This window comes from Sphingomonas sp. GV3 (genome assembly GCF_031082075.1).
Classification (GTDB): Bacteria; Pseudomonadota; Alphaproteobacteria; order Sphingomonadales; family Sphingomonadaceae; genus Sphingomonas; species Sphingomonas beigongshangi.
The window spans coordinates 3222973-3277856 of record NZ_JARWLE010000001.1; the positions used below are offsets into that span (position 1 = coordinate 3222973).

57 protein-coding genes, 1 tRNA gene and 1 pseudogene (2 of these 59 only partly in view) are annotated in these 54884 nt (G+C 67.3%); 29 read left to right on the top strand and 30 right to left on the bottom strand.

Going from position 1 to position 54884, the window contains the following annotated elements; all coding sequences use genetic code 11:
- Positions 1-5, bottom strand: partial view of a threonine ammonia-lyase gene (locus RF701_RS15180; protein ID WP_203308365.1) — the start only. It extends 1237 nt beyond the left edge of the window; 5 of the gene's 1242 nt are visible here — the first part of the coding sequence; the start codon lies at positions 3-5; the stop codon falls past the left edge of the window.
- A gap of 165 nt (positions 6-170) precedes the next feature.
- Between RF701_RS15180 and RF701_RS15185 the strand changes: the two genes are divergently transcribed.
- Together RF701_RS15185 and RF701_RS15190 are read left to right on the top strand one after the other, a co-directional pair.
- Complete coding sequence (locus RF701_RS15185; RefSeq protein WP_308815457.1) at positions 171-1853, top strand: amidohydrolase; 1683 nt, start codon at positions 171-173, stop codon at positions 1851-1853.
- 83 nt (positions 1854-1936) lie between these two features.
- Positions 1937-2803 carry a hypothetical protein gene (locus RF701_RS15190; protein WP_308815458.1) on the top strand — a complete coding sequence of 289 codons (867 nt, stop codon included), beginning with the start codon at positions 1937-1939 and terminating at the stop codon, positions 2801-2803.
- 29 nt (positions 2804-2832) lie between these two features.
- Here the strand turns inward: RF701_RS15190 and ctrA are convergent, their stop codons facing one another.
- Together ctrA and RF701_RS15200 are read right to left on the bottom strand one after the other, a co-directional pair.
- Positions 2833-3528 carry a response regulator transcription factor CtrA gene (gene ctrA / locus RF701_RS15195; protein ID WP_203308362.1) on the bottom strand — a complete coding sequence of 232 codons (696 nt, stop codon included), beginning with the start codon at positions 3526-3528 and terminating at the stop codon, positions 2833-2835.
- Between the two features lie 123 nt (positions 3529-3651).
- Positions 3652-4761, bottom strand: a complete 1110-nt coding sequence (locus RF701_RS15200) for an AI-2E family transporter (RefSeq protein ID WP_308815459.1) — start codon at positions 4759-4761, stop codon at positions 3652-3654.
- Between the two features lie 136 nt (positions 4762-4897).
- Between RF701_RS15200 and RF701_RS15205 the strand changes: the two genes are divergently transcribed.
- Positions 4898-5212 carry a hypothetical protein gene (locus tag RF701_RS15205; protein ID WP_308815460.1) on the top strand — a complete coding sequence of 105 codons (315 nt, stop codon included), beginning with the start codon at positions 4898-4900 and terminating at the stop codon, positions 5210-5212.
- On the opposite strand, the gene RF701_RS15210 is transcribed toward RF701_RS15205, so the two are convergent.
- Complete coding sequence (locus tag RF701_RS15210) at positions 5209-5919, bottom strand: DUF4253 domain-containing protein (protein ID WP_308815461.1); 711 nt, start codon at positions 5917-5919, stop codon at positions 5209-5211. The genes RF701_RS15205 and RF701_RS15210 overlap by 4 nt on opposite strands.
- A gap of 261 nt (positions 5920-6180) precedes the next feature.
- Positions 6181-7083: a LysR family transcriptional regulator gene (locus RF701_RS15215; protein WP_308815462.1), complete on the bottom strand. Its 903-nt coding sequence runs from the start codon at positions 7081-7083 to the stop codon at positions 6181-6183.
- Positions 7084-7196: 113 nt separating this feature from the next.
- Here RF701_RS15215 and RF701_RS15220 point away from each other — a divergent pair, with 113 nt between their 5' ends.
- Together RF701_RS15220 and wrbA are read left to right on the top strand one after the other, a co-directional pair.
- On the top strand, positions 7197-7931 hold the full coding sequence (locus tag RF701_RS15220) for a pirin family protein (protein ID WP_308815463.1): 735 nt from the start codon (positions 7197-7199) through the stop codon (positions 7929-7931).
- Positions 7932-7997: 66 nt separating this feature from the next.
- Positions 7998-8600 carry an NAD(P)H:quinone oxidoreductase gene (wrbA, locus tag RF701_RS15225; protein WP_308815464.1) on the top strand — a complete coding sequence of 201 codons (603 nt, stop codon included), beginning with the start codon at positions 7998-8000 and terminating at the stop codon, positions 8598-8600.
- Positions 8601-8777: 177 nt separating this feature from the next.
- On the opposite strand, the gene RF701_RS15230 is transcribed toward wrbA, so the two are convergent.
- Positions 8778-9551, bottom strand: a complete 774-nt coding sequence (locus RF701_RS15230) for a M15 family metallopeptidase (RefSeq protein WP_210356822.1) — start codon at positions 9549-9551, stop codon at positions 8778-8780.
- A 49-nt stretch (positions 9552-9600) separates the two neighbouring features.
- Here RF701_RS15230 and RF701_RS15235 point away from each other — a divergent pair, with 49 nt between their 5' ends.
- The 5 genes from RF701_RS15235 to RF701_RS15255 all read left to right on the top strand — a co-directional run bounded on the left by RF701_RS15235 (position 9601) and on the right by RF701_RS15255 (position 12871).
- Positions 9601-10248 carry an RluA family pseudouridine synthase gene (locus RF701_RS15235; protein WP_308815465.1) on the top strand — a complete coding sequence of 216 codons (648 nt, stop codon included), beginning with the start codon at positions 9601-9603 and terminating at the stop codon, positions 10246-10248.
- Positions 10248-10643 carry an alternative ribosome rescue aminoacyl-tRNA hydrolase ArfB gene (gene arfB, locus RF701_RS15240; protein ID WP_308815466.1) on the top strand — a complete coding sequence of 132 codons (396 nt, stop codon included), beginning with the start codon at positions 10248-10250 and terminating at the stop codon, positions 10641-10643. The genes RF701_RS15235 and arfB overlap by 1 nt, the downstream gene beginning before the upstream one ends.
- Before the next feature lie 46 nt (positions 10644-10689).
- Positions 10690-11172 (top strand): GAF domain-containing protein, encoded by a 483-nt coding sequence (locus RF701_RS15245; protein WP_308815467.1) that lies wholly within the window; start codon positions 10690-10692, stop codon positions 11170-11172.
- 159 nt (positions 11173-11331) lie between these two features.
- A complete protein-coding gene (locus tag RF701_RS15250; protein WP_308815468.1) occupies positions 11332-12417 on the top strand; it encodes an RcnB family protein in 1086 nt (361 codons plus the stop codon).
- 151 nt (positions 12418-12568) lie between these two features.
- Positions 12569-12871, top strand: coding sequence for a hypothetical protein (locus RF701_RS15255; RefSeq protein WP_308815469.1), 303 nt, complete (start codon positions 12569-12571; stop codon positions 12869-12871).
- Positions 12872-12912: 41 nt separating this feature from the next.
- On the opposite strand, the gene RF701_RS15260 is transcribed toward RF701_RS15255, so the two are convergent.
- The 3 genes from RF701_RS15260 to RF701_RS15270 all read right to left on the bottom strand — a co-directional run bounded on the left by RF701_RS15260 (position 12913) and on the right by RF701_RS15270 (position 14998).
- Positions 12913-14229 (bottom strand): M20/M25/M40 family metallo-hydrolase, encoded by a 1317-nt coding sequence (locus RF701_RS15260; protein WP_308815470.1) that lies wholly within the window; start codon positions 14227-14229, stop codon positions 12913-12915.
- 58 nt (positions 14230-14287) lie between these two features.
- Positions 14288-14461, bottom strand: a complete 174-nt coding sequence (locus RF701_RS15265; RefSeq protein WP_210357904.1) for a hypothetical protein — start codon at positions 14459-14461, stop codon at positions 14288-14290.
- Positions 14462-14542: 81 nt separating this feature from the next.
- Positions 14543-14998, bottom strand: a complete 456-nt coding sequence (locus RF701_RS15270) for a universal stress protein (RefSeq protein ID WP_203308349.1) — start codon at positions 14996-14998, stop codon at positions 14543-14545.
- Between the two features lie 108 nt (positions 14999-15106).
- Between RF701_RS15270 and RF701_RS15275 the strand changes: the two genes are divergently transcribed.
- From RF701_RS15275 to RF701_RS15320, 10 genes are all read left to right on the top strand, one after another.
- Complete coding sequence (locus RF701_RS15275; RefSeq protein ID WP_308815471.1) at positions 15107-16459, top strand: pyruvate dehydrogenase complex dihydrolipoamide acetyltransferase; 1353 nt, start codon at positions 15107-15109, stop codon at positions 16457-16459.
- A 19-nt stretch (positions 16460-16478) separates the two neighbouring features.
- Positions 16479-16673 carry a hypothetical protein gene (locus tag RF701_RS15280; RefSeq protein WP_308815472.1) on the top strand — a complete coding sequence of 65 codons (195 nt, stop codon included), beginning with the start codon at positions 16479-16481 and terminating at the stop codon, positions 16671-16673.
- Positions 16674-16720: 47 nt separating this feature from the next.
- On the top strand, positions 16721-17059 hold the full coding sequence (locus RF701_RS15285; RefSeq protein ID WP_203308833.1) for an acyl-CoA thioesterase: 339 nt from the start codon (positions 16721-16723) through the stop codon (positions 17057-17059).
- 30 nt (positions 17060-17089) lie between these two features.
- Positions 17090-18484, top strand: a complete 1395-nt coding sequence (lpdA, locus tag RF701_RS15290) for a dihydrolipoyl dehydrogenase (RefSeq protein WP_308815473.1) — start codon at positions 17090-17092, stop codon at positions 18482-18484.
- Between the two features lie 139 nt (positions 18485-18623).
- Entirely contained in the window at positions 18624-20039 is a 1416-nt protein-coding gene (locus RF701_RS15295; protein WP_308815474.1) for a hypothetical protein, read from the top strand.
- A gap of 62 nt (positions 20040-20101) precedes the next feature.
- Positions 20102-20455 carry a DUF3140 domain-containing protein gene (locus tag RF701_RS15300; protein ID WP_308815475.1) on the top strand — a complete coding sequence of 118 codons (354 nt, stop codon included), beginning with the start codon at positions 20102-20104 and terminating at the stop codon, positions 20453-20455.
- Between the two features lie 140 nt (positions 20456-20595).
- Positions 20596-21945, top strand: a complete 1350-nt coding sequence (locus tag RF701_RS15305) for a TldD/PmbA family protein (RefSeq protein ID WP_308815476.1) — start codon at positions 20596-20598, stop codon at positions 21943-21945.
- The gene (locus RF701_RS15310) at positions 21938-22729 is read left to right on the top strand and encodes a 3'(2'),5'-bisphosphate nucleotidase CysQ (protein WP_308815477.1); all 792 of its coding nucleotides are present in this window, start codon (positions 21938-21940) and stop codon (positions 22727-22729) included. The genes RF701_RS15305 and RF701_RS15310 overlap by 8 nt, the downstream gene beginning before the upstream one ends.
- Before the next feature lie 122 nt (positions 22730-22851).
- Complete coding sequence (locus RF701_RS15315; RefSeq protein ID WP_203308341.1) at positions 22852-22998, top strand: lmo0937 family membrane protein; 147 nt, start codon at positions 22852-22854, stop codon at positions 22996-22998.
- A gap of 146 nt (positions 22999-23144) precedes the next feature.
- On the top strand, positions 23145-23474 hold the full coding sequence (locus RF701_RS15320) for a response regulator (RefSeq protein ID WP_288936780.1): 330 nt from the start codon (positions 23145-23147) through the stop codon (positions 23472-23474).
- 119 nt (positions 23475-23593) lie between these two features.
- On the opposite strand, the gene RF701_RS15325 is transcribed toward RF701_RS15320, so the two are convergent.
- The 8 genes from RF701_RS15325 to RF701_RS15360 all read right to left on the bottom strand — a co-directional run bounded on the left by RF701_RS15325 (position 23594) and on the right by RF701_RS15360 (position 35238).
- Complete coding sequence (locus tag RF701_RS15325; RefSeq protein ID WP_203308339.1) at positions 23594-24394, bottom strand: LytTR family DNA-binding domain-containing protein; 801 nt, start codon at positions 24392-24394, stop codon at positions 23594-23596.
- A complete protein-coding gene (locus tag RF701_RS15330) occupies positions 24391-25503 on the bottom strand; it encodes a sensor histidine kinase (protein WP_203308338.1) in 1113 nt (370 codons plus the stop codon). The genes RF701_RS15325 and RF701_RS15330 overlap by 4 nt, the downstream gene beginning before the upstream one ends.
- A 109-nt stretch (positions 25504-25612) precedes the next feature.
- Positions 25613-28972: a carboxypeptidase regulatory-like domain-containing protein gene (locus RF701_RS15335; RefSeq protein ID WP_308815478.1), complete on the bottom strand. Its 3360-nt coding sequence runs from the start codon at positions 28970-28972 to the stop codon at positions 25613-25615.
- A 206-nt stretch (positions 28973-29178) separates the two neighbouring features.
- Positions 29179-31311 carry an NAD-dependent DNA ligase LigA gene (gene ligA, locus RF701_RS15340; protein WP_308815479.1) on the bottom strand — a complete coding sequence of 711 codons (2133 nt, stop codon included), beginning with the start codon at positions 31309-31311 and terminating at the stop codon, positions 29179-29181.
- 40 nt (positions 31312-31351) lie between these two features.
- Positions 31352-31651, bottom strand: coding sequence for a hypothetical protein (locus RF701_RS15345; protein ID WP_210356806.1), 300 nt, complete (start codon positions 31649-31651; stop codon positions 31352-31354).
- 351 nt (positions 31652-32002) lie between these two features.
- Positions 32003-33661, bottom strand: a complete 1659-nt coding sequence (gene recN / locus RF701_RS15350) for a DNA repair protein RecN (RefSeq protein ID WP_308815686.1) — start codon at positions 33659-33661, stop codon at positions 32003-32005.
- Between the two features lie 97 nt (positions 33662-33758).
- Entirely contained in the window at positions 33759-34022 is a 264-nt protein-coding gene (locus RF701_RS15355; RefSeq protein WP_308815480.1) for a hypothetical protein, read from the bottom strand.
- Positions 34023-34287: 265 nt separating this feature from the next.
- Positions 34288-35238 (bottom strand): outer membrane protein assembly factor BamD, encoded by a 951-nt coding sequence (locus tag RF701_RS15360; RefSeq protein WP_210356804.1) that lies wholly within the window; start codon positions 35236-35238, stop codon positions 34288-34290.
- A 95-nt stretch (positions 35239-35333) separates the two neighbouring features.
- On the opposite strand from RF701_RS15360, the gene RF701_RS15365 reads away from it, so the two are divergent.
- Positions 35334-36155: a class I mannose-6-phosphate isomerase gene (locus RF701_RS15365; RefSeq protein WP_210356803.1), complete on the top strand. Its 822-nt coding sequence runs from the start codon at positions 35334-35336 to the stop codon at positions 36153-36155.
- A 155-nt stretch (positions 36156-36310) separates the two neighbouring features.
- A pseudogene (locus tag RF701_RS15370) lies at positions 36311-37474 on the top strand (glycosyltransferase); the annotation flags it as partial.
- A gap of 3 nt (positions 37475-37477) precedes the next feature.
- Here RF701_RS15370 and RF701_RS15375 read toward each other — a convergent pair.
- The 4 genes from RF701_RS15375 to yajC form a co-directional block, all read right to left on the bottom strand.
- Positions 37478-37885: an Mth938-like domain-containing protein gene (locus RF701_RS15375; RefSeq protein WP_308815687.1), complete on the bottom strand. Its 408-nt coding sequence runs from the start codon at positions 37883-37885 to the stop codon at positions 37478-37480.
- Entirely contained in the window at positions 37854-38825 is a 972-nt protein-coding gene (gene secF / locus RF701_RS15380; protein WP_203308328.1) for a protein translocase subunit SecF, read from the bottom strand. Before secF ends, RF701_RS15375 begins: the two co-directional genes overlap by 32 nt.
- A gap of 127 nt (positions 38826-38952) precedes the next feature.
- Positions 38953-40545 (bottom strand): protein translocase subunit SecD, encoded by a 1593-nt coding sequence (gene secD / locus RF701_RS15385; RefSeq protein ID WP_210356800.1) that lies wholly within the window; start codon positions 40543-40545, stop codon positions 38953-38955.
- Positions 40545-40883, bottom strand: coding sequence for a preprotein translocase subunit YajC (yajC, locus tag RF701_RS15390; protein WP_210356799.1), 339 nt, complete (start codon positions 40881-40883; stop codon positions 40545-40547). The genes secD and yajC overlap by 1 nt, the downstream gene beginning before the upstream one ends.
- A 211-nt stretch (positions 40884-41094) precedes the next feature.
- Here yajC and RF701_RS15395 point away from each other — a divergent pair.
- Positions 41095-41171: transfer RNA gene (locus RF701_RS15395), tRNA-Pro, on the top strand.
- Positions 41172-41430: 259 nt separating this feature from the next.
- Here the strand turns inward: RF701_RS15395 and RF701_RS15400 are convergent.
- From RF701_RS15400 to RF701_RS15415, 4 genes are all read right to left on the bottom strand, one after another.
- Complete coding sequence (locus tag RF701_RS15400; RefSeq protein ID WP_203308325.1) at positions 41431-41817, bottom strand: response regulator; 387 nt, start codon at positions 41815-41817, stop codon at positions 41431-41433.
- Positions 41810-45244 carry a CheR family methyltransferase gene (locus RF701_RS15405; protein ID WP_308815481.1) on the bottom strand — a complete coding sequence of 1145 codons (3435 nt, stop codon included), beginning with the start codon at positions 45242-45244 and terminating at the stop codon, positions 41810-41812. The genes RF701_RS15400 and RF701_RS15405 overlap by 8 nt, the downstream gene beginning before the upstream one ends.
- Positions 45225-45782, bottom strand: coding sequence for a PAS domain-containing protein (locus RF701_RS15410; RefSeq protein ID WP_203308323.1), 558 nt, complete (start codon positions 45780-45782; stop codon positions 45225-45227). The genes RF701_RS15405 and RF701_RS15410 overlap by 20 nt, the downstream gene beginning before the upstream one ends.
- Positions 45783-45891: 109 nt before the next feature.
- Entirely contained in the window at positions 45892-46542 is a 651-nt protein-coding gene (locus RF701_RS15415; protein WP_210356797.1) for a GntR family transcriptional regulator, read from the bottom strand.
- A 172-nt stretch (positions 46543-46714) separates the two neighbouring features.
- Between RF701_RS15415 and RF701_RS15420 the strand changes: the two genes are divergently transcribed.
- The 5 genes from RF701_RS15420 to hslU all read left to right on the top strand — a co-directional run bounded on the left by RF701_RS15420 (position 46715) and on the right by hslU (position 51621).
- Positions 46715-47959, top strand: a complete 1245-nt coding sequence (locus tag RF701_RS15420) for an FAD-dependent oxidoreductase (RefSeq protein ID WP_308815482.1) — start codon at positions 46715-46717, stop codon at positions 47957-47959.
- Positions 47956-49137, top strand: coding sequence for a Xaa-Pro peptidase family protein (locus RF701_RS15425; RefSeq protein WP_308815483.1), 1182 nt, complete (start codon positions 47956-47958; stop codon positions 49135-49137). Before RF701_RS15420 ends, RF701_RS15425 begins: the two co-directional genes overlap by 4 nt.
- 132 nt (positions 49138-49269) lie before the next feature.
- Positions 49270-49554, top strand: a complete 285-nt coding sequence (locus RF701_RS15430; RefSeq protein ID WP_308815484.1) for a 3TM-type holin — start codon at positions 49270-49272, stop codon at positions 49552-49554.
- Between the two features lie 117 nt (positions 49555-49671).
- The gene (hslV, locus tag RF701_RS15435; RefSeq protein ID WP_203308318.1) at positions 49672-50217 is read left to right on the top strand and encodes an ATP-dependent protease subunit HslV; all 546 of its coding nucleotides are present in this window, start codon (positions 49672-49674) and stop codon (positions 50215-50217) included.
- A gap of 111 nt (positions 50218-50328) precedes the next feature.
- Positions 50329-51621: an ATP-dependent protease ATPase subunit HslU gene (gene hslU, locus RF701_RS15440; RefSeq protein ID WP_308815485.1), complete on the top strand. Its 1293-nt coding sequence runs from the start codon at positions 50329-50331 to the stop codon at positions 51619-51621.
- Positions 51622-51690: 69 nt separating this feature from the next.
- Here hslU and RF701_RS15445 read toward each other — a convergent pair whose 3' ends face one another.
- Genes RF701_RS15445 through RF701_RS15460 form a run of 4 tightly spaced genes read right to left on the bottom strand, consistent with a single transcriptional unit; the run spans position 51691 to position 53690 of the window.
- Positions 51691-52056 carry a hypothetical protein gene (locus RF701_RS15445; protein WP_308815486.1) on the bottom strand — a complete coding sequence of 122 codons (366 nt, stop codon included), beginning with the start codon at positions 52054-52056 and terminating at the stop codon, positions 51691-51693.
- On the bottom strand, positions 52053-52454 hold the full coding sequence (locus tag RF701_RS15450; RefSeq protein WP_210356794.1) for a hypothetical protein: 402 nt from the start codon (positions 52452-52454) through the stop codon (positions 52053-52055). Before RF701_RS15450 ends, RF701_RS15445 begins: the two co-directional genes overlap by 4 nt.
- A 40-nt stretch (positions 52455-52494) precedes the next feature.
- Positions 52495-53232 carry a hydroxyacylglutathione hydrolase gene (gene gloB, locus RF701_RS15455; protein WP_210356793.1) on the bottom strand — a complete coding sequence of 246 codons (738 nt, stop codon included), beginning with the start codon at positions 53230-53232 and terminating at the stop codon, positions 52495-52497.
- Positions 53233-53234: 2 nt separating this feature from the next.
- Positions 53235-53690 carry a VOC family protein gene (locus RF701_RS15460; protein ID WP_203308314.1) on the bottom strand — a complete coding sequence of 152 codons (456 nt, stop codon included), beginning with the start codon at positions 53688-53690 and terminating at the stop codon, positions 53235-53237.
- Positions 53691-53774: 84 nt separating this feature from the next.
- Here RF701_RS15460 and RF701_RS15465 point away from each other — a divergent pair, with 84 nt between their 5' ends.
- A complete protein-coding gene (locus tag RF701_RS15465) occupies positions 53775-54491 on the top strand; it encodes an SIMPL domain-containing protein (RefSeq protein WP_210356792.1) in 717 nt (238 codons plus the stop codon).
- A 57-nt stretch (positions 54492-54548) separates the two neighbouring features.
- On the opposite strand, the gene RF701_RS15470 is transcribed toward RF701_RS15465, so the two are convergent.
- Positions 54549-54884: the end of a hypothetical protein gene (locus tag RF701_RS15470; RefSeq protein ID WP_308815488.1), read on the bottom strand. Its footprint extends 480 nt past the window's final position; the window shows 336 of its 816 coding nt (coding positions 481-816); the start codon falls outside the window, past its right edge; it ends in the stop codon at positions 54549-54551.

Sequence of the window (54884 nt, forward strand, 5' to 3'; positions counted from 1 at the left end):
GCCATAGGGTCCAGCTATACGATTAGGCGACCCGGGGGAACCGCCGCGGCGGCCGTCGCCGTCCGAAAGCCGGGGCGGCGGTACGGATCTGGGCGAGGGCGTGCGCCGACGTGGCACGCAAGCCTATCTGGACTCTCGCCAATCCGTCGTCCCCGCCATATGGCGGACCAATGGCAAAACGCACCGTCCATGCCCTGCTCGCGGCCTCGGCAGCCGTCTTGGCGCCCTGCGCCGCCCAAGCGGATGCGCTGATCGATAATGTCAGCGGGGTGACACTCGATTCGAATCAGCGCGTCGTCCGCTTCCGCGCGATGGTGATCGACGGCCAGGGCCGTGTCGTGCGGCTCATCCCCGTGGGGGAGAAGGCGCCGGAGCCGACACGCAAAAATCCGGGGCCGCGCTACGACTGGCGCGCGGACCTGAAGGGGCGGACGATCGTGCCGGGCATGATCGACGCGCACGGTCATGTCATGGAACTCGGCTTCCGGGCGCTCGAACTCGATCTGTCGGACACGAAGAGTCTGGCCGAGGCGCAGGCGAAGATCGCCGCCTATATCAAGGCGAACCCTGAGCGGCGCTGGATCCTGGGCGGCGGCTGGAATCAGGAGACCTGGGGGCTCGGTCGCTTTCCCACCGCGGCGGAGCTGGATGCGGTGACGGGCGACCTGCCCGTATGGCTTGAGCGTGCGGATGGCCATGCCGCCTGGGCGAACAGCGCGGCGATGAAGGCGGCGGGGGTCACCGCCGCTACCGCGACGCCTGCGGGCGGCCGGATCGAGAAGGCGGGAGGCCGCCCGTCGGGTGTGTTCGTCGACGCCGCCATGGACCTGGTGCGCAAGGTCGTGCCGCAGCCGCTCGGCAAGGACCGCAACGCGGCCTTCATCCGGGCACAGGACATCCTGCTCTCCTATGGCGTCACCGCGACGGCTGACATGGGCACCAGCCTGGACGACTGGCTCACCTATCGCCGGATCGCCGATCGCGGTGACCTGCGCGTGCGAATCATGAGCTATGGCATGGGCGTCGACACGGCGATCCAGATCGGTGGGACGGGGCCTAGTCCGTGGCTCTACGGCGACCGTCTGCGCCTGGTCGGCGTCAAGCTCTACGCCGATGGCGCATTGGGATCGCGCGGGGCGTGGCTGAAGGCACCCTACGCCGACGCGCCGGGCCAGTCGGGGGCGGGCTTCATGTCCGACACGCTGATCCGCAACCTGATGAGCCGCGCGGCGATGGACAATTACCAGATCGCCGTCCACGCGATCGGAGACAGGGCGAATGCACAGGTCCTGGGCGCGATCGAGGAACTGTCGGATACCTACAAGGGCGACCGGCGTTGGCGGATCGAGCATGCGCAGATCGTCGATCCCGCCGATCTGCCACGCTTCGGCCGCAACGGCATCGTCGCCTCGATGCAGCCGGTCCACGAGACGAGCGACAGGCTGATGGCGGAGGCGCGGCTCGGCGCGCAACGGCTGACGGGGGCCTATGCCTGGGCGTCGATGCTCAAGAACGGTGCGCATCTCGCCTTTGGCTCCGACTATCCGGTCGAACGGCCTGATCCCTGGGCGGGCTGGGCCGCGGCGATGACGCGGCAGGGGCCGGACGGCCAGCCGTTCGGCGGCTGGCAGCCGCAGGAGGCGGTGACGCGCGAACAGGCCTGGTGGGCCTATACCGGCGGCGCGGCCTATGCCGGATTCGCGGAGAAACAATTCGGCTCGCTGGAGCCGGGGCAGAAGGCCGATTTCGTCATCGTCGACCGCGATCCGCTGAACGCCAGCCCCACGGAACTGCGCGCGACAAAGGTGCTGGAGACGTGGATCGGCGGACAGAAGGTCTGGGAGCGCCGGTGATCCAATAACGCAACCAAGGTATCGACACGGGGAGCGAAAGGGGGCGATATCACCGCCGTTCCTGACTGGCCGAGGGTAGTGCAATGCGTCGCCTTGTCGTCCCGCTGTTCGTCATGCTGGCGTCCTGCGCGAGCGCCGGCTCGGCGCAGGCGGTGCGGGGCGCCGGCGCAACCGCGCTGCAGCCGATCGGGAAATGGTCGGTGGATTACGGCATCGACGAATGCAGGCTGGTGCGCTCTTTTGCGCGCGGGGATGTGCAGGCGACGGTACAGTTCGCGCTGAATGGTCCCTACCCCGACACGCCACCGGAATTGACCGTTTTGTGGCCGGCCATGATGGCGTCTCCTTCAGCGCGGACCGGCAAGGTCCCCTTCGACGTGACGATCGACTCCGCATCCAGCCAGCAAAGCGCGATGGCATGGGTCCTGCCCGGCACCACGCCGGCAACGTCGATCGTCTATGTCGAAGACACTGCGGCGTTTGCCGATGCGATCGCTGCCGATGCGAAAGCTGGGCGGCCGACGCTCCTGACCATGACCCATAAACAGCAAACGATCACGATCGCGCTCGACCCGCTCGAGCGCCCGTTCGCGGCACTGCATGCATGTATGGACGCCCAGGTTCGGGTATGGGGCTACGATCCTGCCGTTCTGCGCGGGCTGTCGCAACGACCAAGGCCGGTCGGCAATCCCGGCGAATGGTTTAAAGCCAGCGATATGCCCAACGTGCTTACGAACGAGGAGCAAAACGCCGGCGTACAGGTGCGACTGGACATCGATATCGCGGGTACGATCGTTGGATGCCACATCCTGCGCGCAGGAGGTAATGCCCAGTATCAGGCGCTGACCTGCGACCTGTTTCGCAAACGAGGCCGTTTTAAGCCCGCGCTGGACGCTGCCGGACAGCCGGTCAGCAGCGTGTGGATATCACGGGTCTTCTGGTCCGGTTGATCCGGACCGGGGCACCCACCGGTTCGTGTTCAGGCGACCGCGACGATCTCTTCCGGCTCGCGCAGCACATAACCGCGGCCCCAGACGGTTTCGATGTAATTCTCGCCGTCGCAGGCGACGCTGAGCTTCTTGCGCAGCTTGCAGATGAAGACGTCGATGATCTTCAGCTCGGGCTCGTCCATGCCGCCATAGAGATGGTTGAGGAACATTTCCTTGGTCAGCGTAGTGCCCTTGCGCAAGGAAAGCAGCTCGAGCATCGCATATTCCTTGCCCGTCAGGTGCACGCGAGCGCCGTCGACCTCCACGGTCTTGGCGTCGAGGTTCACGGCGAGCTTGCCGGTGCGGATCACCGACTGCGAATGACCCTTGGACCGGCGGACGACCGCGTGGATGCGCGCGATCAGCTCTTCGCGGTGGAACGGCTTGGTGACATAATCGTCCGCGCCGAAGCCGAAGCTGCGCACCTTGCTGTCCATCTCGCTGATGCCCGACAGGATCAGCACCGGCGTCGACACGCGGGCGACGCGCAGCTTCTTCAGCACGTCATAGCCGTGCATGTCCGGCAGGTTGAGGTCGAGCAGGATGATGTCGTAGTCGTAGAGCTTGCCGAGGTCCAAGCCCTCTTCGCCCAAGTCGGTCGTGTAGACGTTGAAGCCTTCGGTCCCGAGCATAAGCTCGATGGCCTTGGCCGTGGTCGGCTCGTCCTCGATCAGCAGCACCCGCATCGCGTCGTCCCCTGTTGGCGCGGACGGGCACTCCCTGGCGTGCCCGGACGGCCCGGATTCATTAACCAAACGACATCTGAAGGACAAAGGTTAATTTGCGATTAAAGCGAATTAATCCCGCGATTACCGCGATTCGCGCGGCGACTCGCCCCCGTCCGGGTCGACCGGCGAGAGGTCCGGGCCGAGCAAGGTCTGGTGGCGGCTGCGGGGAATGTCCTCTCCCAGCACCTCCCTCAGGTACAGGCTGCGCACCAGCGTAAAGATGACGACGAGCAGCGCGGCGGAAAAGAACAGCCCGAAGATGCCGAAGATCACGCCGATGCCGATGATCGCGAAGACGGTGATCGCCGGCGGGATCGAGACGACGCGCGCCTGGACATAGGGTGTGATGAAGTTGGTCTGGATCAGGCGCACCACGGCATAGGTAACGAGCGCGCCGATCAGCGGCCCGTTGCCCTGCGTCGCGGCGAGGCCGAGCGCGGGGACCATCGCCGCCGTCGGGCCGACATAGGGGATGAATTCGCTGAGGCCGGCGAGCAGGCCGAGCGCGGCGGCGGACGGCACGCCCGAAATCCACAGGCCGACGCCGATCAGCACGCCCATGGTGGTCATCAGGATCAGCGACGAGCGCAGCCACAGCCGCAGCGTCGAGCCGACGTCAAACAGCGCGTCCTCTATCGCGGGTCGCTTCGACGGCGGCATCAGGAACAGGAAGCCGCGCTGGTAGATGCCGGGGTCGGCTGCGAAGAACAGCGCGCCGACGAGCAGCAGGATGCAATTGAGCAGCAGTTCGCCCGCCCCGGTGACGAGCCCGCCGACGTCGCGCGCCGCCTGCGATCCGGCATAGGCCTGGCGCACGGCGTCGACGATCTTCGCGCCGACCGGGCTTTGCGATGCCCAGGCGGCGAGCTGGTCGAGCAGGCCGGGCAGGCGCGTGACGAGGACGTTGACCTGCTCGCGGAACTGCACGCCGAACAGCCAGGCGAGGAAGACGACGATACCGAGCGCGGTCGCCATGCCCATTGGCAGCGCGGCGCGCTCCGGCACGCGGACATGGTCGCGCCACAGGTCGGCGATGGCGTGGATCGCGATCGCGCCGAGCATCGAGCCGAAGGCGAGGATGAGCAGATTGCCCGCCTTGAGCAGCGCGGCGGCGATGCCGACGATGACCAGCACATAGAGCACCCGGCGCATGAAGCGCGCATCGGCCTCGTCGGGAGCGAGTCGGTTCATGCGGCGGCGGGACGGATCGGCATGGCGTGCTCAATGAGCGACGAGTGGTTTTGCTCCCCGGATTGGTGGGATGGTTGCGGAAGCGGCGTTTATGTCTCAGATGCTATGCCCCTTCTTGTTGGCCAGGCTTTCCAACATGATCCGATTGCATGTCATGACTGCTCTGGGATCAACGCTGATCCTGATCGGGGCAATCTGGCTGGCGTATCAGTGCAAGCTATTGCCCTTCGTCGCCCTGTTCGCCTTCGACGCGCCCGGCGCGACGGAGCATTTTACGCCTTGGCTGCTTTGTCTGGCGCTGATAGCCGCGCCGCTTTCCGCGGCGGGTGCGGCGATCTGCGCATTCATCAATGTCGCGATGCTGTCCCGAAAGATGCTGGCGATCGCTGCCGCCCTCTCAGCATATCCGTTTGTGCTCTATCTTCTTTTTATTCGTCCCGTGGGACGTTAATCCCACCAGAAAAACCACCAGTCAGAGTTCATCAGATCAGCTGCTAGAGCGGAGATAGTCTCAAAGCCTTGGTCGATCGTGTCGGGACAGTATTGGTAATGTTGGCGGGCAAGGTCCATCGCTTCGGCTCGCGTGTCAGGCCGACGTCCAATCCGCACGTCAATCGTATCGCCGCTGATGCCGACAAGTTCTGCGGCAAAATGCTGGTGCCACGATCGTAAGGCGGCGACATGATATTCCGGGGGAGGGCAGGCGTTCCAGTCGCCCCATCTCAGGAATGCGGGCACTTCCCACCCGCGTTCGGTGGGGATGAGAAGGATGTGCACATGCGGGTGAAAAGTGTTTCGGAGGTGGTCAAATACGACGCTGGGACCGAGTGACCCTCCCCCCGCTTCAGGCGGCCAAAGGCCAACGGGCGCATTCAGTTCGTCCGCCGGAAACGCTTCGGACCATTTACTCAAATCGATCGGAAACGTCAGATTGGCTGCGGCCGAGAGGATGTCCTGCGGCGAGCGGGAATGCTGGTCCGGCACGATCACCCCCGACGCTAGGGGATCTCCCATGGAGAATTGGTCGGCGATCCGGTCCAGATCGTCGTCACTACCGACGATTACCGGCCAGCCGCGGCCCGATCCTTTCAATTCTTTCCAGGCGTCCATCGCGTCCACGCCCGGCACGGTAATACGCTCGTAGCTCAGGGCCGCCAAGACTCGGGCGCGCGCCTCCTCGTATGCGGCACGCTGCTCTGGCGTAAGATGAGATAGGTCATCTCGCAACTGTATAGGCCCTAATTATCAGGTAAACAGGGATAATTCTTTTTGTTTTCGGCGCGCGGTCAATATGAATCACAATGAGAAACATACCAGTTCGCATTTGAATGAGCAAGCATCCAGAATAAAGGTATGAAAGAGAAAGAATTTGATAAATTGAAAAATTGACGATCATCGCAGGAGTTTGTTCGGTTCATTTCAACTGTTTTCACACGGGTCCCGCAGCCGCGCGCCGAGGAAGGTGATCAGCGCCTCGACCCGCGCGGGGCGCAGCGGGCTTGGCGGGGTGAGGAGGTGGAGGCCGACCGGCGGCGGCGCCCAGTCGGCGAGGATTTCGACCACGTCGCCCGCCGCTAGGTGTGCCCCGATGATGAACCCCGGCAGCCGCGCGATGCCGAGCCCCGCGACCAGCGCCGGGACCAGCGCCTCGCCGGAATTGGCGACGAGTGGGCCTTCTGGCTTGACCGACACCTCCGCGCCGCCCGGACCGCGGAAGCGCCACGGGCCGGGGACGTTGGCATAGCCGAGCAGCCGGTGCTCGCCGAGCTGGCCGGGATGCTTCGGCTCGCCGTGCCGCGCGAGATAGGCGGGGGCGGCGATCATGTGCATGCGGATGCCGCACAGCCGTCGCGCGCGCAGGCTCGAATCGGGCAGGTCGGCGATGCGCAGCGCGACGTCGAATCCCTCCGCGACGATGTCGATCCGCGCGTCGGAGCAATGGAGGTCGATCTCGATCCCCGGATGCAGGGCAAGGAATTCGGCGATCAGCGGTGCGACGCTGCCGATGCCGAAGCTCATCGGCGCGGCGAGGCGGACGCGCCCCGTCGGCGCGCTTGCCGCGTCGCGCGCCGTCTCCTCCGCCGCGCGCGCTTCGGCGAGGATGCGCGCGGCATGGTCGGCGAGCGGCTTGCCCGCCTCCGTCAGCGCGAGCCGGCGCGAGGTGCGGTGGAACAGCGACTGGCCGATATGCGCCTCCAGACGGGTGATCGCCTTGCTCACCGTCGCCTTGCTGAGGCCGATCGCATCGGCCGCTCCGCTGAACGAGCGATGCTCGACCACCGCCGCGAAGATCGCCCAGGCCTCAAGATCGGGTAGCCGCATCCGTCTTTCTCCCTCAGCGCACAGGCGTAGCAGGGAAACGATAGGTTTCCAGCGTTTCCGTTTACGCGCTGGCCGAACCGCCCCATCTTGGCTGCAACAGACAGGAGGCAGCCATGCTCGCTACCGATACCAAGACCGCTGCAAACGCCGGAATCGAACGGAGGCCGTTTGCCAGCCTGGGCCATGCCGATCACGGCTGGCTCGATGCCCGGCATCATTTCAGCTTCGCCAATTATTATGATCCCGCCCGGATGAGCTGGGGCGCGATCCGCGTGTGGAACGATGACGCCATCGCGCCGCAGACCGGTTTCCCGCCGCATCCGCACCGCGACATGGAAATCGTCACCTATGTCCGCACCGGGGCGATCACGCACCAGGATTCGATGGGCAACCAGGGGCGCACCGAGGCGGGCGACGTGCAGGTGATGAGCGCGGGCTCCGGCGTGCGCCATGCCGAATACAATCTGGAGAACGAGACGACGACGCTGTTCCAGATCTGGATCGAGCCGACCCGCACGGGCGGCGCGCCGAGCTGGGGCGCCAAGCCCTTCCCGAAAGGTGACCGATCCGGCCAGTTCGTGACGCTCGCCAGCGGCTTTGCCGAGGACACCGACGCGCTGCCGATCCGCGCCGAGGCGCGCGTGATGGCCGCGACGTTGAAGGCAGCCCAGAGCGCGACGCACACGATCGGCGAGGGGCGGCACGTCTACCTGGTGCCGGCGACCGGCGCGATCGACATCAACGGCGTGCGCTTCGACGCGCGCGACGGTGCGGCGCTGTCCGGCGGCCAGACGGTGACCATCACTGCGATCGCCGATGCCGAGATCGTGCTGGTCGACGCGAACTGAACCTTCACTGCCGTGCCCGGTTGTCGCCGGGCACGTTCCTTCACCATTGATCTGGAGCAACATCCGATGACCAAGGTCCTTGTCCTCTATTATTCGTCCTACGGCCATATCGAGAAGATGGCGGACGCCATGGCGGAAGGCGCGCGCGCCGGCGGCGCCGAGGTGGACATCCGCCGCGTCGTGGAAACCGCTCCGCCCGAGGTCGTCGCCGCGGCGCATTTCAAGACCGACACCGCGCATCCCGAGATCGAGGGTCCCGACGCCCTGACCCAGTATGACGCGATCATCGTCGGCGCTCCGACCCGCTACGGTCGTATGCCGAGCCAGATGGCGGCCTTCTGGGACACGACCGGCGGCGTGTGGATGCGCGGCGGGCTGGTCGGCAAGGTGGGCGGCGCCTTCACCTCGACCGCCAGCCAGCACGGCGGGCAGGAGACGACGCTCTTCTCCATCCTCACCAACCTGCTGCATCACGGCATGACGATCGTCGGCCTGGACTATGGCTATCAGGGCCAGATGGGCGTCAAGGAAGTGCATGGCGGGACGCCTTACGGCGCCTCGACGCTCGCCGACGGCGATGGCAGCCGCCAGCCCAGTCAGGTCGACCTGGACGGCGCGCGGCACCAGGGCAAGCGTATCGCCGAGACCGCAGCCAGGCTGAAGGGCTGACACGGCGCGTCCCCTCCCGCACGCGGGAGGGGCCTTCTGGCTAGAGGCTGATCCACGTGCGCGGACGGAGTGCTGGCCCTTGCCCCAACCCGGCCGTCCTTACAGCGTAGCTTAAATGGGCGGCCGGGTGGCGGCGAGGGATGGCACTGCCCGAGCCCAGCCCTGCTGGATCGCGCATCAAAGGCCGCGTTTGCCCTTCTTCGGGGCCTTGGCCGCGGGCGCTACCCAGGCGGGGAGGGCGACGAACGCGACCGGCACGACCGATGCGATGGTCACCGTCGCGTCGACGGCCGGATCGGCGGGAAATTGATCGCGCGCCTTGGCGAAGACGAAGCGGGCGCGCGCCGCGCCCGGCGCCGATGCCGTCGCACCGACCCAGCGCCAGTGCCAGGGTTCCCATTTCACCTGTTGCCGGTTGCCGCCAGGGAACGACAGTTCGAAGCCGTAATGCGGCGCATTGCGAAGCAGCCACCGCGCCGCCGGCGTCGCCGCCATACAGGCTTCCGCGTCGCGACATCCGTTCGCCGGCCGCACGGCGAAGTCGACGGCATAGCCCGTCGCATGTTCGCTATGCCCCGGCGGCGCGACGGAAATCGCGCGATCGGCGGCGCTGGTCGTTCCGCCACGACAGAAAACCTCCGCCTGCGATACGATGGAGCGATGGCAGGACAGACCGCGCAGTGTGCCGCCCACCGCCGGATCGCCCGCGGCGGCCGCGACCAGGCGGCCGAGGTCGGGCAGCATGTCGCGCCTGACGAGGCAGCGGCCGAGGCCGAAGCCCGGAGGCGCGGGCACGAGTTCGTCCGGCGGCGCATCGCCATAGGCGAGGTGGCCGAAGGATCGGCCCGGATCGCTCATGCTGGCGCGGGCGGCGGGACATATGTCCGCCGCGGCCGGTGTCGCCTGGAGCAACTGGCCGCACAGGAGAAGGGAGGGGAGGAGCGCACGCATTGCGGTGCGCCTCTGGCGCGAAGCGCCATCCGGTGGCAAGGGCCGTCGCATGCATGGCGACAGGGTCCTATTCATCGACGGCGAGGCGCTGGTCATCGACAAGCCCGCCGGCCTGCCGGTCGATCGCCCGCGCGACGGCGGCCTCAGCCTCGAAAACCACCTCGAATCCCTGCGCTTCGGCTTCCAGCGCTGGCCGCAGGCGGTGCATCGGCTCGATCGCGACACCAGCGGTTGCCTGCTCCTGTCGCGCAACCCGAAGGCGCATGCGCGGTACCAGCAGTCGTTCGAGCAGGGATTGGTCGAGAAGCGATACCTCGCCGTGCTCGTCGGCGTACCGAAAGGCGAGTCGGGGACGATAGACCTGCCGCTCGCCAAGGTGTCGACGCGGGAACAGGGATGGCGGATGGTCGCCGACCCGAAGGGCAAGAGCGCGCGTACCGACTGGCGGCTCGTCGCGACGGACGATGCGGGGCGTTCGTTGGTCGAGTTTCGTCCCACCACCGGGCGGACGCACCAGATCCGCGCGCATGCCGCGACGGGTCTCGGTGTCGCCGTGGTCGGAGACCCTGTCTACGGCACGGCGGACAAAAGCGGGATGCTGCTGCACGCGGCCGGACTGGTGGTGCCGCGGGGGACCAAGGAGCCGATCCGCGCGGAGGCCCCCATGCCCGAGCGGTTCGGCGTCTGGGCGCTGTGATGCACGTGCCCGAGGATGCGATCGAGGAACGCTTCCTCGCCGCCTCCGGACCGGGTGGACAGAATGTCAACAAGGTCGCCACCGCATGCCAGCTGCGCTGCGACGTGTTCAAGCTGGGGCTCCACCCCGAGACGTGGCGTCGGTTGAAGGTGATCGCGGGCAGTCGTCTCAGTACCAGCGGCGAATTGGTCATCACCGCGCGCCGCTATCGGACGCAGGAGGCGAACCGCGCCGACGCGCGAGAACGGCTGATGGAGATGCTCGCCAAGGCGGAGGAACGCGAGGCCCGCCGCGTGAAGACCAAACCGTCCAAGAGCGCCAAGGCGAAGCGCGTCGATGCCAAGAAGGGCCGGGGTGTGGTCAAGGCGGCAAGGGCGAAGGTCCGGCTCGACTGACGACGCCGGCTGGGATTCGGGGGCGCGCCGTCCTACATCGCGGCGCATGTACCAGTTCGATATCGCCACCGGCTCCAAGGCCGAACTCTACCATGACCTGGCTGCGGCGCTCGATGCGCTGACCGCCGACGAGCCCGATCCCATCGCCAACATGGCCAATGCGGCGGCGCTGATCTGGCAGTATCTCCCCGACCTCAACTGGGCCGGATTCTACCGCAACGTCGCGGACGAGCTGGTGCTCGGGCCGTTCCAGGGCAAGGCGGCATGTATCCGCATTCCGTTCGGCAGGGGCGTGTGCGGCACCGCCGCGGCGACGCGGGAAACCCAGGTCGTGGCCGATGTCCATGCCTTTCCCGGGCACATCGCCTGCGACGCGGCGAGCCGGTCGGAGCTGGTGGTTGCGATCGTTCATGACGGACGGCTTCTCGGCGTGCTCGACCTGGACAGCCCCGAGGCCGGCCGCTTCGACGCGGAAGACGCGGCGGGTTGCGAGGCGCTGATGCGGCGTCTGGCGCCCCGCATCGCCTGACCCCCCGGCCTCGGGCCGCTGCACCTGACCCGGATCGGGACAATGGGTCCGCGTTCGACCCCTCTTCGGTGTAGGTAAGCAACCTGTTAAGGAAAGCGGCGTTGCGCAACCGTAACGTCGAGTCGGCGTCGGTTGGCCGCGGAACGGGAGGAAACAGGGATGCGCAGGGTGATGCTTGCGGGCGCCGTGCTCGCCATGGGGATGACGGGTGGCGCGGATGCACAGCAGCGTGTCATCGTGCGCGGTCCCGGCATGGGTGCGCCTGGACCGGCGACGCCAGGCATGGCGCCCAGGACGGGCTTTACGGGCCGATGGGGCAGCAAGGTCGGCGGCCACTGGTGGGGCGGCGTCAACGCGCCCGGCGGCTGGGGCGCCTATCGCCGTCCCGCACGTGGGTGGACCCTGCCTAGCTATTGGTATGCCCCGCGCTTCTACGTCAGCGACTGGTCGACATACGGGCTCGCGCAGCCGCCGCAGGGCTATACCTGGGTGCGCTATTATGACGATGCGGTGCTCGTGGACGGCCGCGGCGCGGTCTACGACAGCGTGGGCGGACTCGACTGGGACCGGTATGAAGCCGGCTATGCCGCGCAGGATGCCGCCTATGCCGAAGGCGCTCCTTCGGACGGCTATTACGAGCGCGACTATGACCGGCGTGTCGACCGGCGTAGCAGTGGCGTGGGTGGAGCCGTCGCGGGTGCGGTGGTCGGCGGCGTCGCCGGCAACGTGATCGCGGGACGCGGCAACCGGCTGGGCGGTACCCTCATCGGTGCGGGTGTAGGCGCCGCGGCAGGCTATGCTATCGACCGGTCGCAGGATCGCCACCGCGTGGACGATTATGGCGCCCCTTACGGTCGGCCGGGGCGCATTCCCGTGGCCCCGGATTATCCGCCGCCGCCGCCGGGCGACTATGCGCCGCCGCCGCCACGCGGCCACGCGCCCTACGCTCCGCCGCCGCCCGTTGCCTATGCCCCGCATGCCCCGATCGTTCAGCCCCTGCCGTCCCCCGCATGGCGATCCGCCGACGGGACGACGACGGTGACGACGACGACGGCCGGCGGTTATGTGAGCGGCGGTTATTATTATCCCGGCGCGAGCACGACGACCGTGGTGGTGCAGACCCAACCCGTCGTCACGACCACGACGGAAGTCTATGAGGATGCGGTGACGTATACGCGGCGTCCGGTGGCTCACACCAAGACCAAGCGGGTCTGGCGCCCGGCACCGCGCTGCGCCTGCCGCTGACGCGGGGGCGACGCCGGGCCGTTACCGGATAGCCTCTGCAAGCCGTGCGCTCGTGCGGCGATGTCCGTGCAGGCTAGCTTCGGTTCGGACCTTTTCTCGCTTGTGCGCGTCGTGCCCTGATGCTTGTCTGAGGCCGGACGGGAGAATCACGATGCGCATGCCACTGCTCTGCCTGCTCGTGGCGCTGCCGGCGTCGCTAGCTGCACAGGCTTTGCCGACCCCCCGGCCGCCGGTCGATCTCGGCGACCACGCCGTCCCGCGCCTGAACCAGCCTTGGCTGCCAGGGCTGTTGAGCGACACGCGCGATACGCCGACGACCCGCCGCCAGCGTATCGTTTGGATTAGCCGGCTGAGGGCCCAGGCCGAGGCGTTGCAGGCGCAGGACGGCGGGACGCTTTCCGCCGATCATCGCGCCTATATACAGCGCCGGCTCAGCCGATATCTGCGCAGCTGAATCGCGCCGCACGCGATTCGCTTTCGCGCGGACTGAACGGCTCAGCGGCGCGATGCACGGCCGCCGAACGTCACCAGGCTTTCCGAGCCGTCCGCACCGATGGCCGAGACGCCGATGAACGTATCGTCGACGGGAACCTGCGACAGCACGGTTCGCGTGTCGGAGACGTCGCGCGACTTCGCCCAGTCGGCGGTGTCGTTGGACCGCCAGTGCACCCGATAGCGGACGGCACCCGGAACCGCCGGCCATGATACCTGTGTGTCGCGCGACAGGTCGCCCGATAGCGTGACGCTGGCCGGAGCGGCGGGCGCGGCGGCGAGTCGCGCGATCGTCGCGGCGTTGATTGCCGTCACCTTTGCGAGATACGCGAAATCCATCCGGTCGATGGTGTCGCCGTACACGACGCCCTTATCCGTCCGCAGGTCCTGGTGCTGCGCATCCCAATTCTCCGCACCGACCGAAAAGCGCACCGCGGGATAGCCGCGCTTGAGAAACGGTTCGTGATCGCCGCCCCGGCCGAAGCGGTCCGGCCGGCGGTCGATGACGACGTCGAGACCGCCCGGGATGCCGCGGGCTATACCGTCGATCGCCTTCGCGAGCGCACGGCTCGGCCCGTCGTCCTCCCCGCCGTCACCGCGGCGACGCATCTGCTGCGGCAGGTCTTCCGACGCGCGGATCCCCTCCGAAAAGACGCGCACCCGACCGGCGTCTACGACGCCGCCCTGGCCCACCGTGTTGCCCACGATGTCGTTGTTGAGCATCGCGCTCACCTGCCATCCGCGTTGCTGCGCGGTGTCGGCGAGAAGCTCCGCACCCCACAGTCCCTGTTCCTCCGCGGAAAAGGCCACGTAGACGATCGTCGCGTCGAATTGGTGCTTGGACAGAAGTCGTGCTGCTTCCAGCACCAGCGCGACGCCCGACGCGTCGTCATTGGCCCCGGGGGCATCGTGAGTCGCATCCATCACGTCCGTCACGCGGCTGTCGATATGGCCGCCGACGATGACCACGCGATTGGGATCGCGACCGCGCTGGATGCCGAGTACGTCCTGCACGACGACGCCCTGCGGCGCGCGCGGACCATCGAACCGCCGGTCGATCCGTTCGACGCTGATGCAGCCGCCGCATTCGCGTCCGATCGTCTCGAACTGGCGCGCCGCCCAATCGCGCGCGGCGCCGATGCCGCGCTTGGGATCGGTCGTGGAGGACAAGGTGTGGCGTGTGCCGAAACCGACGAGCGCCGCGACGCTCGCCTTCAGACGCTGAGCACTCGGCGCGGCGACCTTGGGGCCAGCCGAGGCGGTCGGGGAAGGCGCGGCGATCGACGCGGCGGAGGCGGCAAGCAGTAGAGCAGGGATCATGCACCAGGCATGACGATTTTTCCCAACGGTCTCAAGGGAGAAGGCGTTGCAGCCTGGATCAGTGCAGCCGATGGGCTGAGGTCCGCGTTTTGGTCTCCAGCTGCTCTATGACCCCGGAAATCTGTGCTGCGGGAATGCCTTCGTCGAGCCTGTCCAGGATCGCGAGTGCCTCCGCCAGCAAGGCGAGCACCTTGGCGTGGTGCGGTGCCTGCCCGCATGGTCGATCCATCATCGCTCTCCCGCCTAATCGTATTGCGGATAACGTATAACAGATCGGATATTCCGCTTCCATCGCAAAGCGATAGCTGTAGCCTCAGCTCAATCGATCGATCGCATCGGGGGTCAGGGAGCCGGGCACGATCATGACGGGAACTGGCAGGGTCCCGGCGTCGGTGCCGGCGAAATGACTGACCAACTTGCCCGGCGCCCCCGTCGCGGCCGCGCCGAGCACCAGCGCGGCGATGTCGCGATTCGTCGCGATGATTTCGCGGATGATTTTCGGACCCTCGCCCTCGCGCACGGTGATCGCCGGCTTGAGGCCCGATTCCGTCATCAACGTGCCTGCGGCCTTCGTCACCAGCCCTTCGGCGTGAAGGCGCGCCTCTTCCTCGATCGTCGCCTGCACGCCGCCAAATGCGATGAATTCCTGCGGCGGGATCAAGGTCAGGATCTCGACACCGCCACCGGTCTTCACGGCCCGCCGCGCGGCGAAGCGCAGCGCGATCTCCGCCTCCGGACTGTCGTCGATCACCACCAGATAGATGCGCATCGCGTCCCCTTTTTCCGTTACGTGACGCGTGGCTCGGACGAGCGCAAGGGTTGACCCTGTGCGTCAGGGGCGCAAAGGAGCCTCCACTCCCCAGGCAAGAGGACCTGCATGTCGATCGAGATCAAGATGCCCGCGCTGTCGCCGACGATGGAGGAGGGCACGCTCGCCAAGTGGCTCGTCAAGGAAGGCGACACCGTCAAGTCCGGCGACATCATGGCGGAGATCGAGACCGACAAGGCGACCATGGAGTTTGAGGCGGTCGACGAAGGCACGATCGCCAAGATCCTCGTCGCAGAGGGTACCGACAACGTGAAGGTGGGCGCGGTGATCGCGATCCTGGCGGAAGAAGGCGAGGATGCCTCTTCGGTGCAGGCGCCGAACAAGAGCGAGACGCCCGAGCCCGCCGACCCGGAATTCAAGGGGCGCCCGGATCCGACCGATCCCAACAAGACCGGCAGCGAGGCGAAGCCCGCCGAGCGTACGCTGACGCAGGCCGAGGACCATGGCCGTCCCGCGGCGCAGGACGATCGTGGCGGCGCCACGGGCGGCGACGGCCGCGTCAAGGCGACGCCGCTCGCCCGCCGCATCGCCGCGGACAAGGGCATCGAGCTGGGCAGCGTGACCGGTTCGGGTCCCAACGGCCGCATCGTCAAGGCGGACGTCGAAGGTGCGAAGCCCGGCGCCGCGGCCCCCGCACAGGCGGCGTCGCCCACCCACGCTGCCGAGTCGAGCGCCCCGGTCGCCGCAGCCAAGCCCGCGGTCGTGCCCGACATTCCGCACGAGGCGACGAAGCTGTCGAACATGCGCAAGACGATCGCGCGCCGCCTGACCGAATCGAAGCAGACGGTGCCGCACATCTACCTGACGGTGGACGTGCAGCTCGACGCGCTGCTCAAGCTGCGTACGGAGCTGAACGCCTCGCTCGAAAGCCGCGGTGTCAAGCTGTCGGTCAACGACATGCTGGTCAAGGCGCTGGCGCAGGCGCTGATCGCGGTGCCCAAGTGCAACGTCATGTACACGCCCGACCAGCTGATCAGCTTCAAGCGCGCCGATATCTCGGTCGCCGTATCGACGCCCTCGGGCCTGATCACGCCCATCGTCGTGGGCGCGGACAGCAAGAGCCTGTCGACAATCTCGAACGAGGTGAAGGACCTGGCGGCGCGGGCCAAGGACAACAAGCTGAAGCCCGAGGAATTCCAGGGCGGCACCGCGTCGATCAGCAACATGGGCATGTTCGGCATCAAGCAGTTCGAAGCCGTCATCAATCCGCCGCAGGGCATGATCCTAGCGATCGGTGCGGGCGAGAAGCGGCCCTATATCGTCGATGGCCAGATCGGCGTCGCGACGGTGATGACCGCGACCGGCAGCTTCGACCATCGCGCTATCGATGGTGCCGACGGCGCCGCGCTGATGAAGGCGTTCAAGGAGCTCGTCGAGCGTCCGCTCGGTATGCTCGCCTGAGGCGCGGAGCGCCGCGCGCATGCGCACGCTGATCGAACTGCTTCATATCCTCGTCGGGCTGACCGCGGCGGCATTCATCGCCGCCGCGGCAGCCTGGGCCTATCCGCTGGGACGGGATGTCATCTGGTGGTGCGGCGCGGGCGCGATGCTCGCGACGCTCGTCATGGGTGTGAAGCCACTGCGCCGCGCGCGCGCCGCCGACAGGAAACGCTGACCGTGATAGATCTTCCCCACGCCGATCCGACGATCCGCGTCACCGCCATGCCTGCGGATGCGAATGCCTATGGCGACATCTTCGGCGGCTGGCTGATGAGCCTGATGGATTCCGCCGCCGGACTCGTCGCCGCGCGCCGGGCGAAGGGACGGGCCGTCACGATCGCGATGGACGGCATGCAGTTCCACGCGCCTGTTCATGTCGGTGACGAGGTGTCCGTCTATGCGCGCCTCGACCGTGTCGGCCGCACGTCGATGACGATCGCCGTCGAAAGCTGGTCGCGCGATCGGCATGGCGAGGAGGTCCGCAAGGTGACGGAAGCGCGTTTCACCTTCGTCGCCATCGATGAACACCGCCAGCCGCGCCCCGTGCCGACGCTGGCCTGATCCCATTCTCCCCAGGTAAGGACCTTTCCCGTGGCAGACTCCTACGATCTCATCGTCCTCGGCTCCGGCCCCGGCGGCTATGTCGCGGCGATCCGCGCCTCGCAGCTGGGTATGAAGGTCGCGATCGTCGAGCGTGAGCGGCTGGGCGGCATCTGCCTCAACTGGGGCTGTATCCCGACGAAGGCGCTGCTGCGGACCTCGGAAATCTATCATTATATGACCCACGCCGATGCCTATGGGCTGAAGGCGGAGAATGTCGGTTTCGACCTGGGCAAGATCGTCGATCGCAGCCGCAAGGTTGCCGGCCAGCTCAACGCCGGCGTCAAGGGATTGATGAAGAAGAACAAGGTCGCCGTGGTCGAGGGCGTCGGCACGGTCACCGGCAAGGGCAAGCTGTCGGTCAAGCAGGGCGACAAGACGGTCGATCTCGCCGGCAAGCACATCCTGATCGCGACGGGCGCGCGGGCGCGCGACCTGCCGTTCGCCAAGGCGGACGGGGACCGCATCTGGACCTATCGCCACGCCATGGTGCCGCAGGTGATGCCGACCAAGCTGTTGGTCATCGGGTCGGGCGCGATCGGCGTCGAGTTCGCGAGCTTCTACAATGATATGGGCGCAGACGTGACGATCGTCGAAATGCTGCCGCGCATTCTGCCGGTCGAAGACGCCGAAGTCAGTGACTTTATGACCAAGGCCCTGACAAAGCAGGGCATAAAGATCGTCACCGGCGCTGCGCTGGAAAAGATCGAGACGGGTAAGGATGGGGTGAAGGCGTCGATCAAGGGCGCCGACGGCAAGGTCGACGCGCAGGACTATAGCCACGTCATCGTCGCCATCGGGATCGTGCCGAACACCGAGAACATCGGGCTGGAGGCGCTGGGGGTGCAGACGGAGCGCGGCCACATCAAGGTTGACGGCTTCGGTCGTACCAATGTCGAGGGCATCTACGCGATCGGCGACGTCACCGGCGCGCCCTGGCTCGCGCACAAGGCGAGCCACGAGGGTATCGTCTGCGTCGAGAAGATCGCCGGGGAAAATCCGCATCCGTTCGAGACCTGGAACATCCCGGGCTGCACCTACAGCCGCCCGCAGGTCGCGAGCGTCGGCCTGACCGAAGCGAAGGCTAAGGAGGCGGGTCACGACGTCAAGGTCGGCAAGTTCCCCTTCATCGGCAACGGCAAGGCGATCGCGTTGGGCGAGGCGGAAGGCTTCATCAAGACGGTGTTCGACGCCAAGACGGGCGAACTGCTCGGCGCGCACATGGTCGGCGCCGAGGTGACCGAGCTGATCCAGGGCTATGTCGTCGCGCGGCAGCTGGAGACCACCGAACACGAACTGATGGAGACGGTGTTCGCGCACCCGACGCTCAGCGAGATGATGCACGAGAGCGTCTTGAGCGCCTACGGCCGCGCGCTGCATTTCTAGGGCGGGGCAGGTCGCGGGTGTCGTGCTGCCTCCTCCTGTCGGCTGCCCCGGCGTTTCCGTCGTCGGTTGCAAGGAGAAGGGGGGGATGTCCCCCACCATTGGCGGTGGATGACGCGGGTCATGTGACGGGCGCTGCATCATGAGCTTCCCGCGGCTTTCCGCGGGCGCCGCCCGTCTCGCCGCAGGCATCGCGCTGCTCTTCCTGGCAAGCGTTGCTTTGTTCTGGCCCGGCTATGTCCAGTACGACAGCCTGGCCCAATACGGCCAGGCGCTGTCCGGCACGTATGATGACTGGCATCCGCCGGTCATGGCGCGCCTGTGGGCGCTGTTCGGCGCGCGGGGGCAGGCCCCGATGATGCTGGTCCAGCTCGCGGGCTATTGGGCCGGATTCGGCGCGCTGATCGTCGCCCTTGCCGTCTCGGGGCGGCGGCTCGCGGCACTGGCGCTGCTTATCGTGGCGCTCTGGCCGCCGCTGCTCGGATGGCAGCCGGTCGTGCTGAAGGACACGCAGATGCTCGCCGCGCTGCTGGCCGCGACCGGGGCGATCGGATGGTGGCGCGTCCGCGGCGCCGCCGTTCCACCGATCGCATGGGCGGTCGTGGGAATCCTGCTCGGTTATGCCATGCTGGTACGCGCCAACGCGGTTTTCGCGGTGGTGCCGTTCGGCGCGATGCTGGCGCGGCGCCAGGGTGGATTGCCAAGGACTTGGCAGGCGATCGCCGGGGGCGCGGGAACCCTGCTCGCAATCCTGTTCGTCATCGGTCTGTCGTCGGTGATCAATCACGATCTGCTCGGTGCGTCGCGCAGCGGGGTCGAGCGGACGCAGCCGACCTACGATCTCGCGGGGATCGCGGTGCACAGCGGCGCAACCGAAATGGGCCTGTCGCCGGCAGCAATCACCGCTCTGCGGCGAAAACGCTGTGTGCGCCCCTATTTCTGGGACCCCTTGGGTGAGGAGCGTCGTTGCCAGCGGGACGTGGCGACACTCGCCGCCATGCCGGTGGCGACGTTGTACGCGACATGGGCATCGGCGGCGCTGCGTCATCCGATCGCCTATGCCGGCCACCGACTTGCGCACCTGAACGCGACCGATCGCTGGATCGTGCCTGCGCGCTGGCCGGGCGCGCAGCCGCCAGAGGCGAACGAGCCGAATACGATGGGGCTGCTTGAACCATCCAAGGCGGCGGCACGATGGCAACGCGTGGCGGGGGCGCTGACCGATCTGCCGGTTGGTTGGCCGATCGTCTGGATCGTCATCGCGTTTGCCAACCTACCCGCGGCTGCGTCGCGTCGCGACGGCAGCGGCATGCTCGCCGCGGCGCTGCTCGTATCGGCCCTGTCGCTGGAAAGCAGTTTCGCGGTGCTCAGCATCGCCTCGGACCTGCGCTACCATCTCTGGGCGATGGTGGCGACGGCAACGGCCGTCGCGTTGCTCGGGCGCAGGCGCTGGCGGCTGCCCTGGGTCGCCCTGCTCCTGCTTGTCATCATCGCAGGCATCGGCGCACGCCTGCTGCTCCCGACGCCGCCGCAGACCTATGCCGGGATGCTCGGCTGACGCGAGGCAACCGCATCGCCGCCGCGGACGTTTCTTCAGGCCTAGCCGACAGGAGACATGCGATGGCGGATCGCGACGACCAGGACCAGATCTATCGCGACTTCAAGGAAGCGGTGAACATGACGCCGTCGGCGCTCGAGCATTTTCTCGACAGCGACGAAAGCAAGCGGGTCGGGTGGAAGGGTGAGGACGGCGATGGCGCCGGAGAAAGCGTCGGCCACAAGTCCGGACGCCGGATCGTGGAGATCAAGCACAAGAAAAAGGCGGACCTGACCGACGACGATTATGCGCATATGAAGAAGGTCGTCGGCTATGTCCGGCGTCATCTGGCGCAAGGCGGTCCGAAGAAGGACGCAGAACATAGCGACTGGCGCTATTCGCTGATGAACTGGGGCCATGACCCGCTGAAGGATTGAGCGGCGGTGGCAGCAGCTTGTCATGGCGCGCGGCCGACGCCGGACGTTCCCGCGCCGGTGGCTGCTGACCGTAATGGATTGCGCCGCCCCCTTTATGACCGGCCTAGCATCCGCTGCGCGCGCCTCCTAAGTCGATCGTCATGCTGACTTCCGACCAGGCGCGCGACCGCGCCGCCGATATCGTTTCCCGCGCTAAAACCGCCGGCGCCGACGCGGCCGACGCCGTCTTCGCGGCCGACGCCTCCCTCGACGTATCGGTCAGGCTCGGCCTGCTCGAGGATGTCGGGCGATCGGAAAGCGAGGAGCTTGGCCTGCGCGTGTTCGTCGGTCGCCGTTCGGCAAGCGTTTCGACGACGGACCTGTCCGCAGACGCATTGGCGACGCTGGTCGATCGCGCCGTGGCGATGGCGCGCGAAGCGCCGGAAGACCGATGGGCGGGCCTCGCGCCGGCCGACCGTCTGATGCACGGCGCGCCGCCGCTGCTCGATCTGGATGACCGGGAAGAGGCAGACCCTGCATCCTTGAAAGCTATGGCGCTGGAGGCCGAAGACGCCGCGCGCGGCGTCGCGGGCGTCACCAACAGCGAAGGTGCGGGGGCGAGCGCATCGCGGTCGGTCTGGGCATTGGCGACGAGCCACGGCTTCACGGGGTCTTTTTCGGCGACCGCCTATAGCGTTTCCGCGAGCGTGCTCGCGGGTGATGTCGCGCGTGGCATGGCACGCGATTATGCCCATCACGCGACGCGTCATCGCCGTCACCTCGATCCGCCAGCTGACATCGGCCGCCTTGCGGGCGAGCGCGTGGTCGCGCGGGTCAACCCCGGCCGCGCGCCGAGCGGCGCGTTGCCGGTCGTGTTCGACCCCCGCATCGCCGCGTCGCTGGTCGGTCATCTTTCCGGCGCGATTGCGGGACAGGCGATTGCGCGGCGTACCAGTTTCCTGCTGGACGCCTTAGGTCAGCGCGTCTTCGCGCAAGGTGTGACGATCCGTGACGATCCTCATCGGCCGCATGGCCTGCGGTCGCGCCCGTTTGATGGGGAGGGGCTGCCGGTTTCACCCGTGGCGCTGGTCGAGGACGGGATGCTCGAGACCTGGCTGCTGGACAGCGCATCCGCGCGTCAGCTGGGGCTGGAGCCGACCGGCCATGCGGCACGCGGCATTGGCGGCAGCCCGGGCGTGTCGCCCAGCAATCTTTACATGGAAGCGGGTGCGATTCCCCCCGCGACGCTGATCGAGGACATAGCGACGGGCATCTATGTCACGGAATTGATCGGCCAGGGCGTCAATCCGGTGACGGGCGATTACAGTCGCGGCGCCGCCGGCTTCCTGATCGAGCGCGGCGCATTGACCACGCCGGTCGCCGAATTCACGATCGCGGGCAATCTCAGGGATATGTTCCTCAACCTCACGCCCGCGAACGACCTGGCGTTCCGGTACGGGACGAATGCCCCGACCTTGCGGATCGAAGGGATGATGGTCGCCGGTGGCTGATCCCGCCGCTCTTGCCGGGGCGGTCGCGGCCGCCGCTGCCGAGGCGGGGCAGATGGCGCTGGCGCGCTGGCGGACGGACTTTCGCCGTTGGGAAAAGACGCCTGGCAGCCCGGTATGCGAGGTCGATCTCGACGTCGACGCGATGCTGAGGGCGCGACTGGGCGCCTTGCTGCCGGACGCCGGTTGGCTTTCCGAGGAAAGCGCCGACAGTCCGGAGCGGCTGCAGCGGTCGTACGTGTGGGTGGTCGACCCGATCGACGGCACGCGCGACTATATTCGGGGACGCGAAGGGTGGTCGATCTCGGTCGCGCTCGTCGAGCATGGCGTCGTGACGATCGGCGTACTCGATGCGCCGGCGCGGCGTGAGCGCTGGTGCGCCACGGTCGGGCGCGGCGCGTGGCGTAACGGGGTGCGGTTGCGGGCGGGCGGCCGTAATCGCCTGCCCGGCGCGCGCGTGCCGACGGATGCCCTGCCCAAGGCGGATCGGGATCTGATCGCCGTCGCCAAGCCCAATTCGATCGCGTTGCGGATCGCGATGGTCGCTGCGGACGAGGCGGATCTGGTCGCCACGCTGCGCTGGGGCAACGAGTGGGACATCGCGGCGGCAGCGTTGATCGCAGCGGAGTCGGGTGCCGCAGTGGGTGACGCGCTGGGTCGCCCTCTCGATTTCAACAAGCCGGACGCGCGCGCCTTCGGCGTGCTCGCCTGCGCACCCGGAATTCGCGGTGCGGCGGTCGCACGGCTGGCCGACCGCGCGCGCTCCATCCTGGGCGAGCCTCTATGAAATGGCGAAAAAGGCGACGCTTAACCGAGGTTTAGCAGAACGATCGGAACACGGCACGCTTCCGTAACGTTTTGTTGCGGAACGGTGACGGCTGGCGTCATCGTCTGGAAGGGACCTCAACCATGCTTTGGACGATCGCCGTCATCCTGCTGATCCTCTGGCTGCTCGGTTTCTCGCTGCACATCGCGGGTGGCCTGATCCACATCCTGCTGGTGATCGCGATCATCGTCGGCCTGATCCAGCTCTTCACCGGCCGTCGGGCGGTCTGATGCCCCGGCACGCGACGATCCGAACCGTCGGATCGTCGTCGTTGCCGCGGGGTTTACCGCGATAGCAATTGCGGGACCGGAACAGCATTACAGTCGAAATGGTTATATCGGCCATGCCGACCGTTAGACGTCCCCGGATCCTCGTCGTGGAGGATCAACCCCTGCTCCGTGTCCATGCCAATCTCGCTCTGGAAGAGGCCGGCTATACCGTTGTCGAAGCCGGCGACGCGGAGGAGGCGCTGGCGGTGCTCGCCACCGACCCGGATGTCGCTGCCGTGTTCACGGACATTCGCATGCCCGGCGACGTCGATGGGCTTGCGCTGGCGCATCGTCTCCACGCCGACCGCCCCGATCTCAAGGTGATCGTCACGTCGGGCGCCGAACAGGTGGAAAAGGATGCGCTGCCCCCCGGCGGGGTGTTCGTCGCCAAGCCCTATACCGCCGCGGAAATCGCCCGGGCGCTGCAAGACGCCTGAGCGGGACGGGGCGAAGGAGTGCCCGGGGCTTAGTCCCAAGGCAGCGTCACCGCCTTCGGGCTGGCTAGGACCTCGTCAGCAAGGCGGCGGTTGCCCCAAACCGACCGAGGTCCCGTTGGTCAGTGGACGAATCGCGCCACGACGTCGCGGTAGCTGCGGCTGACCTTCACGCTCGCGCCCGAGTCGAGCACCAGGAAACATTCGCCGTTGGTATGCGGCTTGACCTGCTTGACGAGGTCGAGGTTGACGATTGTCGACCGGTGCACGCGCTGAAACCGTCGCGGATCGAGGCGCTTCTCCAGGTCCTTCATCGTCTCGCGCAGGATCAGCGTATTGTCGCCGGTGTAGATGCACATATAGTCGCCGGCGGCGTCGATCCGCTCGATCGTGTCGACATCGACGCGGAAAATCTGGCCGCGATCCTTGATGTTGATGAGTTTCTCGAAACGGTTGGACGAGACCGCGTCGCCGCCGTCGGCCATGTCGGCGGCCGCCTCCGGCGCATGCTCGGCGAGCACCTCCTTCAGCTTCTCGACCTCCTCGACGCCGCGCTTCTCTGAAAGCCGCTGCCGTACCCGGTCGAGCGTATCGGCAAGGCGCGCTTCCTCGACCGGCTTCATCAGATAGTCGACCGCCTGTGCCTCGAAGGCGCGCAGGGCATGGTCGGAATAGGCGGTGACGAAGACGAACAACGGCGGCTCCACCTCCATCAGACCCTGGACCACCGAAAAGCCATCGAAGCCGGGCATTTGGATGTCGAGGAAGACGAGATCGGGCTTGTGCGTCTTGATCGCCCGGATCGCCTCGCGCCCGTTGGAACATTTCTCGATGATCTCGACGTCATCGTGCGCCTGGAGCCGAAGCTCCAATCCTTGGATTGCGAGCGGTTCGTCGTCCACCAGGATGGTTCTGATCGTCATGCGGCCTCTCTACTGACATCGTCGAGCTGAAAGGGTATCTCGATATCCACCGAGAACCCGCCAGCCGGCGTGGTACGCGTCTCGAATCGGTGGTCCGGGCCATAGGCCTGCACCAGCCTCTCCCTGATATTGGTGAGACCCACGCCGGTTGAAAGGCTGGGCATCACGCGCGTTTCGTTCAAGCCCGGTCCGGTATCGGAAACGCCGATCTGCACCCGGTCCCCGGCGAGCCGCACGCGGACGCAGATTTCGGCGCCTTCCTCCTGCGGCGTGACGGCATATTTGATCGCATTCTCGACCAGCGGCTGGAGCAGCAGCGAAGGCAGGCGGGCACGCTCGGCGCGTGGATCGATGTCGAACACCGGACGCAACCGCTCCTCGAAGCGCATCTTCTCGATCTCGAGGTACAGCTTCAACGTCTCCACCTCCTGCGCGACCGTGACATGGGCGGTCGGTTCGTTGGCGAGCGTGTAACGCAGGAACGACGACAAACGGCTCAACATCGCATTGGCCCGCTCCGTCTGCTTCAGCAGCACCAGCGTCGAGATGGAGTTGAGCGTGTTGAACAGGAAGTGCGGATTGAGCTGGTAGCGCAGCATCGCGAGCTGCGCGGACGACGCCTGGTTCTCCAGCACCTGCATCTCGTCGATCTGCTGCTCGACGATCAGGTAGAAATTGATGCCGAAGTACAGCGCGGACCAGCCGGTGAGGACGATGAAGGCGACGTAGATCGCGCCGAACATGCCGACGATCGTCACCGCGGCGCGATCGTCACGGACCAGCGAGAATGCGACCGACACGATCAACGCGTAGAACAGCACCGCGCCCAGCAGCGTGACGACCGTCAGCAAGACGCCGCCGAGCCGCGGCAGCGACCGGTAATAGCCGTAGAGCGTCGAGAGCAGCAAAGTGATGCAATAGCCGACGATCGCCTCGACGATCGCGGGTATCACCGCCTTCACCGAAAGGTTGGACAGCGTCGAGGCGCCACGTAGCAGCAGATAGCCGGTCCAACCGACCGCCTGCAGCGTCCAGAAGGCGCGGGCCTTGTCCTCGAAGAAGGGGCGTACGTTGAGCGCGGGGCGCTGCGGGGCGGGAAGGGTCGCCATGTCGCGCAGCCCTCTACACCGGAGCGAGCCGGTTCGCAAAACAGAAGGGCCGCCGTTCCGGGTGGAACGGCGGCCCCGAAGGGTCGACCGGATCGGTCGAGCGCGTCGCTTAGAACGAGAAGCGGGCGCCCAGGCGGATCTGGTAGAGCGATTGGTTGAACGTGAGCGATTGCGTGTTCGGGTTGGTGAACGACGTGTAGCGATACTGCGCGCAAGGCTGCGCCGTGCTGGTCGCTACCGTGCCGCCGTTGTTCGCATTGCCTGCGGTAGTGAGGCACTGCACCGTTACCGGCGATGCGCCATACGGGAAGCCGAGCTGGCGCAGGCCGCCCCAGTTCTTGTTCAGCAGGTTCGGCAGGTTGTTGATGTCGGCGAATATCGAAATGCGCGACTTGCCGATGAAGGTCGGCAGTTCCTGCTCGAGGTGGACGTCGATGCGCGTGAACGCCCGGTTGCGGGCCGTGTTCTTCGGCACGATCATGCCGCGATAACGCGCCAGATCCGGGTTGGCGTTGATATAGGCATCGAGCTGCTGTGCCGCCTGTGCTGCAGTCTGCGTCACGGTGGTTACGCCGTTGGTGGTCGTCGTGGTGTCGGCATAGCTGACCCGCGGATCGTTCAGGCCCGTCGGCACGTACAACAGGTTGGTGCTGTTGTTGCCGGTGAGCACCGTGCCGAAAACGGGCGAGCGTACGTTGTTCGAGTTGTCGAAGAACGTGTAGCTGTATGCGCGTCCGGCTCGGGTTTCACCGAACAACTGGATGCGGGTCTTGTAGTCACCGAAGAACGCGTGATCGTAGCCGAGGCTGTACTTGAACTGCCACTTGATCTGATCGGCCGACGTTCCATACGCCGGATTGTTCGGATCGGCGCCGAAGAACTGATTGCGATAGTTCGAGTTGATCGTCGAGGAGGTCGCATTGCCGACGTCCTTCACCCATTGACGCGTGAAGCTGCCACCAAATTGCAGACCCCAGTCGAACTCCTTGTCGAAGCGGGCGACCAAGACGTGGCTATAGCCCTTGGAGCTGTTCGATGCGAGGATGTCGTAGTTCGGATCGGTGAAGACGGTTGCGCTACCGTAACGGATGCGACCATCAGGCATAACACCGACCGGGACGGAGCGCAGATCGGTGAAGATCACGCCATCGACATTCTTGGTGTACAGATAGTCGGCGCCGACGTTGAAACCGAACAGGCGATAGTCCGCCGACAGCGTCGCCTTCAGCGAACGCGGCAGGTGGAAGTTCGGAGCAAGCTCGCCCGTATTCGTACGGGACAGGTTCGTCGGATTGGTCGTGTTGGCAGCATATTGCGCCACCGACGCCGGTACGGTTCCGGTCACGCCGTTGAGCGCCGCCTGGCAGATCGCGTCCGGTACACCGTTGGTGCAGGTGTTGACGCCCAGCGAGGCCTGGCCCGCGCGGTTGATCGTAATGGCGCTGGTCGTGATCGTGTTCGAGAAGCTGTTCGACATGAAGATGTCGGGCAGGCCGCCGCCAAAGATGCCCGCACCGCCACGAATTTTCAGCCCGCCGCCGAGGATGTCGGTGGGCTTCCAGTCGAAGCTGATACGCGGTTCGAACTGATCGAGCCCGTTATAGGTGTTGGTGTTGGGGAAGCCGTAGCGCTGGTTGAAGTACGGGTTGTACACCGGCCGCTCGCCCATCGCATACAGAGTATAGCGCGCACCGTACGTCAGCGACAGCGTATCGCTGACTTGCCACTCGTCCTGCATGCCGAGCGAGATCGTGGTGTAGCGGAAGTCTGCTGCCGCGCTGACGCCTGCGATCGGAGCGGCGAACTGCAGCTGGTTCGCGTTGCCCGCACGGAAGTCGGCGAGCGAATCGAAGTAATATGCGCCCTGGCTGTTCGGGACGAAGTTGTTGAACGTGCGGTTCTGCGCGACGTCGATGAGCGCCTGCACCTGATGAGCGCCGGCCGTGTAGCGGCCGACGAACTGGCCGCCCCAGGTGTCGGTGAACAGCTGGTTCGTCTGGCGGAAGTTGTCCGGCCCGAAGGTGATCCGCGGAACGGCGTTGCTGCAGCCGGTCAGCGCGCTTCCCGTCGTGCCCTGCGAGGTCGCATCGTCGCAAACCTGGATCTGGCCGATCGAGCGACCCTGCAGCGGCTCCTGGCCGCGGGTGTAATATTTGTAGATCGCACGGACTTCGGTCGAGAACCTGTCCGTCCAGTCCGAGTTGAGCTGAACGATGCCGGCGCGCAGCAATTCCGTAAGCGCATAAGCGTTGGAGCTGAGGCCGTACGTCGGCGCGTTGGCGTTCGAGGCCGACGTATTGTTCTGGCTCACGAGCGAATCGTATGCGTTGATGTAGGACAGCGAAAGCCGCTGGCCGCTCGTGATATTCCAGTCGATGCGCCCGGAGATCTTTTCGTCCTTGCGCGGATTGAGGCCGAGAATGCCGCCGGCGGCAGTGCCGAGGTTCTTGGTGTTGGCGACGGCCAGCACGTCGTTAACCGCCTGCGTGATTGCACCGGGATTGGCATAAGACGCGATCACGGTGCCGAACGGCCGCGGGTCGGTGTTGCGCTCGGCCGAAACCATGAAGAACAGCTTGTCGGCGATGATCGGACCGCGCAGCGTTGCGCCATAGGTTTCCGACTTGAACTTCGCGGTGTTGAGCTTCGTGCTGCCGATCGTGTCGCCGGTCAGGCCATCGGTGTTCTGCGAATAGAATCCGGTGCCGTGAAATTCGTTGGTGCCCGACAGCAATACGGTGTCGATCGCGCCGCCCTGGAAGCCGGACTGGCGGAAATCATAGGGAGCAATCGAGACCGAAACCTGCGAAATCGCGTCGAAGGGCACCGGACCACGGTTCGTCGGGCTGGCGTCCTGATTGAGGCCGAAGCTGTCGCCGACGGTCACGCCGTTGATCGTGAAGCGGTTGAAACGCGGATTGACGCCGGCGAAACTCACCGCGCCGCCACGATCGCCGGCGTTGCCGAGGTCGATCGACGCGAACGGGTCGCGGCGCTCGATGTCACGGATGTCACGATTGACGGACGCGACCTTGGCAATGTCCGCCTGGGTAATGACCGTCTGCGGACCATCGGACGTGACGCCCGCGCCGCGGATCGAGGACGCCGTGACTACGATGTCCCCGCCCTCCGCGTCATTCGCGGCGGCCAGTTCGATCGGCAGCGTATAAGCCTGCTGCACGACGGTGTAGACGTCGGTGATTGTCTTGTTGCCCTGCGGGCTGGTCACTTCGACCGAGTAGGGGCCACCGGCCTGAAGGCCGGACTGCGAAAACGAACCATCGCTGCCGCTCTGCGTCGACGTACGCGTGTTGGTGGGCACGTTGATGATCGTGATCTGCGCGCCGGCCACCGGGGCGCCATTCGCCGTCACGGTGCCGCGAATCGCCGCTGTCGTCTCCTGCGCGGACGCGGCCGCCGGGGCGATGAGCGCGACCGCAGCCACACCCAGGAAAAGGTTGTTTCGCATCGAAGAATGTCCCCTTTGAGCTTTATGCTCGGAATCGCGGCCAGCATGTTTGCCGTCGCCCGCGCCCTTGCGCCGGGGATATTTCTGTTATGTGACAATGGCGAGTCGCGAGTGTCGTTCCTGTCATGTTGACCGTATTGCGTTGCAAAAACGCAACGCTTTGGTGCCGAAGCAGGACCAGAACGGGGATAGTGAAACGCGGCGGATCAGGAGCTTGCCGACCCCGCGACCAGTGCGTTCCATGCCGCCTCGTCGATGACGGCGACACCGAGATCCGCCGCTTTCTTGAGCTTCGATCCCGCGTCCGCGCCGGCGACGACGAGGTCCGTCTTCGCCGAAACCGATCCCGCGACCCGAGCGCCAAGCGCCTCCGCCTGTGCCTTGGCCTCGTCGCGGCTCAGCGTCTCCAGCTTGCCCGTGAAGACGATCGTCTTGCCGCTGACCTCCGATTCGCGCGTCTGCCACACGACGTCCGCCGGCGTGACCTGGGTCAGCAGATCGTCGACCGCGTCCCGGTTGTGCGGTTCCGCGAAGAAGTCGACCAGCGCCAGCGCGACCTCGGGCCCGACCTGCTTGGTGTCCACCACTCCGGCAAGCGCCTTCGCAATCCGCGCCAGGTGCTTGTCGTCGCTCTCGCCGATGGCGGCGACCGTCGCATCGCGCAACGCGATCGCGCGTTCGATCATCGCCATCAGCGCGCCCCAGCTCGTCCAGCGGCGGGCAAGGTCGCGTGCGGTCACTTCGCCGACGTGACGGATGCCGAGGGCGAACAGGAACCGGTCGAGCGGCGGATGGCGCTTCGCGTCGATCGCCGCGATGAGGTTGCGGGCCGACACCGCCGCCCAGCGCTCGCGCGCGAGCAGCGTGTCCTCCGACAGGCGGAAGATGTCCGCGGGCGTCTGGATCAGCCGGTCGCGGAAAAAGCTCTCGATGTTGGTGATCCCGAGGCCCTCGATGTCGAGCGCGTGGCGGGACACGAAGTGGCGCAGCCGCTCCACCCGCTGCGCCGGGCAGATCAGGCCGCCGGAGCAGCGCCAGTCGACCTCGCCCGGTTCGCGCTCCGCCGTCGAGCCGCATTCGGGGCAGTGCGTGGGAAAGGGCCAAGGCGCGCGCGCCTCGTCGCGGGACAGGTTCTCGACGATCTGCGGTATGACGTCGCCCGCGCGTTGCAGCACGACGCGGTCGCCCGGATGCACGCCCAGCCGGCCGATCTCGTCGGCATTGTGCAACGTCGCATTGGTGACCACCACGCCGCCGACCGTCACCGGCTCCAATCGCGCGACGGGCGTCAGCTTGCCGGTGCGGCCGACCTGGATGTCGATCGCGTTGAGCGTGGTCTGCGCGCGCTCGGCGGGAAATTTGTGCGCAATCGCCCAGCGTGGCGCGCGGGCGACCTGGCCGAGACGCTGTTGCCAGTCGAGCCGATCGACCTTGTAGACGACGCCGTCGATGTCGAACGGCAGGTCGGCGCGACGCGCCTCGATCGCGCGATAGGCGGCCAGCGCCTCCGCCGCCGTCTCGGCGCGGGTGAAGCCGTCGGCGATCGGTAGCCCCCAGTCGCGGATCGCGGCGACGACCCCGCTCTGCGTGTCGGCGGGAAGGGCGGAAACCTCTCCCCAGCCGTGCGCGAAAAACCTGAGCGGGCGGCTGGCGGTGACCGCCGCGTCCTTCTGGCGCAGCGACCCGGCGGCGGCGTTGCGCGGATTGGCGAACTGGCGCGCCTCCTTGCCCGCGGCCGCGGCCTCCTCCGCCAGCCGGCGGTTGAGCGCGGCGAAATCGGCCTTGGCCATGTAGACCTCGCCACGGATCTCGAACAGATCGGGCGCGCCGGTGGGCAGCGTTGGCGGTATGTCGGCGATCGTCCGGACATTCTCCGTCACGTCCTCCCCGACCGCGCCGTCGCCGCGGGTCAGCGCCTGAACCAGGCGGCGCCCCTCGTAGCGTAGCGAGCAGGACAGGCCGTCGATCTTGGTCTCGGCGGTAAGGGCCACCGGCTCCGCGTCCGACAGGCGCAGGAAGCGGCGGACGCGGGCGACGAACTCGGCGACCTCCTCGTCGGAAAAGGCGTTGTCGAGGCTCATCATCGGTCGCGCATGCGCGACCTTGGCGAGGTGGCCGGACGGCGCGGCGCCGACGAGGCGGCTGGGCGAATCGGCACGGACCAGATGCGGGAAGGCGGCCTCGATGGCGGCGTTGCGGCGGACGAGCGCGTCATAGTCCGCGTCGCTGATCTCTGGCGCGTCGTCCGCATGGTATCGGCGGTTGTGGTGCGCGATCTCGGCGGCGAGCGACTCGAGCGCGGCGGCGGCTTCGCGATCGTTGGCGGGCAGGTCGGTCATGCTGGTGGCCTAGGGGAGGCGCCCCCGATCGGGCAAGCCGCTACAGCCACCAGCCGGGGTAGGCGCCGAGGATCGCGGCGGAGAGCAGGACCACCGGCACCGCAACCCGCCAGTCGAAGGTCGCCATCACCTCGATAGCCTTGCGCGTGTTCCAGGCGGCGGCGGCGGCGGCGGGCAGGCACCAGAGCAGCCACAGCCGCGCATCCGCCGGCTGGCGGATCGCCATGTCCAGCGCCAGCACCACGACGGCGATGAACCCGCCCGCGGAGGCGAGGCTGAGCAGCGCGCCCAGCGGCAGCATCGCCAGGGCGACGCGCGATTCGGTGTCCCGGATGGCCATGGTGGCCTTGGTCGGGCCGGCCGCCGCCTGGTGCAAGAGGACCCGCGCGAAAATTTCGCGCGGCCAAGATGCGTGAAGCGACCGAGAAACGCCGCGCGGCGGGTGGGGCAGGGCGGCAGAGCTGACGGCGCACTTCGATCCCCTTGCCGATCTGACGGTGCCAATCACGATCGGTAGCGTCTTCGGCGCCAATGGCGGGACGAGCGACGTGAGCGACACGTTCCCCTCCCGCTTGCGGGAGGGGTTAGGGGTGGGCCCGTCAGCCAGGCCAGTCTCCGCAAGATCCGGGCACGCGGCAATCCTGTGGGCAAGAGAGGGTAAGTCGGCCGTCGATCGATCTCGCGCGCCGCGTCAGGCCGTTTCCAACAGCCGCTCCGCCTGCGCGCGTGCCTCGTCGGTCACCGTCGCGCCGGACAGCATCCGCGCGATCTCCTCGCGACGCTCGTCCTCGCCGAGCACCCGCACGCCGGTTCGCGTCACCGTGCCGTCGTGGCTCTTGGCGATGAGCAGATGCTCCGCGCCTCGCGCCGCGACCTGTGGCGAATGGGTGACGACGAGCAGCTGTGTCCGTTCGGCGAGGCGGGCGAGGCGTTCGCCGATCGCGCTTGCCACCGCGCCGCCGACGCCGCGGTCGATCTCGTCGAAGATCATCGTCGCCGCGCCGCCTTCCTCCGCCAGCGCGACCTTGAGCGCGAGGATGAAGCGCGACAATTCGCCGCCCGACGCGATCTTCGCCAGCGGCGCGAAGGGGGCGCCGGGGTTGGTCGCGATCTCGAATTCGACGCGGTCCTTGCCATGCGCCGACCAGCCGTCCGCGCCCAGCGTCTGCACGACGGTGCGGAAGCGCGCGGCATCGAGCTTGAGCGGGGCGAGTTCGCTCGCGACCGCCGCGTCCAGCCGCTCCGCGGCGGCGTGTCGCCGGGCGGAGAGCACGTCCGCCACGGCGTCATAGTCCGCACGCGCCGCAGCCACGGCAGCCTCGAGCAGCGCGATGCCGCCTTCGCCCGCCTCCAGCCGGTCGAGCCGCTCGCGCAGCTCGGTGGCGAGCGCGGGCAGATCGTCCGGCTGGACGCGATGCTTGCGCGCCATGCCGCGCAGGTCGAACAACCGCGCCTCGTCCTCCTCGAGCACGCGCGGATCGAAGGCGAGCGCGCCATGCGCCTCGCGCAGACGATCCTCCGCTACCGATGCCTCGATCACCGCGCGGTCGATCGCGGCCAGCGCCTCAGCGAGCGCGGGATGGTCCTCCGCGATCCGTTCCAGCACCCGCGCCGCCTGGCGCAGGCGCGACAGCGCGCCATCGGACCCATCAAGATAGTCGTCAATCGCCCCCAGTTCGCCGGCAATCTTCTCCGCGCGCTGCATGCCGCGCCGCTTGTCGGCGAGCGTCTCCTCCTCCCCCGGCGCGGCGGCCAGCGCGGTGAGCTCGGCGACCGCATGCTCCAGCCATTCGCGATCGCGCACGGCGGTCTCGATCTCCGCCCGGGCGGCCGCGAGTTTTCCTTCAGCCTCGCGATACGTGGCCCAGGCGCGCGCGGCCTCGGCGGGTTCGACGCGGCCGAAGGCGTCGAGCAGCGCGCGGTGGCCGCGCGGATTGAGCAGGCCGCGATCGTCGTGCTGGCCGTGGATCTCCACCAGCATCGGCGCCATCTCGCGCAGCAGCGCGGCGCCCGCGGGCTGGTTGTTGACGAAACCGCGGCTGCCGCCGTCCGCCTTGACCAGCCGGCGCACGAGCAGCGGCTCGCCCGGCTCCACGTCGATGCCATTGTCGTCGAGCAGCGTGCGCAGCGGGCCGGTGGGCGGATCGAAGGTCGCCGTCACCGTCGCCTGGCTGGCGCCGTGGCGGACGAGGCCGCTCTCGCCGCGGGCGCCGAGCGCGAGACCGAGCGCATCGAGCAGGATCGACTTGCCCGCGCCGGTCTCCCCGGTCAGCACGTCGAGCCCGGACCCGAATTCGAGGTCGAGCGCCTCGATCAGCACCACGTCGCGAATGGAGAGCGCAGTCAGCATCATGCGCGGATATAGCGCGGCCGGCACGCGATGTTGATCCTTAAATGTTCTGTTTTTTGGGGAGCTGTGGGGATATGCGCAGGATCGGACGTCTCGGTTATTTACCGTCTAGCCGCACGATCGTGCGCACGCCGTAAGCGATCACGCCCATTATGACCATCGCGCCACCAAAGAACAGGGTCAGTGCGAGTGTAATGCCATATGCGATCGGGTGTGCCCCGAATGCTGCGGCCGAGACGATGAGCAGCGTCACAATGGCTGTCACACCCGCTGCTGCGCCGCGGAGCCATGCTGCACGCCATGCCGACCAGATCATCACGCCGCCCCAGATCATCATCGCCAGGAGAAGGGTGATCCACATCGCTATCCGCATAGGGCGATGCTGCCATGTGCAATCGTGTGTGACCAGCGGAACTGGTCCGGGATGCTAATACCCCGTCCGGCGGTATCCACCGCATCCCTTCACTTCGCGGACATTCAGGCGCAATCTTGGAGCGCGCTCTTTGGCTTTCAGTGCGCCGAGGCCTATCCCTCCGGCGTGCGTGAACAGCTCGAGCGTACTCTAAGAGGCGCTCCGAAGGCGGCGTTGCGAAACAACCGCCCGGCGCACACTGCCGCCCTTATCCTCAGTTCGTCGGGCGGCCGGCGCTGGTGCTGCCGGCGGGGCCGACGGGGCTGGGGCCGGCGCTGGTCGCGCTTGGGGCGGAGCCGCCCTTGCGCGATTCGCCCGGCATCGTCGGCGCGGCGCCCGGCGTGCCGACGGGCACGATCGGCTGACCGGCGGCGACCGCCGCGGCGGGCTTGTACGGATGGTCTTCCATCAGCTTGTAGGCGTGGCTGTACCAGTCCGTGCCGGGATAGTTGGCGCCGAGCACCGCGGTCGCCTTCTGCGCCTCGCCCGGCAGGCCGAGCGCCAGATAGCTTTCGGTCAGGCGCATCAGCGCTTCGGGCACGTGCGTCGTCGTCTGGTATTTGTCGACGACGGTGCGGAAGCGCAAAGTCGCCGCAAGCCACTGGCCGCGCACCTCGTAGAAGCGGCCGATCTCCATCTCCTTGCCCGCGAGATGGTCGTTGACGAGGTCGATCTTGAGCCGCGCATCCGACGCATAGCGCGTGTTGGGGTAGCGGCGGGTCAGTTCGCCTAGCGCGTCGAGCGCCTGGCGCGTGATCTTCTGGTCGCGCGTGACGTCGCGGATCTGTTCGTAATAGCTCAGCGCGACGAGGTAATAAGCGTAGGGCGCGTCGCGGTTGCCCGGGTGCACCGAAATGAAGCGCTGCGCCGACTGGATCGACTTGGTGTAATCGCGGTCGAGATAATAGCTGAACGCGCTCATCAGCTGCGCGCGGCGGGCCCAGATCGAATAGGGATGCTGGCGCTCGACCTCGTCGAACAGCTGCGCCGCCTCCTTGTAGCGGCCCTGGTCGAGCCGCCGCTTGGCGGTCGAATAGAGCGTGCCGACGTCGCGCGCGACATAGGGCAGGTCGTTCTTCGCGCGATTGCGCGCACAGCCGGCCATCGGCAGGGCAAGGGCGGCGAGCAGCGCGACGGTCAGCGCCTTGGACTGGGGGATACGCATCGGCTACGGCTCTTAGCGTAAGCGGGAGCCAGCGAACAATCCCCCTCCTCGTTCGTTGCTGCCGGCGATTTTCCTGCCCTGCGAAAGGACTCCAGATGCCTGCCACGTTGCTCCATACCCATCGCGTCGAAAAGCCCTGGGGACGGCACGACCTTGGGTTCGGCTTCGAGGATGCGCCCGAGGGCGGCGATCCGGTCGGCGAGATCTGGTTCCAGGAGCCGGGCGACAGCACGCCCGAATTGCTGATCAAATATCTGTTCACCGGGCAGAAACTATCGGTGCAGGTGCATCCCGACGACGAGCAGGCGCATGCGCGCGGGCTGCCGCGCGGCAAGGACGAATGCTGGACGATCCTGGCGGCAAAGCCCGATTCGACGATCGCGCTGGGGCCGAAGGCGCCGATCGACAAGGAGACGCTGCGCGCGGACGCGCGCGACGGCACGATCGAATCGGACCTCGACTGGGTGCCGGTCAAGGCGGGCGATTTCTATTATGCGCCGTCGGGCACGATCCACGCGATCGGCGGCGGGCTGACGCTGATCGAGGTGCAGCAGAATTCCGAGACGACCTATCGCCTGTACGATTACGGCAGCGACCGCGAGCTGCACCTGAAGGACGGCGTCGACGTCGCGCATCTCGAGCCGTACCGGCCGATCACCTCGCCGGGCGAGGTGGAGCCGGGTCGCACCATCCTGGTCGAGGGGCCGAAGTTCGTGCTGGAGCGCTGGACGGGCGGGCGATCGGTCGCCCTGCCCGAAGGCACAACCGGCTGGCTGGTACCGATCGCCGGGTCGGGCGTCGTCGCCGGCGTGGCATTCAAGGCCGGCGAATGCGTCACGGTGACCGGCAGCGAGACGATCGCGGCGGAAGGCGAGGCGGACATGCTGTTCGCCTATCCGGGCACGCGGCGGCTCTGAGCGGGGCGGGGCTGGGGCGGCGATGCGCAACGGCGGCCCGGCTCTCGTCGCCAACAGCCCGACGGGGCTCCGGCCATTGGCGGGGTGGGACGTTCGCGCGAATGCGCTGGCCGTCACTTACGCAGGATTAACACCGGACGGGTAGGGAGAGCGCCATGCTTCGCGTGCTGACGCTGTCCTCCCTGTTTCCCGACGCGAGTCGGCCCAATTTCGGTCAGTTCGTCGCCAGGCAGACCGTGGCGCTGGCGGCGCAGCCGGGCGTTGCGGTGCGGGTCGTCGCGCCGATCGGCCTACCGCCGTGGCCGCTGCAGCAAGCGGGCCACCGCGCGCTGGCGGCCCTACCATTCCGTCAGGACTGGGAGGGTCTGGACGTGCTGCGCCCGCGCTTCGTGACGCTGCCGGGGACGGGCGGTCGCTGGCATGTGGCGGCGCTGACGCGCGAGCTGGTGCCGCTGCTGGACCGGCTGCGCACGGATTTCGCGTTCGACGTGATCGACGCATCCTTTTTCTTCCCAGACGGACCGGCCGCCGTGGCGCTGGGCAGGCGCTATGGCGTACCCGTGTCGATCAAGGCACGCGGCGCGGATATCCACCATTGGGGACACGCGACCGCGACGGCGGCGCAGGTGCGCGCGGCGGGGCGGGCGGCGGACGGCCTGCTGGCAGTGTGCGGCGCGATGCGCGACGACATGGCGGCGATCGGCATGCCCCGGGCGCGTATCCACGTGCATCACACCGGCATCGATCAGGCGCGCTTCCGGCCGGCCGATCGCGCGACGTTGAAGGCTCAACAGGGCGTCCGGGGGCCGCTGGTCGTGTCGCTCGGCGCGCTGATCCCGCGCAAGGGGCACGACATCGTGATCGATGCCGTGGCCCGGCTGCCCGGCGTGCGGCTGCACATCGCGGGGGAGGGGCCGGAGGCGGCACGCCTCGCGGCACAGGCGGCGCGGCTGGGGATCGCCGACCGGGTCACAATACTGGGCGGCGTGCCGCACGACGCGCTGCCTCGGCTCCTCGCCGCCGCCGACATCATGGCGCTCGCCTCCGCGTCGGAGGGACTGGCCAATGCCTGGGTCGAGGCGCTCGCCTGCGGCACGCCGATCGTCATTCCCGACGCGGGCGGCGCGCGCGAGGTCGTGACCGCGCCGGCGGCGGGGCAGATCGTCGCGCGCGATCCTTCCGCCTTCGCGGCGGCGATCGCGGCGCTGCTGGCGGACCCGCCGCGGCAGGACGCGGTCGCAGCGATGGCGGCGGGGTTCAGCTGGGAAGCGAACGGCGCGGCGCTCGCGGCGCACCTGCGCGCGCTGGTCGACGCGCGCGGCTCAGGCGTCGAGGGGGTAGAGGGCGGCAGCGATGCGCCGGCCCTCGCCGCGCAGCACGCCCCAGGCGCGTGCCGCGGCCCGGCTGTCCATCGCCTCGACGCCGATTTCCCGGGCTTCCAGGGCCGCGACGAGCGCTTGCGGCGGCCTGACGAGCGTGGCGCCGGTACCGATCAGCACGAACTCCGGCTGATCCGCGATCAGCGGCCCGAGCGCCGCCTCGTCCAGATCGGCCAGCGCCGGGGGAGACCATTCGGTCGCCCGATCGACGGTCAGCAGCAGGGCGCGATAGGCCGTGTCCTCGACCCGGAAGCCGTTCCCCGCGAAGCCGCGGACGATCGGCCCGCCCGCCCGGTTCTCGCGCTCCATCCGCATGACGTCAGCGATCGCGCGGGGCGACCCGCTCGGCATTGTCGATCGGGCTCTGCGACACCTTCTCCGCCCGCGGATCGGCGCGCAGGCCTAGCGTGATGAGCAGCGACGAGGATACGTAGATCGACGAATAGGTGCCGACGACGATGCCCAGAATCATCGCCGCGGTGAAGCCGCGCAGCACATGGCCGCCAAGCAGCAGCATCGCGACCAGCGCGAGCAGGATCGTCACCGAGGTCATCACCGTGCGAGGCAGCGTCTCGTTGACCGACAGGTTGATGATCTCGCGCATATCCATCTTGCGATAGCGACGCATGTTCTCGCGGATGCGGTCGTCGATGACGATCTTGTCGTTGATCGAATAGCCGATGATTGTCAGCACGGCGGCGACGATGTTGAGGTCGAACTCGAACCGCGTGATCGCGAAGAAGCCCAGCGTCATCAGCAGGTCGTGGACGATCGCGACGATCGTCGAGACGCCGAACTGCCATTCGAAGCGGAAGATCGCGAACAGGCCGATGCCGATGATCGCGAGCACGACCGCGAGCACGCCGTGGCGGATCAGCTCGCCCGACACCTTGCCGGACACGGTCGAGTAGCGCGAGAAGGTCGCGCCGGGGAAGGCCTGCGCTAGCGCGGCTTCGACCTTCTTGACGACGGCATTGGTCGCGCCTTCGTCCGCGCTTTCCTGCACCGGCAGCAGGATCGTAAGCGAGCGCGGGTCGCTGAGCTGTTGGAGCGACGCCTCGCCCACGCCCAGGCCGTTGACGACGCTGCGCACCTTGTCCTCCGCCGGCGGCGTCGCGAACCGTTCCTCGATGCTGAGGCCGCCGGCGAAGTCGACGCCGAAGTTGAGGCCCTTCACGAGTGTGACGCCGACGGCGAGTACGCTGAGCAGCAGGGTCAACCCGAACGCCCACCCGCGCAGACGCACGAAGTCGATGTTGGTGTTGTCGGGGACGATCTTCAGGAGTTTCATGACAGCGATCCGTCATTCCCGCGAAGGCGGGAATCCATTCTGGCGAAGGTTTGCGACTCTTGCGAGGCGAGGCGCGTCTGGATCCCCGCATGCGCGGGGATGACGACGGAGGGAATGGCCCGCGCGATCATATGTTGATCGTCTTGGGCTTGTTGCGCCGGATCCACAGCGCGACGAGCATGCGGGTGAAGGTGACGGCGGTGAACACCGAGGTGCAGATGCCGATCAGCAGCACGACCGCAAATCCCTTCACCGGGCCCGAGCCGAGCACGAACATGATGACGCCGGAGATGGCGTGCGTCACGTTCGCCTCGAAGATCGTGCGGCTGGCTTCCTTGTAGCCGAGTTCCACCGCCTGCACGACGCTGCGCCCGCGGCGCCGTTCCTCGCGGATGCGCTCATTGATCAGCACGTTGGCGTCGACCGCAGTACCGATGGTGAGCACGAAGCCGGCGATGCCCGGCAGCGTCAGCGTGCCGTGCAGGACGGCGAGCACGCCGAGGATGACGAACACGTTGATGACGACGGCGAGATTGGCGTAGAGGCCGAAGCGGCCATAGGTCAGGAACATGAAGGCGACGACCAGCGCCACCGCGACCGCGCAGGCGATGATGCCGGCATGGATCGAGTCCTTGCCGAGGCTGGCCGACACGGTCGATTCCTCGATGACCTTGAGGTTGATCGACAATTTGCCCGACCGCAGCGCGATCGCGAGCTGGTTGGCGCTGTCGACCGTGAAGCCGCCGTTGATCACCGCCGAGCCGCCGAGGATCGGTTCGTTGATGTTGGGCGCAGAGATCACCTTGTTGTCGACGATGATCGCGAACGGCTTGCCGACGTTCTGCTGCGTGATGCGCGCGAAGCGGTTGCCGCCGACGGCGTTGAACGTGATCTGGACGTTCGGCTGGTTGGTCTGCTGGTCGAACGCCTGGCGCGCGTCGGCGAGCTGGTCGCCGGAGATGATCACCTGGCGCTTGACCGCGATCGGCGGCAGGCCCGGCGTCGCATAGGGCAGGATCTGGCTACCGATCGGCGCGATGCCCTTGGCGACGTCGACCGGGTTGGCGGTGGTGTCGACCAGCTTGAATTCGAGCTTGGCGGTCTTGCCGAGCAGCTCCTTGAGCTGCTGCGGATTGCCGAGGCCGGGAACCTGCACGACGATGCGATTGTCGCCCTGGCGCACGATCGTCGGCTCGCGCGTGCCGAGCGCGTCGATGCGCTTGCGCACGACGTCGGTCGTGTCGTCCATCGCGGTCTTCACCGCCTGGTCGAGACCGGCCTTGGTCGGTGTGACGACGAAGCGGCTGGTGTCGACGACCTGGATGTCCCATTCGCGCTGGCCGGTCATGCCGGCGCCGGTCCCGGTGATGCCGAGCAGCCGCTCGCGCGCCGCGTCGACCTGTGTGGGATCGCGCAGCATGAAGCTTATTTGTCCGCCGCGCGTCGAGATGTCGCCGATCGCGATCGGCGGGGAGCCGTTGCGCATCGTGCCCTGGATCTGGTCGCGCATCGATTCGATGCGGCTGTTGGCGAGATCCTGCGTGTCCGCCTCGAGCAGCAGATAGCTGCCGCCAGCGAGGTCGAGCCCCTTGTTGATACGCGGGTGGATCGGCCAGTGCGCGGTCTGCTCTTCCGAGAAGAAGCTGGGAATGGCGAGCGCGCAGAGCACCGCGAGCAGCGCCCAGATCGCGGTGACCTTCCAGCGGGGAAAGTCCAGCATCAGTCGTTTGCCGGCTTAGAATTGGCGCTGGTCACCTCGGTCAGCGTCGCCTTGACGACGCGTACGCGGGTGTTGGGCGCGATCTCGACCTCGACGTAGCGATCCTCGACCTTGGTCACCTTGCCGACGATCCCGCCGGCGGTGACGACGGTGTCGTTCTTCTTCACCGCCTCGACCGACTGCTGGAGCGTCTTCATCCGCTTCTGCTGCGGACGAATCATCAACACGTAGAAGACGATGAAGACGAGAAAGAGCGGTGCGAGGCTGATGAACGAGGCGAGACCGCCCGATTCAGCGGCGCCGCCGGCGGCCTGGGCATAAGCGGGAGAGATGATCATCTGGTCCGTGCATGACTGATCGGCGGCGGAAAGATTTCCCCGCACAGGAAGCGCCGCGGGCTAGCATTGGTTGGGCCGGCGCGCAATCTTTGCCGCGGGTGGCGACCGTCGCGGCGACATTCGCGATGAAGACGGTTGCGTTGCCGCGCCGAGCCGCCTACAGGCCGCCGCTCGGGTCCGGCCGCGCATCCAAGTGGCGGGACCTATCGGTCGGGGCGTAGCGCAGCCTGGTAGCGCATCACACTGGGGGTGTGGGGGTCGCAGGTTCGAATCCTGTCGCCCCGACCATTTCATCGATTTCGCAGACTGGGTTACATCCGGGGTCGTACCGGAGTCGTCCCTTTCGCGTGCCTAGAGAGGGGACGCGGCGGCCTTGCCTCTCTTACGGGCGTCGGGCGGTCCTGCCGGCCTTTCCGAGTAGCGGGACAAGGTGCGGGGTGATTATCCCTCCGCTAAGCGCCAGATATCGGCGACCGCGCGTCGCGACCTCCGGTTCTTCGGGCTCACGGAACTGGACGCGGATTGGCCGCGTCGCGGCGGAACTACCTCACTCCGCCGCGTGCTGGTCGGGTCCGTGCTGCGCGATCGATTCGATGCTGTTGCGGAGCGTGCCGGGCGAGCACGGCTTGCCGCAGACGAGCGCGCCGGGATAGCGGCGCTGCAAGGCCTGCTGATCGGCATGGCCGGAATGGAAGATGATCGGCACGCCTGCCGCCTTCAGCCGGTCGGCGGCCGGAAAGACCTCGCCGTCGCGCAGCCGCACGTCCAAGATCGCGCAGAGCAGCGCATGCGGGTCGAGATGCGCGATCGCGGCTTCGGCCTCCGCGAGCGAGGTATAGGGCCCCTCGACCGTCAGCCCGGCGTCCTCCACCGTCATCTGGACGTCGAGCGCGACGAAGAGCTCGTCCTCGACGAGCATCACCCGGTCAGCCATCGACGGTGACGGCGCGCGGCAGGGACAGGACGAGGCGGTAATGATCATTCGCGATCTCGCGGCTTACCGATGCGCCGAGCTGGCGGGCCGAGGTATCGACCAGCAGCGTGCCAAAACCCTTGCCCGGCGCGATCTGCGTCCCCGACCGGCGGCTTTCGTTCCATTCGACCACCAGCGCATCGCCCTCAAAATGCCAGCCGATCGTCAGGCGACCCGCCGGTCCGGCGCCCAATGCGCCGTATTTCACGGAGTTGGTCGCCCACTCGTGCAACATAAGCGCGAGAGGGGAAAGACAATCCCGTGACACGAGAACGTTCGGACCGGTCATTTCGATCCCGGCATGATCGCGATACGGTGCGAGCGTTGCCTCGAACAATCCGTACAGGTCGATTGCCTGCTGTTCGCCCGTCGGCGATGCAAGCGAATGCGCACGGCCGAGCGCCGCGATGCGCTCGCGCAGATCGTTGGCGAAGGTACGCACATCGTCGTGACTGCGTGCCGCCGCGGTGACCATGCCGCCGACGATCGCGAACAGGTTCTTCACGCGATGGTTCATTTCGCGCAGCATCAACTCGCGCGTTTCGGCGACCGCATATTCGGGCGTGACGTCGATCGACACGCCGACCAGGCGGGCCGGTCTGCTGTCCGTGACGAGGCGCCCGAAGCCCTTGATCCAACGGATGCCGCCGTCCTTCAGCCGAACGCGGAAACTTGCCTCAAAATCGCCTGTGCCGGCGGCGGTGCGGCGCAGTGCTTCCTCGACTTGGCCCCGATCCGCCTCGTCGATGCGGCCGATCAGGTCGTCCATCCGGGTCGCCTCTTCGCCGCTGACGTCGAACAGCTGATGTTCGACCGCGTCGAGGATCGTCTCTCCCGTCTCGGGACAATATTCCCATACGCCGATACCGCCTGCCTTGACGGCGAGATCGAGACGTTCGCGCTCCGCCGCGAGCTGTCGCTCGAGCGCCAGGGCTTCGGTGATATCCGTGAGCAGCAGCGTCGCGCCGTCGATCCCGCCCGCCGGGGTGCGATAGGGCAGGACGCGCAGCGAGAAGACGTTCTTGCCGTCGCGACTGACGACGCGGCGCTGCGTCGGCTCGGTCCCCGCCGCCACGTGCCGCGCGTCGTCGAGATAGTCGCTGGTCGCGAGTCGCGTCGTCACGTCGGTGAGCGGGCGGCCGCGGTCGGTCGGCTTGAGCGGGAAGATCGCGGTCGCCGCCTCGGTAAAGCTACGGATGCGCAGCTCGGCATCGACGACGATCATCGCAAGGCTGGTGGTCTCGAAAAAGTTGCGCAGGTCCGAATTGGCGATAGTTAGCTGGTCGACCTTCCCCTTCAGTTCGTCGTTGACGGTCGAAAGCTCCTCGTTCGTCGACTGGAGCTCCTCGTTCATCGACATCATTTCTTCGTTGGAGCTTTTCAGCTCCTCGTTCGCGGTCTCCAGTTCCTCGACCGCCGAGCGCAGGCGGTGACGCGTCAGGCGCAGTTCGTCCTCAAGGGCCTCGACATGATCGTCGCCCGGCTCAAGATCGTTGAGGTCGCGGTCCTGCGCGGGCTGGAACGGTCCGTTTTCGCGGAACACGAAGAGCAGACTGCCGTCGGCAAGTGGGTCGCAGATCACCTCGACGGTCTGCGTCCCGAAGTCGCCTTCGACCGCCACGTCGCGCGCGACATGGCGCTTCTTCTCGTCGCGCGCCTGGCGAAGCAGCGGGCCGAGCACGTTCCGCAGGCCGGGGCGCGCGAGCGTCACCGCGCTCGATCCTCCCGTGCGGGTGACGGGAAACTCGAAATAGCGGCCGAGCTTGCCGAAAGCGGCGAGGATGCTGCCGTCCTGGTCGAGCAGGAGCGCGGGCGGCGCGTAGCGGTCGACGAGCCGCCGTACGACCGCGCTTTCGTCACCCAGGCTGCTGTTGCCCCGATCCTCGCGCTCCCGGCGCGGCGTCCGGTGGCGCGGGCTGCCGGGCAGGTCTATCGGATAGCTCGGCGCGCCCGGCGAACGCTGGAACAATCGCGCCTGCTGGTCGACGGGGGGAAAGAGATGATCGAACCGCCCGACGCTTTCGGACGGACCCAGGAACAGGAAGCCGCCCGGCCGGATCGCATAATGAAACAGCGGCATGATCGACTGCTGCAGACGATCGTCGAAATAGATGAGGAGGTTGCGGCAGGACAGCAGGTCGATCCGCGAGAAGGGCGGATCCTTGACCAGACTGTGGTTCGAAAAGCGGATCATGTCGCGGATGTGCGGCACGATGGTGAAGCGGTCCGCGTGCAGGATCGTGTAGCGCTCGCGCAGCGCCGCCGGAATGTCCGCGAGCGCGGCGGCGGGATAGGTCCCCTCACGCGCCTGGCCGAGCATCTGTTCGTCGATGTCGGTGGCGAAGATCTGCACGGCCAGCGGCTGACCGGTCGTGCGCGCCGCCTCCGCGAACAGCATGGCGATGCTGTATGCCTCCTCGCCGCTGGAGCAGCCAGGAATCCAGACGCGCACGTCCTCGTCGGGTGCCCGATCCCGCAGCAAAGGCTCGATCACGCGCGTGCGCAGCGTTTCGAAGAATTCAGCGTCCCGGAAGAAGCGGGTGACGTTGATCAGCAGATCGCGGAACAGAGCCTCGCATTCATCGCTGTCGCGGCGAACGCGCTCTAGATAGGCGCGGCCCGTCTCGATCCCGAGCACATGCATGCGGCGCTCGACGCGACGGATCAGCGTCGATCGCTTGTAACCGGAAAAATCGTGGCCGATCGCGGTGCGTAGCACGCGGCAGAGGTCGTCGACATGGTCGGCGACGACGCTCGCCTCTTGCGCGTCCGCCTCGCCCGCGCCGGAGCGACGGCTGAAGAAGGTTGCCAGGCATCCCAGGATGTCGCCCGGCGTCTTGACGAAATCGACGAGACCGGTGCCGACCGCGGACAGCGGCATGCCGTCGTAGCGCGCCGTTTCGGGCTGCTGCACGACGCAGACGCCGCCGTGCTCCTTGACCGCGCGCAGTCCGGTAGTGCCGTCCGCGCCGGTACCCGACAGGATGACGCAGGCCGCGTTCGCCTGCTGATCCGTCGCCAGCGAGAGGAAGAAATCGTCGATGGGCCGGCGCAGGCCGCGCGGCTGGGCGAAATCGGTGAGATGAAGCACGCCCTCACGGATCACCAGGCCATGGCCGGGGGGGATGATGTAGACGCGATCCGCCTCCAACCTCTCGCCGCCCTCGCTTTGCAGGACCTCAAGGCTGGTGTGGCGATCGAGCAGCTGCGCAAGCATGCTCTCGTGATTCGGGTCGAGGTGCTGGACCACGACGAACGCCATGCCGGTCGGCCCGCGGGCCGGCGCGAGCATGTCGCGCAAAGCTTCCAGCCCGCCAGCCGAAGCGCCTATGCCGACGATCGGCAGCGCCGCGCTGTCGCCTGTCGGATCAGCCGAAAGAGGTGGCATCGAGGTCCGATAGCGTCAGCTTGGCCTGGGCGACGGTGGCGGCGGTGTTGGCGATCGTCATCAGCGATCCCTCCAGCACGATGCCGCTTTCGGCGAGTACCGGTGTCAGCGTCTTGAGCGTCCGGCCCAGCGTCTCGTCATAATCCGCAAGCAGCTCGGGCTGGGAGCGGCTTATGTCGAACTGCGAGGCGAAGACATAGCGCACGCCGCCGCCCAACGCGCGCAACTTCGACATGAAGAGCAGGTTGACGAACGGCGAGCCGTCCTTGCGGAAATTGACGAGTGGCGTGCGCACGCTCTTCTCCGCCTCCTTGTCGAGGAAGGCATGGATGCGCGCGCGCGGCTCCTCGTTGGGAGCGTCGCCCTGTAGCATGCGGCAGTTCCGGCCGATGACGTCGGCGTCGTCGTAACCTGTGAGGGCGCGGAAGGGGCCGTTGACGAGCAACAGCGGGTTGTCACCCTCCGCCGATGCCAGGGCGAGCGCGATATGCGACCTTTCAAAAAAATCGCGCAGATGATTGGGTACGTCGCCGGTCACACTGTAGCCTTACTTCCGCCTAAGCAGCATCCGCCGTGCGATGCAATCCATGTTGTACGTGCGACGGCCTGCTTCGTATCCCTGCGCGGCCGCGGCGTGGCGGCATCGATCACTGAGAGGCGCCGAATTGCGCGCGCAGGTCGTCGCGGGTGGCGGATAGATGTTGCGTCACCAGGGCTTCCACCGTCTTTCCATCGCGGGCGAGCCAGGCGTCGATCATCTGTCGGTGCTCGACATGCGCCCGATCCTCCCGGCCCGCGGGCTGGAGATGCGCGATGACATAGCGTTCGGCGAGAACGGCAAGACGCTCGACGAGCTGCGTCGTCAACACGCGTCCGCCCGGACGGACCAGGGCGGTATGGAAATCGCGGTTGCGAACGGCGACCTCGGTGAGGTTCTCCGCTGCCGCAGCGTCGAGCGCGTGGTAGGCGGCCTCCGCCTCCGCGCGGTCACGGGCGGTCGCTTCGGCGGCGGCGCGGGCGGCGGCGGCGGGCTCGATCGCGAGGCGCAGCGCATAGATCTCGTCCGCCTGTTCGGCCGACATCGGTCGTACGGTATAGCCGCGATTGGCCTGGCTGACGAGTAGCCCTTCCTGTTCAAGGCGCGCCAGCGCCTCGCGCAGCGGTATCTTGCTGACGCCGAGTTCCGCCGCCAGCGCGTCCTGCCGGATCGGTGAGCCGGTCGGAATGTCGCCCGACACGATCCGTTCGAGCACGATCTCGAATACCTGATCGGACAACGTGCGCACGACGATGGTCATGAAAAAGGAAAACCTCCGAGGGACCGGACGGTGAGTCCGTCAAAGATGCAGACATTTCAGAAGGCGGTCGCGGGATCAATCACCTACTGCGTGTCCGTCATGCCACGCCGATCGCAGCGCGACAACGGGAAGGGCGGTTGCGTGGGTTTTTCGTATACGATAGGCCCGGGCAATGGGTGAAACGAGCAGGTGCGCATCCGTCGCGGTGATCGGCGGCGGTATCGTGGGGCGGAGCATCGCGTTGCAACTGGCCGCGCGCGGCATCACGGTGACGCTGATCGACCGGGATGGGGCGGGGGCGGCGTCGTGGGGCAATGCGGGCCATATCGCGACTGAACAGGTTGAGCCTTTTGCATCGCCCGCGACGTTGCGATCCGCACCGCGCCGCCTGTTCCTGCGCGGCGGCCCGCTCGCACTGCCGCCGGCGATGGCGGGGAGCTGGCTGCCGTTCGCGCTCCGGCTCGTCCGTGCCAGCAGCCGACGTCAGGTCGCCGCCGGCTCAAGGGCGCTCGGCAGTCTGCTTTGCGAGGCGGCGCCCGCGTGGCGACGGCTAGGTGAGGCGATCGGCGCGCCCGGACTCGTCGGGCTCGATGGTCACGAAGTCGCCTGGGAAAGCGCGCGCAGCGCCGACGCGGGCCGGCGGGCCTGGGCGCAGGCGGATACGGGTACGGCACGTCCGGGCAATGTCGACGCGGCGGGACATGCCGCGCTGCGCCGGCTGAGCCCCGCCGTTGTCGACGCGATCCGTTTCGTGGGCACCGGCAGGATCACCGACCTGGACCAGCTCGCGCATGCGCTGGATGGGGCGCTCGCCCGGGCGGGCGTGACGCGCGTCGCCGCGGAGGCGCGGCTGCGTCGCGCCGGGGACCGGATCGTGTGCGAAGGCGTCGATGCGGATGGGATCGTCGTGGCGGCCGGTATCGGCTCGCGCGATCTGATGCGCGCGATCGGCTGGCGCGTCCCGATGATCGCTGAACGCGGCTATCATGTCCGCTTCGCGCCGGGCGATTGGCCGGCAGACCGTATCCCGCTGGTGTTCGAAGACCGTTCGATGATCGTCACCCGCTATGCCGATTGTGTGCAGGCCGCGGGCTTCGTCGAGTTCGGTCGTGCCGATGCGCCGGCAGACCCGCGCAAATGGCAACGGCTCGAGGCGCATGTCGCGGCCTTGCGGCTCCCGGTCGGCCCGGTGGTCAGCCGGTGGATGGGTGCGCGGCCGACGCTGCCGGATTATCTGCCCGCCATCGGGCGCGCGGTAGGTGTCGACAACCTCTTCTATGCGTTCGGTCACCAGCACCTCGGCTTGACGCTGGGACCGGTGACGGGGGAAGTGCTGGGACAGCTGGTCGGCGGCGAGACGCCGGCGATCGACCTGACGCCCTTTGCCCTCGAACGCCTGACGGGACCTCTGCCATGATCGCGACCTCCGATGCCGCTGCCGAACTCGCCGCGATCCGGCCGCCAGCCACCCGCGCCGCCGCCATTTCCGGGGACGAATATACGGCGCGGCTGGAGAAGGCGCGCGGGCTGACCGAAGCGCTTGGGGCGAAGGCGCTGCTCGTCCACGCGGGCGCATCGCTTCGCTATTTCACCGGCATACCCTGGGGCGCGAGCGAACGAATGGTCGCGCTGCTGCTGCCGGTGCAGGGCGCGCCCTCGATCGTCTGCCCGCGTTTCGAGGAAGGGACGCTGCGCGCGGACCTGAAGATCGCGGCGGAGCTGAGACTGTGGGAGGAGGACGAGGATCCCGCGGCGCTGGTCGCCGACGCAATGCCGCGCGGCGCGCGAATCGCGATCGATCCGCTCTTGCCCTTCGCCTGGGGCGAGAAGCTGCGGCGTCTGGGGCTGGACGCTATTGACGGCGCCGCCGCGATCGACGGTTGCCGGATGATCAAGTCGGCGGCGGAGCTGGCGTTGCTGGCGGAAGCCAAGGCGATGACGCTGGAGGTACAGGCCCGCGCCGCGCGGATCCTGCGCCCCGGCATGGCGGCGGCCGAGGTGGTACGGTTCATCGATTCCGCGCACCGCGCCATCACCGGGGGCACGGGCAGCACCTTCTGCATCGTCCAATTCGGCCGAGCGACCGCCTTTCCGCACGGCCTGCCGGGCGAGCAGTTTCTCGAGGAAAATCAGCTGGTGCTGATCGACACCGGCACCACGGTACAGGGATATCATTCCGATATCACGCGCAGCTATGCGTTCGGCAACGTCGGCGCGGAGGTCGAGGCCATCTGGCATATCGAAAAGGCTGCGCAGGCGGCGGCGTTCGCGGCCGCCGCGCCGGGCGTGCCGTGCGAGGCGGCTGACGCTGCGGCACGCGGCGTGATCGCGGCCGCGGGACTGGGACCGGACTATCGCCTGCCCGGCCTGCCGCATCGCACCGGTCACGGAATCGGCCTGTCCATCCACGAGCCGGCCTATCTGGTGCGCGGAGACCATACGTCGATGGCGCCGGGCATGTGTTTTTCCAACGAGCCGATGATCGTCGTACCCGACCGGTTCGGCGTCCGTTTGGAGGATCATTTCCATGTCACCGCGGACGGCGCGGCCTGGTTCACCGCGCCGCAGCCGTCGCTGACAGAGCCGTTCGGATGAGCCGGCGCCGAGACTGATCCGAAAACGCCGGTCATCGGCACGCGTCCTTGTCTTCACCGTTGCGCGAACCTATATGGTTCGTTCAACGGGCGGGGGGACAGCTTGGTGGCACAAGCGGAAGCGGATGACGGCATGGCGCGGGCAGCAGGGCCGGCCGACGTCGGGACGCAGAACGAGGATGCCTGGGTGCGCCGGGCGCGTCCGATGTTCCTCTATGTGATGTACGCCCTTCTTCTGTGGGCGATCCCCATGGGGGTGATCGCCGCGGTACGACCGGCGGCGGCGGCGGCGATGGCGGCCGGCATCGCCGCCTATCTACGCGCCATTCCCGAGCCGCTCTACGCGCTCTTCGGCACGGGCTATCTCGGCTATACGGTGGCGCGGAGCTGGGGAAAGGCGCTGGGCAGCGAACGTTAGCGGCGCGATCCGACGCCCCGGGGCGGGATCGGATCGAGGAGTGAGCCGTCCGCCCCTTGGCATTCGCGTCCGCCGCTTCCTACATGCGGCGCCATGAGCGGGAACGATCCTCACGCCATGCCCGTATGGCATGGCACCACCATCCTGTCGGTACGACGCGGCGGCAAGGTCGTCGTCATCGGGGACGGCCAGGTCTCCATGGGCCAGACGGTCATGAAGCCGAACGCGCGCAAGGTGCGCCGACTTGGCGCCGACGGTCAGGTGATCGGCGGCTTCGCCGGCGCCACGGCCGACGCCTTCACGCTGTTCGAGCGGCTCGAAGCCAAGCTGGAGCGTCACCAGGGGCAGCTGATGCGCGCCGCGGTCGAGTTGGCAAAAGACTGGCGCACCGACAAATATCTGCGCAACCTGGAGGCGATGATGATCGTCGCCGACAAGGAGGTGACGCTGATCCTCACCGGCAACGGCGACGTGCTGGAGCCGGAGAATGGCGTCGCCGCGATCGGATCGGGCGGCAATTACGCGCTCGCCGCGGCGCGGGCGCTCGTCGATTACGAAGGCGACGCGGAAACGATCTGCCGCAAGGCGATGCAGATCGCCGCCGACGTCTGCGTCTACACGAATGACCGGGTCACGGTGGAGACGCTGGATAGCGCGGCGTGATCGGAATCCCTCCCCCATTCAGGGGAGGGCCGAGAATGACTGTTCCAGAACCTCACCCGTGACGTCACCATCCCAACCCCGTTCCGGACGGAAAGGGGCTCGAGAGAATAGATGAACCAGAATCTCACCCCCAAGGCGATCGTCGCCGCACTGGATGCCCATATCGTCGGCCAGCGGGACGCGAAGCGCGCGGTCGCGGTGGCCCTGCGCAACCGCTGGCGGCGGCAGCAGCTCAGCCCCGACTTGCGCGACGAGGTAACGCCCAAGAACATCCTGATGATCGGGCCGACCGGGTGCGGCAAGACCGAGATCAGCCGTCGTCTGGCGAAGCTCGCCGATGCGCCCTTCGTCAAGGTCGAGGCGACCAAGTTCACCGAGGTCGGCTATGTCGGCCGCGACGTCGAACAGATCGCCCGCGATCTGGTCGAGGAAGCGATCCGGCTCGAGAAGGAGCGTCGGCGCGTCGCGGTCAAGGACAAGGCGGAAGACGCGGCGATGAAGCGCCTGCTCGATGCGCTGGTCGGGAAAGACGCCAGCCAGGCAACGCGCGAGAGTTTTCGCCAGCGCTTCGCCGACGGCCATCTCGATACGGCCGAGGTGGAGATCGAGGTGGAGCAGGCGGCGGCGGCACCGTTCGACATCCCCGGCGCCGGCGCGCAGATGATCAACCTGTCGGAGATGATGAAGTCCTTCGGCGGCGGCCAGCCGTTGAAGCGGCGCAAGCTGACCGTCCGCGCGGCGTGGGAGAAGCTGATCGAGGAGGAGGCGGACAAGCGTCTCGACCAGGACGACGTCAATCGGACCGCGCTGGCGGACGCCGAGGCGAACGGCATCGTCTTCCTCGACGAGATCGACAAGATCGCGGTCAGCGACGTGCGGGGCGGTTCGGTGAGCCGCGAGGGCGTGCAGCGCGACCTGTTGCCCCTGATCGAGGGTACCACCGTCGCGACCAAATACGGCCCGATGAAGACGGATCATATCCTGTTCATCGCATCGGGGGCGTTCCACGTCGCCAAGCCCAGCGACCTCCTGCCCGAGCTGCAGGGGCGCCTGCCGATCCGCGTCGAGCTCAAGGGCCTCACCGAGGCCGATTTCATCGCGATCCTGTCGGATACCAAGGCGTCGCTGCCCGCGCAGTACAAGGCGTTGCTCGGCACCGAGGGCGTGGCGGTCGAATTCGCTCCCGACGGCATCGCCGCGATCGCGCGGATCGCCGCCGAGGTGAACGGGCAGGTCGAAAATATCGGCGCGCGGAGGCTGCAAACGGTGATGGAGAAGCTGCTCGAGGATGTGAGCTTCGACGCAGAGGACCGGAAGGAGCCGGTCACCGTCGATGCCGCCTATGTCGAGGCGCAGCTGGCGGGGATCGCGCGCAACACCGATCTCAGCCGTTTCGTACTCTAGACGCGTCAGGGGGATCAGCGCGGCACGGCGGGCCACGATCCGGCAAGACCGGATCGGGGCCGCCCGACGCTATTTCGTGATCCGATCGTAGGGGGTGAAGGGCGTGAAGCGGCAGTTTGCCGGCGGAATGCTCACCCCTGGCTCAAGGACCTGAAAGCGGTCGTTGGCGCATAGCTGTGATCCCGAATAGGCGTGGACGATCAGCGTCGTCAGCGGCCGCAGCCACGGACAGTCGCCGACCGGTCCGGTCTTCCACACACGCCGGCCCGCACCCGCGCGGTAGAGGATCGTGTGGCTGTCGACGATGGTCGGACCATCCGACATCCCAAGGTCGATACATTGCTGCGGCTTGCCCGCGACGCGGCCAGCTAGCGGATCGTCCTTCGCCGCGAGGGTGAGCGCGGCGAGCGGCAGCAGGGCGAGCGCGCGGATCATTTCACGCTGTACCGGACGAAGGGGCCAAACGAGCAACTGCCGGTGAAGGTCCGGCTGGCCGCGTCGACCGTGGTCGCGATGTCGCCCTGGCACAATTGCGTGCTGGGCGTGCGCGTGATCAGGACGTCGCCGCGACCCATGCCCTCGCATCCGCCACTGGTGTCGCTGCGATATTTAAGCTGCGGGCTGACGATGTAGACGATGGTAGGGCCGTAGCCGTGACTCTGCTGCGAACGGGTGAGGCTGATGCAGCTGGTGCTGCCGTGCGGCGTCAGGCCGGCAAGTTCCTTGTCGAGGCCGGCCGCCGCCTGGGCGCTGACCTGCGGCGTTGTGGCGGTGCCGGTACAGCCCGCGACGGCGAGCGGCACGAGCGTGGCGATGCAGAGCGGACGGATCATGGCGCCACAACGCATCGCGCCTTTCGAGGCTCCCCGCAAGTCAGCCGCGAAACGCATCCTTCTCGGCGCGAAGTCGCGCCAGCTCGTCGGCGGTGTCGGCCCGCAGGAAGGGGTTGGTCGCGCGCTCGCGTCCGATCGACGTCGGGATCGTCGCCTCGCCTCGTGCGCGCCTCGCGTCGACCTCCGCCATGCGGGCGGCGATCGCCGCATTGTCCGGCTCCGCGACGCGCGCGAAGCGGCCGTTGGACTGGGTATATTCGTGCCCGCAATAGACCTGCGTGTCGTCGGGCAAGGCGGCATAGCGACGCATGTTGGCGAACATCTGCGCCGCGTCGCCCTCGAACAAGCGGCCGCAGCCCATCGCGAACAGCGTATCGCCGGTGAAGATCGCGCCCGCGTCGGCGAAATGGAAGGCGACATGACCGGCGGTGTGTCCTGGCACATGAAGGACGGACGCGACATGGCGGCCGAGGCGGACCGTGTCGCCCTCGTCGACCAAGGTGTCGAGCGTCGGGATCTTCGCCGCTTCCGCAGCGGGTCCGGTGATCCGCGCGCCGGCTGCCTTCATCGCCGCATTGCCGCCCGTGTGGTCGGGATGCCAATGGGTCGTCCACACCTGTCCGATCGACCAGCCGCGTTCGGCGGCGGCATCCAGCAGCGGCTGCGCCTCGCCCGGATCGATGGCGACCGTCTCGCCGCTGGCGGGATCGTGGACCAGCCAGGCGTAATTGTCGGCGAGTACCGGCACCCGCACGATGTCGAGCGAGGACGCGGCCATGATCACCAGCTCCCGGTGTTGGGCATCGACGCCCAAGGCTCGGCCGGGGCCAGTGGCTCGCCGGCCTGCAGCAGTTCGATGGAGATGCCGTCGGGAGTCTTCACGAACGCCATGTTCCCGTCGCGCGGCGGCCGGTTGATGGTCACGCCCGCGTCGCGAAGCCGCGCGCACATGTCGTAGATGTTGTCGACGCGATAGGCGAGATGGCCGAAGTTGCGGCCGCCCGAATAGGCCTCCGACTCGCTGCCGTCTTCCGCCGGCCAGTTGTACGTGAGCTCGACCTCCGCGCGACGATTGCCGATCTTTGCATCCTCCTCGCTTGCCAGGAAGATCAGCGTGAAGCGGCCGGCCTCGCTCTCCATGCGGCGGACCTCCTTCAGTCCGAGCAGTTCGAAGAAGCGGATCGTCGCGTCCGGATCGGTCACCCGGATCATCGTGTGCAGATAGTAGGTCGACATAGAAAACTCCGTTCGTCGCCGTAAAGGCACGGTTCATCGGCGCGAGAGCAGCCTCTCTTCGGCTATATGGGAGCGGAGGACGGGATGGAAAGCGGGGTGACGACGTACAATCGAGGACTGTGGATCGCAGCGGTGATCCTGGCGGCGGGCATCGCGTCCGGCGGCTATCTGCTCGGCGACGGGTTGTTGCGTGCGAGACATGCCGACCGGGCGGTGACGGTCCGTGGCCTGGCAGAGCGCAACGTGACCGCGGATCTGGCCGTCTGGACGCTCAATTATTCCGAACAGGGCACCGATACCGCGGCGGTTCAGGCCGACATCGAGCGCGACACGGCGACGGTTCGACGCTTCTTCGCCGCGCTGGGCTTCCCCGCCGGCGCGCTGACGCCGACGGGTGCCGGCGTGAACCAGAATTTCGTCAACGGCATGCCGACGGTGACGATCAGCCAGCGCTTGCAGCTGCGCACCACCGACATTGCGCGCGCACGTGCGGCGGTGGCGCGGCAGTTCGACCTGGTGCGGCAGGGTGTGCGGCTGCAGGAAGGCTCTGGCATGACCTACAGCTTCACCCGCCTGAACGACATCAAGCCGGCGATGGTCGCGGCGGCGACCCGTGATGCGCGCGCATCGGCGGAGCAATTCGCCAAGGACAGCGGCACCGGCGTCGGCGGCATCAAGAGCGCCACCCAGGGCTATTTCTCGGTCGAGGCGCGCGACGGCGAGCCTAGCGGCTATGGTGTCGCGGATACGCCCTTCAAGAAGGTGCGGGTGGTGACGACGGTCGAATTCTACCTGCAGTGAACGCCAAAGCCTGCACGTGCCGCTCTCCGCGCGCCAGTCGAGCGGGGGGTGTCGGCGTCAGCGTCCGATCGGCGCCGTGGGCTTCGCAACAGGCGCTGTCGCCGACGCGCCCGCGCCGTCGAATTGCCTGAGCGCGGCAAGGGCGTGCGCGGCGACCGGCGTGTTCGGCGACAGCCGTGCGGCCTCGGCCCACGCCGCCTTGGCGCCGGCTTCGTCGCGCGCGAGGGCGGCGATGTTGCCGGCCTCCAGCTGGACGGACGCATCGTCGGGCGAGCGCTTCAGCGCCTCCGCGATGTCCTTCTTTGCACGCGGGATGTCGCCGTCACGGCGCGCCAGGGTCGCCGAAAGCAGCCAGGCGAGCGGATCGGCGGCGGCATTGGTCAGCGCCATGTC

Bases quoted from the DNA above. Each gene is read 5' to 3' on its own strand.
- RF701_RS15335 (WP_308815478.1), bottom strand. From the start codon at position 28,972: ATGCGAAACAACCTTTTCCTGGGTGTGGCTGCGGTCGCGCTCATCGCC.
- RF701_RS15235 (WP_308815465.1), top strand. From the start codon at position 9,601: ATGCATGGCGACAGGGTCCTATTCATCGACGGCGAGGCGCTGGTCATC.
- RF701_RS15375 (WP_308815687.1), bottom strand. From the start codon at position 37,885: ATGCCGAGCGGGTCGCCCCGCGCGATCGCTGACGTCATGCGGATGGAG.
- secD (WP_210356800.1), bottom strand. From the start codon at position 40,545: ATGCTGGACTTTCCCCGCTGGAAGGTCACCGCGATCTGGGCGCTGCTC.
- secF (WP_203308328.1), bottom strand. From the start codon at position 38,825: ATGAAACTCCTGAAGATCGTCCCCGACAACACCAACATCGACTTCGTG.
- RF701_RS15215 (WP_308815462.1), bottom strand. From the start codon at position 7,083: ATGCGGCTACCCGATCTTGAGGCCTGGGCGATCTTCGCGGCGGTGGTC.
- wrbA (WP_308815464.1), top strand. From the start codon at position 7,998: ATGACCAAGGTCCTTGTCCTCTATTATTCGTCCTACGGCCATATCGAG.
- RF701_RS15450 (WP_210356794.1), bottom strand. From the start codon at position 52,454: ATGATCCGTCCGCTCTGCATCGCCACGCTCGTGCCGCTCGCCGTCGCG.
- RF701_RS15345 (WP_210356806.1), bottom strand. From the start codon at position 31,651: ATGGCCATCCGGGACACCGAATCGCGCGTCGCCCTGGCGATGCTGCCG.
- RF701_RS15425 (WP_308815483.1), top strand. From the start codon at position 47,956: ATGATCGCGACCTCCGATGCCGCTGCCGAACTCGCCGCGATCCGGCCG.
- RF701_RS15250 (WP_308815468.1), top strand. From the start codon at position 11,332: ATGCGCAGGGTGATGCTTGCGGGCGCCGTGCTCGCCATGGGGATGACG.
- ligA (WP_308815479.1), bottom strand. From the start codon at position 31,311: ATGACCGACCTGCCCGCCAACGATCGCGAAGCCGCCGCCGCGCTCGAG.
- RF701_RS15255 (WP_308815469.1), top strand. From the start codon at position 12,569: ATGCGCATGCCACTGCTCTGCCTGCTCGTGGCGCTGCCGGCGTCGCTA.
- RF701_RS15265 (WP_210357904.1), bottom strand. From the start codon at position 14,461: ATGATGGATCGACCATGCGGGCAGGCACCGCACCACGCCAAGGTGCTC.
- RF701_RS15295 (WP_308815474.1), top strand. From the start codon at position 18,624: ATGAGCTTCCCGCGGCTTTCCGCGGGCGCCGCCCGTCTCGCCGCAGGC.
- RF701_RS15365 (WP_210356803.1), top strand. From the start codon at position 35,334: ATGCCTGCCACGTTGCTCCATACCCATCGCGTCGAAAAGCCCTGGGGA.
- RF701_RS15465 (WP_210356792.1), top strand. From the start codon at position 53,775: ATGGAAAGCGGGGTGACGACGTACAATCGAGGACTGTGGATCGCAGCG.
- RF701_RS15405 (WP_308815481.1), bottom strand. From the start codon at position 45,244: ATGCCACCTCTTTCGGCTGATCCGACAGGCGACAGCGCGGCGCTGCCG.
- RF701_RS15280 (WP_308815472.1), top strand. From the start codon at position 16,479: ATGCGCACGCTGATCGAACTGCTTCATATCCTCGTCGGGCTGACCGCG.
- RF701_RS15460 (WP_203308314.1), bottom strand. From the start codon at position 53,690: ATGTCGACCTACTATCTGCACACGATGATCCGGGTGACCGATCCGGAC.
- gloB (WP_210356793.1), bottom strand. From the start codon at position 53,232: ATGGCCGCGTCCTCGCTCGACATCGTGCGGGTGCCGGTACTCGCCGAC.
- RF701_RS15220 (WP_308815463.1), top strand. From the start codon at position 7,197: ATGCTCGCTACCGATACCAAGACCGCTGCAAACGCCGGAATCGAACGG.
- RF701_RS15305 (WP_308815476.1), top strand. From the start codon at position 20,596: ATGCTGACTTCCGACCAGGCGCGCGACCGCGCCGCCGATATCGTTTCC.
- RF701_RS15445 (WP_308815486.1), bottom strand. From the start codon at position 52,056: ATGATCCGCGCGCTCGCCCTGCTGCCGCTCGCCGCGCTCACCCTCGCG.
- RF701_RS15330 (WP_203308338.1), bottom strand. From the start codon at position 25,503: ATGGCGACCCTTCCCGCCCCGCAGCGCCCCGCGCTCAACGTACGCCCC.
- RF701_RS15285 (WP_203308833.1), top strand. From the start codon at position 16,721: ATGCCTGCGGATGCGAATGCCTATGGCGACATCTTCGGCGGCTGGCTG.
- yajC (WP_210356799.1), bottom strand. From the start codon at position 40,883: ATGATCATCTCTCCCGCTTATGCCCAGGCCGCCGGCGGCGCCGCTGAA.
- RF701_RS15190 (WP_308815458.1), top strand. From the start codon at position 1,937: ATGCGTCGCCTTGTCGTCCCGCTGTTCGTCATGCTGGCGTCCTGCGCG.
- RF701_RS15315 (WP_203308341.1), top strand. From the start codon at position 22,852: ATGCTTTGGACGATCGCCGTCATCCTGCTGATCCTCTGGCTGCTCGGT.
- RF701_RS15325 (WP_203308339.1), bottom strand. From the start codon at position 24,394: ATGACGATCAGAACCATCCTGGTGGACGACGAACCGCTCGCAATCCAA.
- RF701_RS15185 (WP_308815457.1), top strand. From the start codon at position 171: ATGGCAAAACGCACCGTCCATGCCCTGCTCGCGGCCTCGGCAGCCGTC.
- RF701_RS15260 (WP_308815470.1), bottom strand. From the start codon at position 14,229: ATGATCCCTGCTCTACTGCTTGCCGCCTCCGCCGCGTCGATCGCCGCG.
- RF701_RS15230 (WP_210356822.1), bottom strand. From the start codon at position 9,551: ATGCGTGCGCTCCTCCCCTCCCTTCTCCTGTGCGGCCAGTTGCTCCAG.
- arfB (WP_308815466.1), top strand. From the start codon at position 10,248: ATGCACGTGCCCGAGGATGCGATCGAGGAACGCTTCCTCGCCGCCTCC.
- RF701_RS15430 (WP_308815484.1), top strand. From the start codon at position 49,270: ATGGCGCGGGCAGCAGGGCCGGCCGACGTCGGGACGCAGAACGAGGAT.
- RF701_RS15300 (WP_308815475.1), top strand. From the start codon at position 20,102: ATGGCGGATCGCGACGACCAGGACCAGATCTATCGCGACTTCAAGGAA.
- RF701_RS15245 (WP_308815467.1), top strand. From the start codon at position 10,690: ATGTACCAGTTCGATATCGCCACCGGCTCCAAGGCCGAACTCTACCAT.
- RF701_RS15360 (WP_210356804.1), bottom strand. From the start codon at position 35,238: ATGCGTATCCCCCAGTCCAAGGCGCTGACCGTCGCGCTGCTCGCCGCC.
- RF701_RS15355 (WP_308815480.1), bottom strand. From the start codon at position 34,022: ATGTGGATCACCCTTCTCCTGGCGATGATGATCTGGGGCGGCGTGATG.
- hslU (WP_308815485.1), top strand. From the start codon at position 50,329: ATGAACCAGAATCTCACCCCCAAGGCGATCGTCGCCGCACTGGATGCC.
- ctrA (WP_203308362.1), bottom strand. From the start codon at position 3,528: ATGCGGGTGCTGCTGATCGAGGACGAGCCGACCACGGCCAAGGCCATC.
- RF701_RS15205 (WP_308815460.1), top strand. From the start codon at position 4,898: ATGATCCGATTGCATGTCATGACTGCTCTGGGATCAACGCTGATCCTG.
- recN (WP_308815686.1), bottom strand. From the start codon at position 33,661: ATGCTGACTGCGCTCTCCATTCGCGACGTGGTGCTGATCGAGGCGCTC.
- RF701_RS15415 (WP_210356797.1), bottom strand. From the start codon at position 46,542: ATGACCATCGTCGTGCGCACGTTGTCCGATCAGGTATTCGAGATCGTG.
- RF701_RS15270 (WP_203308349.1), bottom strand. From the start codon at position 14,998: ATGCGCATCTATCTGGTGGTGATCGACGACAGTCCGGAGGCGGAGATC.
- RF701_RS15400 (WP_203308325.1), bottom strand. From the start codon at position 41,817: ATGGCTGACCGGGTGATGCTCGTCGAGGACGAGCTCTTCGTCGCGCTC.
- hslV (WP_203308318.1), top strand. From the start codon at position 49,672: ATGCCCGTATGGCATGGCACCACCATCCTGTCGGTACGACGCGGCGGC.
- RF701_RS15420 (WP_308815482.1), top strand. From the start codon at position 46,715: ATGGGTGAAACGAGCAGGTGCGCATCCGTCGCGGTGATCGGCGGCGGT.
- RF701_RS15200 (WP_308815459.1), bottom strand. From the start codon at position 4,761: ATGAACCGACTCGCTCCCGACGAGGCCGATGCGCGCTTCATGCGCCGG.
- RF701_RS15275 (WP_308815471.1), top strand. From the start codon at position 15,107: ATGTCGATCGAGATCAAGATGCCCGCGCTGTCGCCGACGATGGAGGAG.